At 60.8% G+C, this 46,495-nt stretch carries 39 protein-coding genes; 21 read left to right on the top strand and 18 right to left on the bottom strand.

The window, feature by feature from the left end; genetic code table 11:
* Positions 1-151 precede the first annotated feature (151 nt).
* Genes GIW79_RS22250 through rloA form a run of 3 tightly spaced genes read right to left on the bottom strand, consistent with a single transcriptional unit; the run spans position 152 to position 3,213 of the window.
* A complete protein-coding gene (locus GIW79_RS22250; protein WP_003193326.1) occupies positions 152-1,138 on the bottom strand; it encodes an alpha-L-glutamate ligase-like protein in 987 nt (328 codons plus the stop codon).
* A complete protein-coding gene (gene rloB / locus GIW79_RS22255; RefSeq protein ID WP_003193324.1) occupies positions 1,138-2,670 on the bottom strand; it encodes an osmotic stress tolerance membrane protein RloB in 1,533 nt (510 codons plus the stop codon). The genes GIW79_RS22250 and rloB overlap by 1 nt, the downstream gene beginning before the upstream one ends.
* Before the next feature lie 18 nt (positions 2,671-2,688).
* On the bottom strand, positions 2,689-3,213 hold the full coding sequence (gene rloA / locus GIW79_RS22260; protein WP_014719501.1) for a retropepsin-like aspartic peptidase RloA: 525 nt from the start codon (positions 3,211-3,213) through the stop codon (positions 2,689-2,691).
* Between the two features lie 270 nt (positions 3,214-3,483).
* On the opposite strand from rloA, the gene GIW79_RS22265 reads away from it, so the two are divergent.
* From GIW79_RS22265 to prpD, 6 genes are all read left to right on the top strand, one after another.
* Positions 3,484-4,197, top strand: coding sequence for a GntR family transcriptional regulator (locus tag GIW79_RS22265; RefSeq protein WP_003193321.1), 714 nt, complete (start codon positions 3,484-3,486; stop codon positions 4,195-4,197).
* Complete coding sequence (gene prpB / locus GIW79_RS22270) at positions 4,194-5,087, top strand: methylisocitrate lyase (protein ID WP_236453114.1); 894 nt, start codon at positions 4,194-4,196, stop codon at positions 5,085-5,087. Before GIW79_RS22265 ends, prpB begins: the two co-directional genes overlap by 4 nt.
* 42 nt (positions 5,088-5,129) lie before the next feature.
* On the top strand, positions 5,130-6,257 hold the full coding sequence (gene prpC, locus GIW79_RS22275; protein WP_054920630.1) for a bifunctional 2-methylcitrate synthase/citrate synthase: 1,128 nt from the start codon (positions 5,130-5,132) through the stop codon (positions 6,255-6,257).
* Positions 6,258-6,440: 183 nt separating this feature from the next.
* Positions 6,441-9,035: a Fe/S-dependent 2-methylisocitrate dehydratase AcnD gene (acnD, locus tag GIW79_RS22280; protein WP_116667089.1), complete on the top strand. Its 2,595-nt coding sequence runs from the start codon at positions 6,441-6,443 to the stop codon at positions 9,033-9,035.
* Positions 9,036-9,046: 11 nt separating this feature from the next.
* Positions 9,047-10,237, top strand: coding sequence for a 2-methylaconitate cis-trans isomerase PrpF (gene prpF, locus GIW79_RS22285; RefSeq protein WP_020302624.1), 1,191 nt, complete (start codon positions 9,047-9,049; stop codon positions 10,235-10,237).
* Positions 10,238-10,395: 158 nt separating this feature from the next.
* Entirely contained in the window at positions 10,396-11,880 is a 1,485-nt protein-coding gene (gene prpD / locus GIW79_RS22290) for a 2-methylcitrate dehydratase (RefSeq protein WP_236453117.1), read from the top strand.
* 133 nt (positions 11,881-12,013) lie between these two features.
* On the opposite strand, the gene GIW79_RS22295 is transcribed toward prpD, so the two are convergent.
* The 5 genes from GIW79_RS22295 to GIW79_RS22315 are packed head-to-tail and all read right to left on the bottom strand — an operon-like array spanning position 12,014 to position 17,542.
* Entirely contained in the window at positions 12,014-12,748 is a 735-nt protein-coding gene (locus GIW79_RS22295; protein WP_034128353.1) for an alanyl-tRNA editing protein, read from the bottom strand.
* Positions 12,749-12,750: 2 nt separating this feature from the next.
* Positions 12,751-13,743 carry a serine O-acetyltransferase gene (locus GIW79_RS22300; RefSeq protein WP_236453119.1) on the bottom strand — a complete coding sequence of 331 codons (993 nt, stop codon included), beginning with the start codon at positions 13,741-13,743 and terminating at the stop codon, positions 12,751-12,753.
* 37 nt (positions 13,744-13,780) lie between these two features.
* Complete coding sequence (locus tag GIW79_RS22305) at positions 13,781-14,695, bottom strand: PLP-dependent cysteine synthase family protein (protein ID WP_127881138.1); 915 nt, start codon at positions 14,693-14,695, stop codon at positions 13,781-13,783.
* Between the two features lie 16 nt (positions 14,696-14,711).
* Entirely contained in the window at positions 14,712-16,574 is a 1,863-nt protein-coding gene (moeB, locus tag GIW79_RS22310; RefSeq protein WP_236453121.1) for a molybdopterin-synthase adenylyltransferase MoeB, read from the bottom strand.
* A gap of 23 nt (positions 16,575-16,597) precedes the next feature.
* On the bottom strand, positions 16,598-17,542 hold the full coding sequence (locus GIW79_RS22315) for a DMT family transporter (RefSeq protein ID WP_034128416.1): 945 nt from the start codon (positions 17,540-17,542) through the stop codon (positions 16,598-16,600).
* Between the two features lie 109 nt (positions 17,543-17,651).
* On the opposite strand from GIW79_RS22315, the gene GIW79_RS22320 reads away from it, so the two are divergent.
* The gene (locus GIW79_RS22320; RefSeq protein WP_073521949.1) at positions 17,652-19,076 is read left to right on the top strand and encodes an aminotransferase-like domain-containing protein; all 1,425 of its coding nucleotides are present in this window, start codon (positions 17,652-17,654) and stop codon (positions 19,074-19,076) included.
* A 140-nt stretch (positions 19,077-19,216) separates the two neighbouring features.
* Here GIW79_RS22320 and ppsR read toward each other — a convergent pair whose 3' ends face one another.
* Positions 19,217-20,035, bottom strand: coding sequence for a posphoenolpyruvate synthetase regulatory kinase/phosphorylase PpsR (gene ppsR, locus GIW79_RS22325; RefSeq protein WP_003193298.1), 819 nt, complete (start codon positions 20,033-20,035; stop codon positions 19,217-19,219).
* Positions 20,036-20,213: 178 nt separating this feature from the next.
* Here ppsR and ppsA point away from each other — a divergent pair, with 178 nt between their 5' ends.
* From ppsA to GIW79_RS22365, 8 genes are all read left to right on the top strand, one after another.
* The gene (gene ppsA, locus GIW79_RS22330) at positions 20,214-22,589 is read left to right on the top strand and encodes a phosphoenolpyruvate synthase (protein WP_003193296.1); all 2,376 of its coding nucleotides are present in this window, start codon (positions 20,214-20,216) and stop codon (positions 22,587-22,589) included.
* Positions 22,590-22,695: 106 nt separating this feature from the next.
* Positions 22,696-23,685 (top strand): alpha/beta fold hydrolase, encoded by a 990-nt coding sequence (locus tag GIW79_RS22335; protein WP_034128358.1) that lies wholly within the window; start codon positions 22,696-22,698, stop codon positions 23,683-23,685.
* 229 nt (positions 23,686-23,914) lie between these two features.
* The gene (rraA, locus tag GIW79_RS22340; RefSeq protein WP_014719488.1) at positions 23,915-24,406 is read left to right on the top strand and encodes a ribonuclease E activity regulator RraA; all 492 of its coding nucleotides are present in this window, start codon (positions 23,915-23,917) and stop codon (positions 24,404-24,406) included.
* 25 nt (positions 24,407-24,431) lie between these two features.
* The gene (locus GIW79_RS22345) at positions 24,432-25,427 is read left to right on the top strand and encodes a zinc transporter ZntB (RefSeq protein ID WP_054897192.1); all 996 of its coding nucleotides are present in this window, start codon (positions 24,432-24,434) and stop codon (positions 25,425-25,427) included.
* A gap of 86 nt (positions 25,428-25,513) precedes the next feature.
* Positions 25,514-25,759, top strand: a complete 246-nt coding sequence (locus GIW79_RS22350) for a hypothetical protein (protein WP_014719486.1) — start codon at positions 25,514-25,516, stop codon at positions 25,757-25,759.
* Between the two features lie 2 nt (positions 25,760-25,761).
* Positions 25,762-26,586 carry a mechanosensitive ion channel family protein gene (locus tag GIW79_RS22355; RefSeq protein ID WP_003193288.1) on the top strand — a complete coding sequence of 275 codons (825 nt, stop codon included), beginning with the start codon at positions 25,762-25,764 and terminating at the stop codon, positions 26,584-26,586.
* A gap of 87 nt (positions 26,587-26,673) precedes the next feature.
* Positions 26,674-27,264, top strand: coding sequence for an RNA polymerase sigma factor SigX (sigX, locus tag GIW79_RS22360; protein ID WP_103299598.1), 591 nt, complete (start codon positions 26,674-26,676; stop codon positions 27,262-27,264).
* A 107-nt stretch (positions 27,265-27,371) separates the two neighbouring features.
* Positions 27,372-28,352, top strand: a complete 981-nt coding sequence (locus GIW79_RS22365) for an OmpA family protein (RefSeq protein ID WP_019820540.1) — start codon at positions 27,372-27,374, stop codon at positions 28,350-28,352.
* Between the two features lie 60 nt (positions 28,353-28,412).
* Here GIW79_RS22365 and cobA read toward each other — a convergent pair whose 3' ends face one another.
* The 8 genes from cobA to GIW79_RS22405 all read right to left on the bottom strand — a co-directional run bounded on the left by cobA (position 28,413) and on the right by GIW79_RS22405 (position 39,688).
* Entirely contained in the window at positions 28,413-29,156 is a 744-nt protein-coding gene (gene cobA, locus GIW79_RS22370; RefSeq protein ID WP_236453123.1) for a uroporphyrinogen-III C-methyltransferase, read from the bottom strand.
* 10 nt (positions 29,157-29,166) lie between these two features.
* Positions 29,167-31,875, bottom strand: coding sequence for a nitrate reductase (locus GIW79_RS22375; RefSeq protein WP_200583195.1), 2,709 nt, complete (start codon positions 31,873-31,875; stop codon positions 29,167-29,169).
* Positions 31,875-32,192 carry a nitrite reductase small subunit NirD gene (gene nirD, locus GIW79_RS22380; protein WP_014719483.1) on the bottom strand — a complete coding sequence of 106 codons (318 nt, stop codon included), beginning with the start codon at positions 32,190-32,192 and terminating at the stop codon, positions 31,875-31,877. Before nirD ends, GIW79_RS22375 begins: the two co-directional genes overlap by 1 nt.
* Positions 32,189-34,642, bottom strand: a complete 2,454-nt coding sequence (nirB, locus tag GIW79_RS22385) for a nitrite reductase large subunit NirB (protein ID WP_054920649.1) — start codon at positions 34,640-34,642, stop codon at positions 32,189-32,191. The genes nirD and nirB overlap by 4 nt, the downstream gene beginning before the upstream one ends.
* Before the next feature lie 232 nt (positions 34,643-34,874).
* Entirely contained in the window at positions 34,875-36,542 is a 1,668-nt protein-coding gene (locus tag GIW79_RS22390; protein ID WP_236453126.1) for a bifunctional protein-serine/threonine kinase/phosphatase, read from the bottom strand.
* Complete coding sequence (locus tag GIW79_RS22395) at positions 36,542-37,753, bottom strand: nitrate/nitrite transporter (RefSeq protein ID WP_032903097.1); 1,212 nt, start codon at positions 37,751-37,753, stop codon at positions 36,542-36,544. Before GIW79_RS22395 ends, GIW79_RS22390 begins: the two co-directional genes overlap by 1 nt.
* Before the next feature lie 146 nt (positions 37,754-37,899).
* Positions 37,900-38,475 (bottom strand): ANTAR domain-containing response regulator, encoded by a 576-nt coding sequence (locus GIW79_RS22400; protein ID WP_003193274.1) that lies wholly within the window; start codon positions 38,473-38,475, stop codon positions 37,900-37,902.
* Positions 38,476-38,488: 13 nt separating this feature from the next.
* Entirely contained in the window at positions 38,489-39,688 is a 1,200-nt protein-coding gene (locus GIW79_RS22405) for a CmpA/NrtA family ABC transporter substrate-binding protein (protein ID WP_054897187.1), read from the bottom strand.
* A gap of 246 nt (positions 39,689-39,934) precedes the next feature.
* Here GIW79_RS22405 and GIW79_RS22410 point away from each other — a divergent pair, with 246 nt between their 5' ends.
* From GIW79_RS22410 to GIW79_RS22430, 5 genes are all read left to right on the top strand, one after another.
* Entirely contained in the window at positions 39,935-40,855 is a 921-nt protein-coding gene (locus GIW79_RS22410; RefSeq protein WP_236453129.1) for a secretin N-terminal domain-containing protein, read from the top strand.
* 14 nt (positions 40,856-40,869) lie between these two features.
* On the top strand, positions 40,870-41,085 hold the full coding sequence (locus GIW79_RS22415) for a FliM/FliN family flagellar motor switch protein (RefSeq protein ID WP_054897186.1): 216 nt from the start codon (positions 40,870-40,872) through the stop codon (positions 41,083-41,085).
* Positions 41,086-41,249: 164 nt separating this feature from the next.
* On the top strand, positions 41,250-41,639 hold the full coding sequence (locus GIW79_RS22420; protein WP_054897216.1) for a winged helix-turn-helix domain-containing protein: 390 nt from the start codon (positions 41,250-41,252) through the stop codon (positions 41,637-41,639).
* Positions 41,626-42,093, top strand: coding sequence for a transglycosylase SLT domain-containing protein (locus GIW79_RS22425; RefSeq protein WP_054897185.1), 468 nt, complete (start codon positions 41,626-41,628; stop codon positions 42,091-42,093). Before GIW79_RS22420 ends, GIW79_RS22425 begins: the two co-directional genes overlap by 14 nt.
* A gap of 85 nt (positions 42,094-42,178) precedes the next feature.
* A complete protein-coding gene (locus GIW79_RS22430) occupies positions 42,179-43,198 on the top strand; it encodes a quinone-dependent dihydroorotate dehydrogenase (RefSeq protein WP_072447413.1) in 1,020 nt (339 codons plus the stop codon).
* A 127-nt stretch (positions 43,199-43,325) separates the two neighbouring features.
* Here GIW79_RS22430 and rmf read toward each other — a convergent pair whose 3' ends face one another.
* Entirely contained in the window at positions 43,326-43,541 is a 216-nt protein-coding gene (gene rmf / locus GIW79_RS22435) for a ribosome modulation factor (protein ID WP_002553055.1), read from the bottom strand.
* A gap of 532 nt (positions 43,542-44,073) precedes the next feature.
* Between rmf and rlmKL the strand changes: the two genes are divergently transcribed.
* Positions 44,074-46,338 (top strand): bifunctional 23S rRNA (guanine(2069)-N(7))-methyltransferase RlmK/23S rRNA (guanine(2445)-N(2))-methyltransferase RlmL, encoded by a 2,265-nt coding sequence (gene rlmKL, locus GIW79_RS22440; RefSeq protein WP_034128371.1) that lies wholly within the window; start codon positions 44,074-44,076, stop codon positions 46,336-46,338.
* Positions 46,339-46,495 lie beyond the last annotated feature (157 nt).

Genomic DNA, 46,495 nt, shown 5'->3' on the forward strand with positions numbered 1-46,495 from the left:
ATTGTAGTCCTCTGTAGGCCTTGCTCCTAGAGCGGATGTCGGTGATAGCTCGATAGAGGGTATAGCCTGAGGGGCAACTGGCTTGTCAGAAAGCTATCGCAGGCAAACCAGCTCCCACCTATCGAGCCCGGGCTTGCCTGCGATGCGCTGCTTAGCCTTCAACCGGCGGAATATGCCCGAACATCTCCTGCACGAACTTCACCCGTTCCTCGGGGGTTTCTGTCACCCCGGCTGCCTTGAGCTCTTCAAGCCGTGCCTCCACCGCATGGGTGCGCAAAGTCAGGCCGCAATCGTTGGCAATCTGGATGTTCAGCCCAGGCCGAGCGTTCAGCTCAAGGATCAATGGGCCTTTTTCCTGGTCCAGCACCATGTCCACGCCGATATAACCCAGCCCGCACAGCTCATAGCAGCCGGCGGCGAGCTTCATGAAACCGTCCCAGTTGGGCAGTTGCACGCCATCCACCGCGTTGGTGGTGTCGGGGTGCTTGGTGATGATGTTGTTCAGCCAGGTGCCGCGCAGGGTCAGGCCGGTGGCCAGGTCTACACCCACGCCGATCGCGCCCTGGTGCAGGTTGGCCTTGCCGCCGGACTGGCGGGTGGGCAAGCGCAGCATCGCCATCACCGGGTAGCCCATCAGCACGATGATGCGGATGTCCGGCACGCCTTCATAGCTGATGCTTTTGAAGATCTGGTCGGGCACCACGCGGTACTCGATCAACGCGCGGTCGCGGTGGCCGCCGAGGGAATACAGGCCGGTGAGGATGCTGGAAATCTGGTGCTCGATCTCCTCATGGCTGATGATTTTGCCGGACACCGTGCGATAGCGCCCTTCAAACCGGTCGGCCACCACCAGGATGCCGTCACCGCCGGCGCCCTGGGCGGGCTTGATCACGAAGTCGCTGCGCCCGCCGATGATCTCGTCGAGCTTGTCGATTTCCTTCTCGGTGGAGATCACCCCGTACATTTCCGGTACATGGATGCCGGCCGCCAGGGCCCGTTCCTTGGTGATGATCTTGTCATCCACGATGGGGTACAGGCTGCGCTTGTTGTACTTGAGCACGTAGTCGGCATTACGCCGGTTAATGCCCATGATTCCCCGCGCTTCCAGGGCCTTCCAGGTCTTCCAGAAGCCGAACATCAAGAATCAGCCTTCAGGAACGCCTTGAAACGCACCAGCTCGGTGAGGCGATAGCCGCGGTAGCGACCCATGGCCAGCATGAAGCCCACCAGAATCAGCAGGATCGCCGGGAAGGTGAACACGAAGTAAACCAGCTCCGGCACGCTCATGATCAGGTGCGCCAGGGACGCAGCGAACAGCGTGCCAATCGCCACTTTCAGCGCGTGGTTGGCGCCACGCTCCTCCCAGGTGATCGACAGGCGTTCGATGGTCATGGTCAGGATCACCATCGGGAACAGCGCCACCGACAAACCGCGTTCCAGCCCCAGCTTGTGGCTGAACAGGCTGATGGCGGCAATCAGCACCACCACGAAGGTCAGCACCACCGACAGCCTCGGCAGCATCTGCAGTTTAAGGTGTTCAAGGTACGACCGGAGCGACAGGCCCAGTGCCGTGATGATCGTGAACAGCACAATCCCGAAGCCCAACTGGGTCTCGCGGAATGCCAGGGCGATCAGTACGGGGGTGAAGGTGCCCAGGGTCTGCAGGCCGATCAGGTTGCGCAGGATCAAGATTACCAGCACGCCTATCGGGATCATCACCATGATCATGAAGGTCTGCTGGGTTTGCAGCGGCAGGCCGTACAGCGAGTATTCGAGGAAGTTGGCGTCGGTGTTTTCGTCCGTCAGCTTGGCCAGGCGGATGGCGTTCATCTCGCTGTTGTTCAGGCTGAAGGTCACCATGGCTTTCTTGCCGCCATCGACGGTGATCAGGTTTTCATCGCCGGTCCACCACAGCAGGCGGTCGGCGGGCAGGCCCTGTTCACCAGTTTCCGGGTTGAAGTACAGCCAGTCGTTGCCGTTGAAACTGCGCAGCCACAGTTCCGGGGTTTGCGGCTGGTCGGCCACCAGGCGGATGGTGTGGACTTTCTCTACCGGCACGTGGGCGATGGACAGCAGCAGTTCGACGATCTTGGCTTTGTGCGGCGTCGAGGGGTCGCCGGCCAGCAGCAACTTCACATTGTCGTCGTTGAGGTTGTTGGTGCGCTTGATGGCTTCACTGATAAAGGTCTCGACGTCGGCCGAGTGCTGGCGGATCGGGGCCAGCAAGGCTTCGGCGGCGATCTTCTCGGGGCCTTCCACGGCGATGCTGTCGCGGAAGGTCGGGCCTTTGATCTTGACCTTTTCGCCGCTGTAGCGCTTGGTCAGCACCAGGCGGTAATAGAGGGTCTGGTTGCCCTTGGCCCGACGCGCCGACCAGGTGACCTTGCGGTTGCCGTCGATGCGGTTGACGCTCACCCCGTAGTTGTTCGAGATAAAGCTCTCATTGAGGCTGACGAAGTCGCGGCTCAAGGGCGGCACGAACATCTGGATCTTGACCGGGTCTTTCGGGTTGGCGACGAACTCGACCTTGGCGTCGATGTTCCACAAGTCGTCGGTGGCATCTTCGGTGACGGGAATTCCCAGCACGAAGATCTGATAAGCGGTGACCGAAATGCCCAGCACCACCAGCAAGGTGATCAGGATTTTCAGGTGCAGGGTCAAAGAGCGCATTCGGTTTACTCGGCGGTATTAAGCGTCGGCGGCGCAGGCGGGTTTGCCTGCTGCATATTTAAGACTGGGGTCGACCAGCGCATCAAAGCGTTTCAAGGCTTCGGAGCCAATCAGCAGCGGGTATTGGAATGCGCTGCGGTCAGTCAAGTTCACTTCGATGCTGCGTAAAGCACTGCCCATGCAGATATCCAGCGCAATCACTGGGCGGGCGGTGTAGTTCTTGTCCTCATCGGGGTCGTAGTCGCCGGCGCGGCGCTTGATCTTGCTGACGCGCGCCAGGGGCAGTTCGATGGGGTGGGAATGGGCGGTGTCGATGGCCAGGTAGAAGCGTACCCAGGATTCGCCATTGCGCTTGAAGCGCTTGATATCGCGGGCACTCAACGAGGCGGTCTTGGCGCCGGTGTCGAGTTTGGCCGCCACTTCCAGGTCGATACCCGCAAGCTTGGCGTATTCATTCAGGCCGTACACGGTCTTCTCGGCGCCAGCGCCAAGGCTCGGTATGCACAGCAGGCACATCACTAGTAGGTAAGGCTTGAGTCTCATAAATCCTGAGGCAGGGCAGTGCACTGTTCATTTCATGGGGACTGGCATTGCTGCGCAATCTCGGGTGCGCCCTTTCATCATTTGATGTCAGGCAAAAGCGGCGGGCATTCTAACATGATGCTTTTTTGGCGCCAGCGCTGGCAGGCGGCCATGCCTTGGCAAGCGAATGAGGGGGTTATTAGACGATTGTCGACAATATGCATTTATTCTTTGACTGCGAGAGGCTTATTGGCTAGTTTTTGCGGCATCGATTTTAAAGGTGTCGACAATATGTTGGAGCAACTGGAAAAACCAGCGGTGGCACCAGACGATTCCCAGACCATGTCAGAGAACGTCTTCCGGCGTATCCAGGCCGCCATCGTCAAAGGCGAAATCGCCCCCGGCAGCAAGATTTCCGAGCCGGAGCTGGCGCGCACCTACGGCATCAGTCGCGGCCCGCTGCGCGAAGCGATCCATCGCCTGGAAGGTCAGCGCCTGCTGGTGCGGGTGCCTCATGTCGGCGCACGCGTGGTGTCTTTGAGTCATGCCGAGTTGGTCGAACTGTATGAGATTCGCGAGTCCCTGGAAGGCATGGCCTGTCGCCTGGCCGCCGAGCGCATGACTGACGCAGAGATCGAGGAGCTTCGCCAGGTGTTGCACACCCACGAACGGGATGCGGCGTTCCAGGCCGGTGTCGGCTATTACCAGCAGGAAGGCGACTTCGATTTTCACTACCGCATCATTCAAGGTGCCGGTAACCGCACCCTCACCCAAATGCTCTGCGGCGAGCTGTATCAACTGGTGCGCATGTACCGCATCCAGTTCTCCGCCACCCCCAATCGTCCACGCCAGGCCTTTGCCGAGCATCACCGCATTCTGGACGCGATTGCCGATCGCGACGGTGAACTGGCCGAACTGTTGATGCGCCGGCATATCGGCGCCTCCAAACGCAACATTGCCCGTCACTTCCCGGACGGTGCGCCTTCATCACGAGGTGAGTCATGAGTTCCAACAACAACAGCACTCCCGGCCACCGTTTCCGTGACGCCGTCGCCAGTGAACAGCCCTTGCAAGTGGTGGGCGCCATCAACGCCAACCATGCGCTGTTGGCCAAGCGCGCCGGCTTCAAGGCGATTTATCTGTCAGGTGGCGGTGTAGCCGCCGGCTCCCTCGGCGTGCCGGACCTGGGTATCACCGGCCTGGATGACGTGCTCACCGACGTGCGCCGCATTACCGACGTGTGCGACCTGCCGCTGCTGGTGGACGTGGACACCGGTTTCGGCTCCTCGGCGTTCAACGTGGCGCGTACCGTCAAGTCGATGATCAAGTTCGGCGCCGCCGCCATCCATATCGAAGACCAGGTGGGCGCCAAGCGCTGCGGTCATCGCCCCAACAAAGAAATCGTGTCCCAGCAGGAAATGGTCGACCGCATCAAGGCCGCCGTGGATGCGCGCACCGATGACAGCTTCGTGATCATGGCGCGTACCGACGCCCTGGCAGTCGAGGGCCTGGAGTCCGCCCTGGAGCGTGCAGCCGCGTGCATCGAGGCCGGTGCCGACATGGTATTCCCGGAAGCCATCACTGAACTGGAGATGTACAAGCTGTTCGCCTCCCGCGTGAAGGCGCCGATCCTGGCGAACATCACCGAGTTCGGCGCGACACCGCTGTACACCACCGAACAGTTGAAATCTGCGGATGTTTCCATTGTGCTGTACCCGCTCTCGGCCTTCCGTGCCATGAACAAGGCCGCCGAGAATGTCTACACCGCGATTCGTCGCGACGGTACCCAGCAGAACGTGATCGACACCATGCAAACGCGCATGGAGCTTTACGATCGCATCGACTACCACACCTTCGAGCAGAAGCTCGACGCGCTGTTCGCCGCGAAAAAATAAACCCTGTGGTTCCCTGAACAACTACAAAATTGGAGAACGAACATGGCTGAAGCTAAAGTATTGAGTGGTGCAGGCCTGCGTGGCCAGGTCGCCGGGCAGACTGCACTGTCCACCGTGGGCCAGGCCGGCGCCGGCCTGACCTACCGTGGCTACGACGTACGCGAACTGGCCGCTGACGCCCAGTTTGAAGAAGTCGCCTACCTGCTGCTGTACGGTGAATTGCCAACCCAGGCAGAACTGGCCGCGTACAGCGACAAGCTGAGCAAACTGCGTGACTTGCCCCAGGCCCTGAAAGAAGTGCTCGAACGCATCCCCGCCGACGCCCACCCGATGGACGTGATGCGCACCGGGTGCTCGTTCCTGGGCAATATCGAGCCGGAGAAAGACTTCAGCGTGCAGCGCGATGTCACCGACCGCCTGCTCGCCGCGTTCCCGGCGATCATGTGCTACTGGTATCGCTTCAGCCACGACGGCCAGCGCATCGATTGCGTGACCGACGAGCCGAGCATCGGTGGCCACTTCCTGCACCTGCTGCATGGCAAGAAGCCGAGCGAGTTGCACGTCAAAGTGATGAACGTGTCACTGATCCTCTACGCCGAACACGAATTCAACGCTTCGACCTTCACCGCACGGGTGTGTGCATCGACATTGTCCGACCTGTATTCCTGCGTCACCGCTGCCATCGGCTCCCTGCGCGGCCCGCTGCATGGCGGTGCCAACGAAGCAGCGATGGAAATGATCGAGCGTTTCTCCTCGGCCCAGGAAGCGGTTGAAGGCACCCTTGGCATGTTGGCGCGCAAAGACAAGATCATGGGCTTTGGCCACGCGATCTATAAAGACAGCGATCCGCGCAATGAGGTGATCAAGGGCTGGTCGAAAAAACTCGCTGACGAAGTGGGCGACACCGTGTTGTTCCCGGTCTCCGAAGCCATCGACAAGACCATGTGGGAACAGAAGAAGCTGTTTCCCAACGCCGATTTCTACCATGCCTCGGCGTACCACTTCATGGGCATCCCGACCAAGTTGTTCACGCCGATCTTCGTATGCTCGCGCCTGACCGGCTGGGCTGCGCATGTGTTCGAGCAGCGCGCCAACAACCGCATCATCCGTCCAAGCGCCGAGTACACCGGCGTTGAGCAGCGCAAGTTCGTGCCAATCGAACGTCGCTGAATGGGATGGGCTGTGCCCGCTGGCTAATGTGCTTGTTTGTGGGAGCTGGCTTGCCTGCGATGGCATCACTGTGGTGTGACAGGTACACCGAGGTGATGCTATCGCAGGCAAGCCAGCTCCCACAGGAAACAAAGCCAGTGTCGACAGCTCACCTTTCGAACTTACCGTGACCGAGTCCTGACGATGAACACTGAATTTCGCAAACCACTCCCCGGCAGCCGCCTGGATTTCTTCGACGCCCGTGCGGCTGTCGAGGCAATCACCCCCGGCGCCTACGCCACGCTGCCCTACACCTCGCGCGTGCTCGCCGAGAACCTGGTGCGCCGTTGCGACCCGGCCACCCTCGACGCGTCCCTGAGCCAACTGATCGAGCGCAAGCGCGACCTCGACTTCCCGTGGTTCCCGGCCCGCGTGGTGTGCCATGACATCCTCGGCCAGACCGCTCTTGTCGACCTCGCCGGCCTGCGCGATGCCATCGCCCAGCAAGGCGGCGACCCGGCGCAGGTCAACCCGGTGGTGCCCACCCAACTGATCGTCGACCACTCCCTGGCCGTCGAGGCCGGTGGCTTTGACCCGCAAGCCTTCGAAAAAAACCGCGCCATTGAAGACCGTCGCAACGAAGACCGCTTCCACTTTATCGAGTGGACCAAAAAGGCCTTCAAGAACGTCGATGTGATCCCACCGGGCAACGGCATCATGCACCAGATCAATCTGGAGAAAATGTCTCCGGTGATTCAAGTGCGTGACGGTGTGGCCTTCCCGGATACCTGTGTCGGCACCGACAGCCATACGCCTCACGTAGACGCCCTGGGTGTGATCGCCATCGGCGTCGGTGGCCTGGAAGCCGAGAGCGTGATGCTCGGCCGCGCGTCGTGGATGCGCCTGCCGGAAAGCGTTGGCGTGGAATTGACCGGCAAGCTGCAACCGGGCATCACCGCCACCGATATGGTGCTGGCGCTCACCGAATTCCTGCGCCAGCAAAAGGTGGTCGGCGCCTGGCTGGAGTTCTTCGGCGAAGGGGCCTCGGCACTGACCTTGGGTGACCGTGCCACCATCTCCAACATGGCCCCGGAGTACGGCGCCACCGCCGCGATGTTCTACATCGACGCGCAAACCATTGCCTACCTCAAACTCACCGGTCGCGAAGACGAACAAGTCGCCCTGGTCGAGCAATATGCACGCCACACTGGCCTGTGGGCAGACGACCTGAAAGGCGCGCAGTACGAGCGCAGCCTGAGCTTCGACCTCTCCAGCGTCGTGCGCAACATGGCCGGCCCGAGCAACCCCCATGCCCGCCTGGCCACCCGCGACCTGGCGTCGAAAGGAATTGCCGGCCAATGGGATGACGTGCCGGGGCAAATGCCCGACGGCGCAGTGATCATCGCCGCCATCACCAGTTGCACCAACACCAGCAACCCGCGCAACGTGATCGCCGCCGGCCTGTTGGCACGCAACGCCAACAAGCTGGGGCTGACCCGCAAACCGTGGGTCAAGTCGTCCCTGGCGCCGGGCTCGAAAACCGTGGCCATGTACCTGGAAGAAGCCGGACTGGGCCATGAGCTGGAAAAGCTCGGCTTTGGCGTGGTGGCCTTTGCCTGCACCACCTGCAACGGCATGTCCGGCGCGCTCGACCCGGTGATCCAGCAAGAGATCATCGACCGCGACCTGTACGCCACCGCAGTGTTGTCGGGTAACCGCAACTTTGACGGGCGCATTCACCCTTACGCCAAGCAAGCGTTCCTGGCGTCGCCGCCGCTGGTGGTGGCCTATGCGATTGCCGGTACCATCCGTTTCGACATCGAAAAGGACGTGCTCGGCCTGGACGCCGACGGCAAGGAAATCCGCCTGCAAGACATCTGGCCGAGCGATGAAGAGATCGATGCGGTGGTCAAGGCTTCGGTGAAACCCGAGCAATTCCGTGCGGTGTATATCCCGATGTTCGCCATCCACGAAGACACCGGGCCCAAGGTCACGCCGCTGTACGACTGGCGCCCACAAAGCACCTATATCCGCCGCCCGCCGTACTGGGAAGGCGCGCTGGCCGGTGCACGGCCGCTCAAAGGCATGCGCCCGCTGGCGGTGCTGCCGGACAACATCACCACCGACCACTTGTCGCCGTCCAACGCGATCATGCTGGACAGCGCCGCCGGTGAATACCTGGCGAAAATGGGCTTGCCCGAGGTCGACTTCAACTCCTACGCCACCCACAGGGGTGACCATCTGACGGCGCAGCGCGCCACCTTCGCCAACCCGAAACTGTTCAACGAAATGGTGCAGGAAAACGGCAAGGTCAAGCAGGGCTCTCTTGCGCGTATCGAGCCGGAAGGCAAAGTCACGCGGATGTGGGAAGCCATCGAGACTTACATGGAGCGCAAGCAACCGCTGATCATCATCGCCGGCGCCGACTATGGCCAGGGCTCGTCCCGTGACTGGGCGGCCAAGGGCGTACGCCTGGCCGGTGTGGAAGCGATTGCCGCCGAAGGCTTCGAGCGCATCCACCGCACCAACCTGGTGGGCATGGGCGTGCTGCCCCTGGAATTCCTGCCAGGCACCGACCGCCACACCCTCAAGATCGACGGCAGTGAAACCTATGATGTGGTCGGCGAGCGCACCCCGCGTGCGCAACTGACCCTGGTGATCAACCGCAAGAATGGCGAACGTGTCGAGGTGCCAGTGACCTGCCGCCTGGACACCGCCGAAGAAGTGTCGATCTACGAGGCCGGTGGCGTGTTGCAACGTTTCGCCCAGGACTTCCTGGAATCAAAGGCGACCGCCTGAAGAGGATAACCATGGCACACGTAGCGCAAATCAAGATCCCCGCCACCTACATGCGTGGCGGCACCAGCAAGGGCGTGTTCTTCAGCCTCCAGGACCTGCCCGCAGCGGCGCAGGTGCCGGGCCCTGCACGCGACGCCTTGTTGCTGCGGGTGATCGGCAGCCCCGACCCCTATGACAAGCAGATCGACGGCATGGGTGGGGCCACCTCGAGCACCAGCAAGACCGTGATCCTGGCCAAAAGCAGCCGCGCCGATCATGACGTGGATTACCTGTTTGGCCAAGTCTCCATCGACAAGCCATTTGTCGATTGGAGCGGCAACTGCGGCAACCTGTCGGCAGCGGTGGGTTCGTTCGCCATCAGTGCCGGCCTGGTCGATGCGGCCCGCGTGCCCCATAACGGCGTGGCCGTGGTGCGGGTGTGGCAGGCCAATATCGGCAAGACCATCATCGCCCACGTGCCGATCACTGACGGCGCGGTGCAGGAAACCGGCGACTTTGAACTGGACGGCGTGACCTTCCCGGCCGCCGAAGTGCAGTTGGAATTCATGGACCCAGCGGCGGAAGAAGAGGGCGGTGGTGGTTCGATGTTCCCCACCGGCAACCTCGTCGACGACCTGGAGGTGCCCGGCGTCGGTACCTTCAAGGCCACGTTGATCAACGCCGGTATTCCGACGATTTTCATCAATGCCCAAGACCTGGGCTACACCGGTACCGAGCTGCAAGGCGCGATCAACAGCGACCCCAAGGCCCTGGCGATGTTCGAGACCGTGCGGGCGTATGGCGCGTTGCGCATGGGCCTGATCAAACACCTGGACGAAGCCGCCCAGCGCCAGCACACGCCCAAGGTGGCATTCGTGGCCAAGCCTGCCGATTACGTGGCCTCCAGCGGCAAGGCGATCAAGGCCGGCGATGTGGACCTGCTGGTGCGCGCCTTGTCGATGGGCAAACTGCACCACGCGATGATGGGCACCGCGGCGGTGGCGATTGGCACCGCCGCGGCGATTTCCGGCACCTTGGTCAACCTGGCGGCGGGCGGCGTAGAGCGCAATGCCGTGCGCTTCGGGCACCCGTCCGGCACTTTGCGCGTAGGCGCCGAGGCCAGCCAGGTGGACGGTGAATGGGTGGTGAAGAAAGCCATCATGAGCCGCAGCGCACGGGTGTTAATGGAAGGCTATGTGCGCATCCCCGGCGACGCTTTCTAGCTTGATCGTTCCCACGCTCCGCGTGGGAACGCCGCCTGGGACGCTCTGCGTCCTGCTGTGACGCACAGCGTCACGGGTTGCATTCCCACGCGGAGCGTGGGAACGATCAACATCAACCTTGAGCTTGAGGAACAACCCCACCTTTTAGGAGAACCGCCATGAGCGCCAACGTCGACCAGAACAACCGCCCCGACTACGACCCGGTTTTTCAGGGTATCGCCGACTACGTCCTCAACTACCGCATTGACTCCCAGGACGCTCTGGATACCGCCCGCAACTGCCTGATGGACACCCTCGGCTGTGGCCTGCTGGCCCTGCGCTTCCCCGAGTGCACCAAGCACCTGGGGCCGATGGTCGAGGGTACCGTGGTGCCGTTCGGTGCACGGGTGCCGGGCACTTCGTTTCGCCTGGACCCGGTCAAGGCCGCCTGGGATATCGGTTGCATCGTGCGCTGGCTCGACTACAACGACACCTGGCTTGCTGCTGAATGGGGCCACCCTTCGGACAACCTGGGCGGCATCCTCGCCGTGGCCGATCACCTGTCGCAGAAGCGCCTGGCCAATGGCGACGCGCCGTTGACCGTGCGTGCAGTGCTGGAAGCGATGATCATGGCCCACGAAATCCAAGGTGTGATTGCCTTGGAAAACTCCTTCAACCGGGTAGGCCTCGACCATGTGTTGCTGGTGAAAGTCGCTACCACGGCGGTCACCGCCAAGCTGATGGGCGCCAACCGCGAGCAGTTGCTATCGGCGTTGTCCCACGCTTTTGTCGATGGTCAGGCGCTGCGCACCTATCGTCATGCACCGAATGCCGGCTCGCGCAAATCCTGGGCGGCGGGCGATGCGTCGAGCCGCGGCGTGCGCCTGGCAGACATCGCCCTGCGTGGCGAAATGGGCATCCCCGGCGTGTTGAGTGCGCCGCAGTGGGGCTTCTATGACGTGCTGTTCAGCCACACCAACAAGGACCTGGCGCTCAAGCCCGAGGACAAGCGAGCTTTCAGCCTGCCCCAAGCCTACGGCACCTATGTGATGGAAAACGTGCTGTTCAAGATCAGCTTTCCGGCCGAGTTTCACGCGCAAACCGCCTGTGAAGCGGCAGTCGCCCTGCATCCGCAGGTCAAGCATCGTTTACATGAAATCGACCGTATCGTGATCACTACCCATGAGTCGGCGATTCGCATTATTTCCAAGGTCGGCCCATTGGCGAATGCCGCCGATCGCGACCACTGCCTGCAATACATGACCGCCGTGCCCTTGGCGTTCGGCAATCTGGTGGCCGAGCAGTATGAAGATGATTTCCACGCGGCCCACCCGATCATCGATGAGCTGCGCGACAAGATGGTCGTCATCGAAGACCCGCGCTACAGCCGCGAATACCTGGAGGCCGACAAGCGCTCGATTGCCAACGCGGTGCAGGTGTTTTTCACGGATGGCACCTGCACCGAGCAGGTGGTGGTGGAGTACCCGATTGGCCATCGCCGCCGTCGGGTGGACGGCATTCCACTGCTGGAAGACAAGTTCAAGGCCAACCTGGCCACGCGGTTCACCGCGCAACGCAGCGCCGAAATCTTTGCGTTGTGCAAGGATCAGGCACGGCTTGAGGCTACTCCAGTCAACCGTTTCATGGACCTGCTCACTATCTGAAAAACAGCACAGTCACTGTAGGAGCGAGCTTGCTCGCGAAAAACGTCAACGATGCCGCGTGCTTCCTGAGTAAGCGCGGCGCCTATGGGTTTTTCGCGAGCAAGCTCGCTCCTACAGAGGCAATGACGCAGGCTCAAGCGTGTCCAAACCGCAGTATCACCCGGCGGTTGTGCTTGCTCTTTTTCTCGATCTTCTCGCAGAACACCCGGCCGATTTCCTCGGTATTGAGCACATGGGTACCGCCGCAGGGCTGGATATCGATGCCGGGGATTTCAATCACCCGTACCGAACCGGAGACCACCGGCGGCGCAACCGCCTGAGTGCGGGTGATCTGCAGCAGGGTCGCGTACTCGGTGGCAGGCATCGACAGCGTTTTCACCGCGTGGGCCTGCTCGATCAGGGCGTTGAGGTCACGGGTGAGGCCGTCTTTGTCCAGGGTCATCTCCGGCAGGTCGAAATCCAGTCGGCCTTTATCCGCACTGATGCTGCAACCGGTCACGGGCGCGTCGATGAGGGAGCACAGCAAGTGCAGGCAAGTGTGCATCTTCATGTGCTGGTAGCGCCGCTCCCAATCCAGCCCGGCGTCGACCTGGACGCCAGCGGCCAACTGTTCGGGGCAATGGTCTACCTGATGCCAGATGATCGAGCGCAACACCGGATCGCGCACGGTGCCTGTCACCTCGACCCGTGTGCCATCGGCCAGGGTGAAGTGGCCGGTATCGCCTGGTTGCCCGCCGCCGGTGGGGTAGAACAGGGTGTGCTCCAGGGCGATACCTTGTTCGCTGACGGCAATCACCCGGGCGCTGAAGGCGTTCTGGTAGGGCGCGCTGTCAAACAGCGCCAGGGTTTCCATGGTATGCACGGACATGTTCAACCTCCGACGATCAATGGGGTGGCTTGCAAGAGGTGGCGCACCAGTGCGCTCAAGCCAGGGGGAGAGAGCAGGGTGATTTCAAATTCCGGCCCGCACACCTTCAGGTTCAGCGGCAGGCGTGGCAGTTGCTCGTCGTTGTCGAGGCGACGCAGGCGAAACTGCAGGTGGTGCCGCTCTTTCACCGTGGGTTCGAGCATCAGTCCTTGCAGCGGATGAAAGTCGGCGTCCAGCACGGTGACCTTGTGGCCGGCACTCACTTCGCCCACCACGTGCAAGCGCTCATCCAGGCCAAAGGCGCCGAGGTAGTTGCTATGGTCCGATTCATCGTTTTTCTGCAGTTGGATCTGGTTGACCACCTTGACCTTGGTGCCTGCCGGCACGTCCTGGGTAATCACGCAGGAGGGGCTGATAAACACGTTATCGCCGATCGAAACATAGCCCAGCACCCGGGCGCCGGCGCCGACTTCGACGTTGTTGCCCAGGCGCGGGTGGCGTTTGCCGTCCGGGTTGTTGGCAATACCGCGCGCACCCAGGGTCACGCCGCAGAGGATATAGCAGTCGTTGCCGATCACGCAGGTCTCGCCGATGACCGTGCCGTAGCCATGGTCCAGCACAAAGCGCCGGCCGATGCGCGCTGCCGGGTGAATCTCGGCGCCGGAGAGAATCTTGCCCTGGTTACTCAGTTTGAGGGCCATGCGCGAAAAATCGCCGTGGTCAGCGGCCTGGAAATGCCACACCAGGTGCGCAAGGCGGTAGAACAGCACGGCCTTGAACGAGGCGTAGGATTCCAGGATCAACTCACCGCGCCCACGGGACGCGGGGTCGCGATAGGCATAGGCAATCAGGTCCTCGGCCACCGCCTGGGCGGCGGTCTGGATCAACGGTGCCAGGTGCGGCTCCAGCTGCTTCATCTGTCTGGGCGTCAGGGTGGTGATGAGGTGGGTGAGCAACTCATCGTGCAGCTGTTGCATGTCGATAAAGCCCCCCATGGAGACACCCCCGTACATTGAATGGTTGGAAGCCCCGTTATTCGAAACTGGGCAGGTAGCTGTCGGCATTGTCGTAGACCATGGTCAACACCACCGTTTCAGGCGGCAGTTCGGGGGCGAGTTGGGCGATGGCAACCATGTTGGCGGCCGAAGACAGCCCCAGGCTGATGGCATCGGTGCGCATGATGCGTTTGATCATGTCCAGGCAATCGGCGTGCGACACCTTGAGCATGCCGTCGATCACGTCCAGGTTGAGGATGCTGGGGATCAGGCCAATCGACAGGCCCTGGATCCCGTGCGCTGCGTGTTGGTCTTTGAGCAGGTCGCACTCTTCCGGTTCTACACCCATCACCCGCAGCGCCGGCCAGGCGGCCTTGAGGGTTTCGCCGATACCGGTGATGTGTCCACCGGTGCCAATGCCGCTGACGAAGTAGTCCACGCGCTGTTCACCGAAGGCGCGGAGGATTTCCGGGGCGGTGGTGTCGCGGTGGGTTTGGGGGTTGGCGCCATTGCGTTGCTGGTTGAGCATCACATAGTTGGGGTTCTCCAACTGCAGCTCCATGCACTTTTCGCCGTGGGAGTTATTGCCCAGGCGACTGTCGGACAGCACTACCCTGGCGCCATACAGACGCAGCAGTTTCTGTTTTTCCGGGCTGTAGTTGTCAGGGATCACCAGCACTACTTTGTAACCCAGCACATTGCCGGCCATCACCAGGCCAATGCCGGTGTTGCCGCCACTGGGTTCGATGATGGTTTGCCCGGAATCACGGATCAGCACGCCGCGGCGCTCGGCATCCAGGATCATGCCCAGGGCGATGCGCGCCTTGTGGCTGCCGCCGGGGTTGAGGGACTCCAGCTTGGCGTAGACCTCGATGCCGAGGTCTTCGGAAAACTGGGCCAGACGCACGATCGGCGTTTGGCCGATGACGTCGAGAATGGAGTTATGCAGCATCAGCACGTCCCCACTTTCAGTACAACGGCATGTCAGGTTCGACGTCGCGAACCCAATGTTTCATGCCACCCTGGAGGACTTTGGTGCTGGCAAAGCCGGCCGCCAACAGGGTGCTGGCGGCTTGCTCGGCACGGGCGCCTGCGTAGCAGATCAGGTAGTGGGTGTTGTCGCGGCTCAAGCTCGCGAGCTGTCCATCCAGTTCTGCCAGCGGGATATGCACCACGCCGGGTAATTTGCAGACCTCCAGTTCGCTGGCGTCGCGCACGTCGAGCAATACATCGGCGCTGCTGGGGTGTTCAAGCACTTGCTTGAGCACCTGGGGCTTGATGTAGCGTTCCGCGGCCAGGGAGGGCAGGCTCGGTACGGCATCGGCGCAGGTGGCCGGCGCGACGGTTTCGCTATGGCGCAGGTCCGAGCAGCAGGGGCAATCAGCGCGGCGCTTGAAGCGGATTTCGCTGAACTTCATCGCCAGCGCGTCGAAGCGCATCAAGCGGCCGGACAAGGGTTCGCCAATACCGATCAGCAATTTGATCGCCTCGGTGGCCTGGATCATACCGACCACGCCCGGCAACACGCCGATCACACCGCCCGCGCTGCAATTGGGTGCCAACTCTGCGGGTGGGGCCTTGGGGAACAGGCAGCGATAGCACGGCCCACCTTTATAGTTGAGCACGCTGATCTGCCCGTCGAAACGGTAGATAGCGCCGTACACCAAAGGTTTGCCCAACTGCACACAGGCGTCGTTGACCAGGTAGCGGGTGTCGAAATTGTCGGTTCCGTCGATCACCAGGTCATAGGCGCCCACCAGTTCCAGGGCGTTGTCGCTGTTGAGCGCGGTGTTGTACGCGTTGATCTGGATATGTGGATTGAGGTCCAGCAGGCGCTGCTTGGCGGACTCGACCTTGGGCATGCCCAGGGTGCTGTTGCCATGCACAATCTGGCGTTGCAGGTTGCTGCTTTCCACCACATCAAAGTCCACCAGCCCCAGGGTGCCGATGCCGGCCGCGGCCAGGTACAGGCTGATGGGCGAGCCCAGCCCGCCGGTACCAATGACCAGTACCTTGGCTTTCTTCAGGTTCAATTGGCCTTCGCGGCCCACGCCCGGCAGGGTGATGTGGCGCACGTAGCGCTGCACTTCTTCGTTGCTCAGGGTATCGATGTCCATGCCGCCTGAGGTGGCGAGCAACACTTCGATCCGGGATTTCGGCGGCAGGGCTTCATCGGCTTCGATCAGCGCCTCCTCGGCGGTAAACAGGAAGTGTTCCTTGAGCTGGTTGTTCTTTTCATGGAACAGGTGCTGACGTAATTGGGGGTGATGGGTGCAGAGATTTTCAATGACTTCGCGCAATGTCGATCCGGCGCCCTCAAGGGTCGATTCCGGCAGCTTGGCCACGCGAACCAGAATGTCGGGGAAAGAGACAGCGTTCATGGACAACTCCGTGTGCAGGTCGTTGAAAGGTTGAAGGGAGAAATGCTTGCCATCCCAGGCAAACAGCTTGGAGCCCAGGGCCTGGCCCTGGCGGACATCCACCACCAAATAGCTGACGGGGAAGATCGGCTCGCCCAGAAACAGTGCCTTGTCCTGGTCTTCGTCACTGAAATAGGCGCCGACATCCGGGTGTGAGTGGTAGATCACCACCACCGGGTTGTCACTGCGAAACGCCTTGTTCATCAGCAAGGTGTCGGCCACCGAAAAGGTGTAGCCATTGGCCGCGCTGCGTGGGTACATCTCGGGGTTCTTGCGGTGCAGCTCATTCTGGATATTGCTGCCCAGGTACACGCTGCCGTCGGCGAAGACGAAACCACAGCACTCCTCGGGGTAGCTGCGGCTGGCGTGGGCGTAGATCTGTTCCAGGGCGGTGGGGCGGAGGACATCCATGTTTCTCTCGCGTTGGTTGAGGGTCACTTTTTCTTGGCCATGAGTTTTTCGATCGGCAACTTGGTAATCGCAAAGCCGGCCAGCAGGATCGCCGAGTACAGCATCAGGTCGCGGGAAATTTCCACGCCTTCGTACCAGGCTCCGATGATGACCGCGAACACCGGGAAGATGATGAAGACGAACGACAGGATGATCGGGCTCAGGCGCTTGAGCAGCATGAAATACACAATGAACCCACCCACCGAGGCCACTAGCCCCAGGTAGAACAGCGCGCTCCAGGAGCGCAGGGTGATGTCGTCGAACGTCGGTGTTTCAAACCACAGGCCGGCCAGGAACAGCATCAGCCCGGCAATGCCGATGGGCAGGGTGTTGTAAGTGATGACGCTGATGGCGCTGCCTTTTTGTTTGGTAATGACATAGCACAAGGCGTGCATGATCGCGGCGCTCAGAATGGCCAGTACCCCGAAGAACTCGGCGTGGTCCAGGTGCAGGCCCTGGCTCTTGATGATCATGTAAAGGCTGCCGAAACCAATGCCGATGCCGACCACCTGGGAGAAATAGATGCGCTCGCGCAGGAACAGCGCGGAGAAGATCAGGATGAACACTGGCATGCAGCTGAACAGCAGGGCCGTGAGGCCCGACGACACATGCATTTCGCCGTAATTGAGCAAATAGTAGGGAACGCTGAAGTAGGACAGGGTCACGAATACGAAGAACCAGCGGCTTTCCCGGGGAAACAGGATCGGCTCACGGCGCACCATGGCAAAACACAGGAACAGCGGAAACGCGATGAGAAAGCGCAGGCCGGCAGATGTCAGCGGCGGCACGCTCTCGACGGCGATCTTGATGCCCAGCCACGTAGTGCCCCAACTCAGGCACACGATAAGGAACATCACGCTGGTCACCAGCCCGGCGAGCCACTGTTTTTGCGTTTTTGTTTTTGCAGTGTTTTCGAGAACGGCGGACATTGGCATCGTTTATTGCTTCCCTGGGCCGAAATTGAACTCTATATTGAACTTGTAATGAGTTATGTTTATCGGCGATTGAACCCGTAAAAGCACACTATTAGGGCGAAAGATGGCTGTCAAAACAAATATTGACATGGTGTCAATTATGCGTGAGGGCCTGTCCAACGGGCAGGGCGTGAAGTACAAGCGCCTGTCTGATGTGATGGAACGGGGCATCCTCGAAGGCTTGATTGAACCGGGACGAAAACTGCCGCCCCATCGGGTGCTTTCCGACAATTTAGGCGTGACCATCGGCACCATCAGCCGGGCTTACGGTGAACTGGAACGCCTGGGCCTGGTGGTTGCACGGGTAGGTGACGGCACCTTCGTGCGCAAGCGTGGGATGGAGCGCCAGCGTGATGAGGGCTTTCGTAATTTCAGCGAGGAGCCGCGCCAGTACTTCGACATGAGCCGCAACATGCACATTCCCGGGCAAGAGACGGTGTTTCTCGCCCAGAGCTTCCAAACCCTGTCGACCAACGCCAAGTTCCTCCAGGACATCAGCGCCTACACCCCGGACGCCGGCCTGCCGCGTTACCGTGAAGCGGGTGCGCAATGGCTGGTGCAGCGCGAGTTTCATCCGATTCCCGAGCAGGTCATCTGCGTCAACGGCGGCCAGCACGGCTTGCTGTGCGCCATGATGGCGTTGCTGCGTGCTGGCGATACGGTGGTCACCGAGCAGTTGACTTATCCCGGGCTGATTACCGCTGCGCGTATGCTGGGGGTGCGGCTGATCGGCCTGGAGATGGATGAGGAAGGCGTATTGCCCACGGCGCTGGATGAGGTCTGTCGCAATCACCGTATTTCGGCGTTGTACTGCACGCCGACTATCCAGAATCCGACCACCGCTGTGTTGTCGGTGGCGCGCCGCGAAGCCTTGGCCAGGGTGTGTCGCGAACATAACCTGCTGATTCTGGAGGACGAAGCCCACGGTGTGCTGGTGGAGGACCGTCCGCCGCCCCTCAGTTATTTCGCGCCTGAGCGTACGATCTTGATCAGCAGCCTGAGCAAGGCGGTATCGGCCGGTTTGCGGGTGGGCTACGTGCATGCGCCGCCGGCGCTGGTCAGTCGCATTTCGGCGGCGTTGCGTTCGACCTGCTGGATGGCCACACCTGTGACCCTGGAACTGGCGACCCAGTGGATTGAAAACGGCACGGCGGAATATTTGTTGCGTCAGCAGATCAACGAGATCAGCCGTCGCAAGACGTTAGTCGAAGATTTATTGAACGGCTTGGCCTATCGCACCCACCTCAACAGCCCGCACTTCTGGATCGAAGTACCGGAGCCCTGGCGGGCCTCGGAAATCGAGGCGGAGCTCAAACAGAACAATTACCTGATCGCCACCGCCGAGGCTTTTGCCGTGGGGCAGACGGCGGTGCCGCAGTTTATTCGGGCGAGTATCTGCAACACGTCGGGCGATGATCAGTTATTGCGCGAGGGGTTTGACGCGCTGGCGACGGCGCTGGGGCAGGGGGGCGGGCGGTTTCATCTGTAAATCCGCGTTACCGTTGCTCGTTCCCACGCTCTGCGTGGGAATGCATCTTGCGACGCTCCGCGTCGCTATTGCGGGACGCGGAGCGTCCCAGGCGGCGTTCCCACGCAGAGCGTGGGAACGATCAGATCAGGCGACAGAGATCACTTGAAGCGCCGCTCCACACCCTTCTCCACCAGAATCTTCGCCGAAATCTCTTCCACCGAAAAATGCGTGGAATTGATGTGCGCAATATTCTCCCGGCGAAACAGATTTTCTACTTCACGCACTTCAAATTCGCACTGGGCATAGCTGGAGTAGCGGCTGTTGGGCTTGCGTTCGTTGCGGATGGCGGTCAGCCGGTCCGGGTCGATGGTCAGGCCGAACAGCTTGTGTGAATGCGCGCGCAAGGCGGCGGGCAGGGTCAGGTGCTCCATGTCGTCTTCGGTCAGCGGGTAGTTGGCCGCACGAATACCGAATTGCATGGCCATGTACAGGCAGGTCGGGGTCTTGCCGCAACGCGACACGCCCACCAGGATCAGGTCGGCCTTGTCGTAGTAGTGGGTGCGGGCACCGTCGTCGTTGTCGAGGGCGAAGTTCACCGCCTCGATACGCTCCATATAGTTGGAGTTATGCCCGATGGAATGGGACTTTCCGACCGAGTAGGAGGAGTGTTCACTCAATTCCTGTTCCAGCGGCGCCAGGAAGGTAGAGAAAATGTCGATCATGAAACCATTCGACGTTGCGAGAATCTCACGAATGTCTTGATTGACGATGGTGTCGAAAATGATCGGGCGAAAACCGTCTTTTTCAGCCGCCAGATTGATTTGTTGTACCATGGCCCGCGCTTTATCCACGCTGTCTATATAAGGCCGGGTGAATTTGGCGAAGGTAATGTTTTCGAACTGCGCGAGCAGGCTCTGGCCCAATGTTTCGGCTGTGATGCCGGTGCCGTCGGAAATAAAGAAAGCAGATCGTTTCATTTGAGCCCTGGGCCTTAAGCTGATGGCGAATCTTGGATATGATAGGCGCGATTTTGCCGTCCCGCAGTGGGCCGCATTCTCACTTATTTTCCAGGTCCAGGCCACAAGCGCTGGCGTTAGCTCCTACTGAGCAACCCGCGTCCTGAGCTTTTCCAACACAGAAAGTGGAGAGATCACCTTGGTAGAGTACGTAGTTTCCCTCGATAAGCTCGGCGTCCATGATGTAGAGCATGTGGGGGGCAAGAACGCATCCCTCGGCGAGATGATCAGTAATCTTGCAGGCGCTGGTGTCTCGGTGCCCGGTGGTTTCGCCACCACGGCCCAGGCTTACCGCGACTTCCTCGAGCTGAGCGGCCTCAACGCCCAGATCCACGCCGCGCTGGACGCCCTGGACGTCGATGACGTCAACGCCCTGGCCAAGACCGGCGCCCAGATCCGCCAGTGGATCATGGAAGCCGAGTTCCCCGAGAAGCTCAACGAAGAAATTCGCACCGCCTTCGCCACTCTGTCGGCCGGTAACCCGGACATGGCTGTTGCCGTGCGTTCCTCTGCCACCGCCGAAGACTTGCCGGACGCCTCCTTTGCGGGCCAGCAGGAAACCTTCCTCAACATTCGCGGCGTCGAAAACGTGATCCGCGCGGCCAAGGAAGTGTTTGCCTCCCTCTTTAACGACCGTGCGATTTCCTATCGCGTACACCAGGGTTTCGACCACAAGCTGGTGGCCCTGTCTGCCGGTGTGCAGCGCATGGTGCGTTCGGAAACCGGCACTGCCGGTGTGATGTTCACCCTGGATACCGAATCCGGTTTCCGTGACGTGGTGTTTATCACCGGCGCCTACGGCCTGGGCGAAACCGTCGTACAAGGCGCGGTCAACCCGGACGAATTCTACGTACACAAGGGCACCCTCGAAGCGGGCCGCCCGGCCATCCTGCGCCGTAACCTGGGCAGCAAGGCCATCAAGATGATCTACGGCGACGAGGCCAAGGCCGGTCGCTCGGTCAAAACCGTTGAAGTCGACAAGGCCGAGCGTGCGCGTTTCTGCCTGACCGACGCTGAAGTCAGCGAGTTGGCCAAACAAGCGATGATCATCGAAAAGCACTACAAGTGCCCGATGGACATCGAGTGGGCCAAGGACGGTGACGACGGCAAGCTGTACATCGTGCAGGCTCGCCCGGAAACCGTGAAGAGCCGCACTTCGGCCAACGTCATGGAGCGCTACCTGCTCAAGGAAACCGGCACCGTGCTGGTAGAAGGCCGTGCCATTGGCCAGCGCATTGGCGCAGGCAAGGTGCGGATCATCAAGGACGTGTCCGAGATGGACAAGGTCCAGCCAGGTGACGTACTGGTTTCCGACATGACCGACCCGGATTGGGAACCGGTGATGAAGCGCGCCAGTGCCATTGTCACCAACCGTGGCGGGCGTACCTGCCACGCGGCGATCATTGCCCGTGAGCTGGGGATTCCGGCAGTCGTGGGTTGCGGCAACGCCACTCAACTGCTCAAGGATGGCCAGGGCGTGACCGTTTCCTGCGCCGAAGGCGATACCGGCTTTATCTTCGAAGGTGAGCTGGGCTTCGATATCAAGCAAAACTCCATCGACGCCATGCCCGACCTGCCGTTCAAGATCATGATGAACGTCGGCAACCCGGACCGCGCCTTTGATTTCGCGCAGTTGCCGAACGCCGGTGTGGGCCTGGCCCGCCTGGAATTCATCATCAACCGCATGATCGGCGTGCACCCCAAGGCACTGCTGAACTATGACGGGCTGCCGCTGGACATCAAGGAAAGCGTCGACAAGCGCATCGCCGGCTACAACGACCCGGTAGGTTTCTACGTCGAGAAACTGGTCGAAGGCATCAGCACCCTGGCTGCGGCGTTCTACCCGAAAAAGGTCATCGTGCGCCTGTCGGACTTCAAGTCCAATGAATACGCGAACCTGATCGGTGGCAAGCTCTACGAGCCGGAAGAAGAAAACCCGATGCTGGGTTTCCGCGGCGCCTCGCGTTACATCAGCGAAGCCTTCCGTGACTGCTTCGAGCTCGAATGCCGTGCGCTCAAGCGTGTGCGCAACGAGATGGGCCTGACCAACGTCGAGATCATGGTGCCGTTCGTGCGCACCCTGGGCGAAGCGAGCCAGGTGGTGGACCTGCTGGCAGAAAACGGTTTGACCCGCGGCGAGAACGGGCTGCGCGTGATCATGATGTGCGAATTGCCGTCCAACGCCATCCTGGCTGAAGAGTTCCTGGAGTTCTTCGACGGTTTCTCCATCGGCTCCAACGACCTGACCCAGTTGACCTTGGGCCTGGACCGCGATTCGGGGATCATCGCCCACCTGTTCGACGAGCGTAACCCAGCGGTCAAGAAGCTGCTGGCCAACGCCATCCAGGCTTGTAACAAGGCTGGCAAGTACATCGGTATCTGCGGCCAAGGCCCTTCGGACCACCCTGACCTGGCCAAATGGCTGATGGAGCAGGGGATCGAGAGCGTCTCGCTGAACCCCGATTCCGTGCTGGAAACCTGGTTCTTCCTGGCTGAAGGCCAAGCGTCCGCCTAAGGTCGCGTGGTCAAAAGTGCCGGTCACTCGTTGCGGGTGACCGGCATTCTTATCTGTACAGGGCGGGAATCCTTGCGGACGCCGCCCTTTTTTGTGCAAGAGCATTATGCAAAGCAGCAGCCATCTGTTTCCTGTCGCCCTGATCAGCGCTGAACGTCGCGGCGACCTGAGTGAAGACGTCTACCGGCTCAAACCCGGTAACAGCCCGGACGGCACCGTCGAACTGGCGGTTACCCGTTTGGGCCTGGCCGATGTCCCGGAAAACCGGGGCACGCCGATTATTTTGTTGCATGGCAGTTTTTCCAACCGGCGTTTCTGGTATTCGCCCAAAGGTATCGGCCTGGGGGCTTACCTGGCGCGTCGCGGATTTGATGTGTGGATCCCGGAAATGCGCGGCCATGGTTTGTCCAAACGCAATCACGACTACGCCAGAAACCGTGTCGCCGATTACGCGCGCTACGATTTGCCGGCCGTGGGGGCGTTTGTGTGTGAGCAAAGCGGGCAGATTCCGCACTGGATCGGGCATTCCCTCGGTGCCACTACCCTGGCTGCGGCCTTGGGTGGGCGGCACTTGGATGCATCAGGGGTGGCCTCGGTGGCGTTGTTCGGCTGCCAGGTCAGTCGCACCCACTGGCCGTTGAAAATTCCACCGGTGGAGTGGAGCGGTCGCTTTATCCTCAAGCGCCTTGCCCATCTGTCCGGCCCGCGCTTCAAGCGTGGGCCCGAGGACGAGCCGGCCGGCGTGATGATCGAAGCGATGCGTTGGAACGGCCTGTTCGGCCGGTTTGGCGATGCCGAGCATGACTGGTGGAAAGGCTTGGCGCAGGTCGATGTGCCGCTGTTGGCGGTGAGCGCAGCGGGCGACCGGCAAGACCCGGACTGGGCCTGCCGCAAGCTCTTCGAGCAAGTGGGCAGCGAGCATCGCCAGTACCTGTGCCTGGGACGTCAGCAAGGTTTCAGCGAGGATTTCGGCCATGTGCAGATGCTGGTCAGCAAAGCGGCCCAGGCCCAAGTGTGGCCTTTGGTCGAGCGTTGGTTGAACGACCCGCTGACACCCTTGTTGGGTACGCAGCCCGAGGTGTCCGCAGCGGTTTGACGAAACGCTCTACCAAGGGCGTTTCACTCTTGAATGGTTGCGGCTAAGATATGACGCGCCACGCGCTTCTGGTCATATTCAGTCGCGTAACGTGTATTGCGTTGCGCTGATCGTGGTTTGATCATGGCCGCCGCCCACCCGCAGGCGCTTAAAGAATGCCTGTCGCGGGGCGTTTTCTTGATGTACACCGTGGATGTTCGACCTCTTCTTTGATGACAGGAGTTTCTCGATGAACCATTACGTGACCCCCGACCTGTGTGACGCCTACCCGGAGCTGGTGCAGGTAGTGGAGCCGATGTTCAGCAACTTCGGTGGCCGAGACTCCTTTGGTGGCGAGATAGTCACCCTCAAATGCTTCGAGGATAACTCGCTGGTCAAGGCGCAGGCTGACCTGCCGGGCGCTGGTAAAGTGCTGGTGGTCGACGGTGGTGGTTCGCTGCGCTGCGCGTTGCTGGGTGACATGATTGCCGAGAAAGCCGCGAAAAATGGTTGGGAAGGGCTGGTAATCTACGGGTGCATCCGTGACGTAGACGTCATCGCCCAGACCGACCTGGGTGTGCAGGCCCTGGCCTCTCATCCGAAAAAAACCGACAAGCGCGGCCTTGGCGACCTGAACGTGCCGGTGACATTCGCAGGCGTGACGTTCCGCCCCGGTGAGTACATTTATGCCGATAACAACGGGGTGATCGTGTCACCCAGCCCGCTGAAAATGCCTGAATAATCTGCCGCAACCGATCGGGGTGAGGATGTTCGAAGAAGAAAACGCGCAATGGGGGCTGGTGCATGCCCTGGTGCTGGACGGTAAAGGCGGTGCGCGTTCGATTGCCCGGACTGAACTCGACGATTTGCAGTTGCAGCCCCAGGAAAGCCTGTGGCTGCACTGGGATCGCAGCCATCCTCAAACCCAGACCTGGCTGCGTAAATCCAGCGGCCTTAGCGAGTTTGCCTGTGACTTGCTGCTGGAGGAAAACACCCGTCCACGCCTGTTGCCGCTGCCGGACGCCGAGTTGCTGTTGTTTCTGCGCGGGATCAATCTCAACCCAGGCGCGGAGCCGGAAGACATGGTGTCGGTGCGCATCTTCGCCGCCGCCAACCGAGTGATTTCCCTGCGTTTGCGCCCCTTGCGCGCTACCGATGAGTTGCTGGTGCAACTGGCAGACGGCAAAGGCCCCAGGACGGCGTCTGAACTCATCCTTTATATGGCTCAGTACCTGACCAACAAAGTGCAGGATCTGGTCGCTGGCTTGTCTGAAATCGTCGATTCCGAGGAAGAAAAACTCGATGCCGACGAACGGTATACCCCGGAGCACGGCAGCGTTCTGCAGATCCGTCGAAGAGCCGCCGGACTCAAGCGCTTCCTGGCCCCACAGCGGGATATTTTCGCCCAACTGACACGAATCAAATTGGCGTGGTTCTGCGACGACGATGCCGACTACTGGAACGAACTGCACAACAGCCTGACCCGTTACCTGGAAGAGCTGGAATTGGCCAGAGAGCGCGTGGGGCTTGTGCTGGAGGCTGAAGACCGGCGCTTGAGCCTGCGCATGAACCGCACCATGTACCGCTTCGGGATCATCACCGGGATCTTCTTGCCGATGAGTTTTCTTACCGGTTTGCTCGGTATCAATGTGGGCGGCATTCCGTTCTCTGCCAGCCCTTATGGATTCATGATTGCGTGCCTGTTGATGGTGTCTGTGGCACTGGGGCAATGGTGGCTGTTTCGGCGATTGCGCTGGGTTTGACCTGAATATGACCTGAACGTAAGAAACGGCCGATGTGACCCGATGAATTTTACCCTCGTCTTTTAAATCACTTGCGAGAGGTCTCTATGCACGATCCGTTCGAACAGTCTTTGCGTGACATGCTCAATGCTTCGCCATCCAACCGTGATGACGATGCCTGCCTGGGCCGCGTACTGAAAACCGCCAACCGTCAGGTAGGGGCGGGTGACCTGTTCGGTCTGCTCGGGCGGTGGTTGCCGGCGTTGATGATGGCCCTGAACAATGGTTCGGCCCATGTGTCACCGGTTTCCCGTCGTAAACCTCTTGCTAGCACTGCTGATAAGGCTGATTGAATATGGAACTTGATCTCTGGACCCAGAGCCTGGTCACCGCGATGACCGCATTGTGGACCAAGGTGGCGAATTTCATTCCCAACCTGTTTGGTGCCCTGGTCCTGGTATTGCTGGGTTTTGTCGTGGCCAAGCTGCTCGATACCCTGCTGTCCAAATTGCTCGCCAAACTGGGGCTCGATCGCCTGATGGCGGGCACTGGCCTGACCAAGTTGCTCGGCCGCGCAGGGTTGCAAGTACCGATTTCGACCCTGATCGGCAAGATCGTCTATTGGTTCGTTCTACTTATTTTTCTGGTTTCTGCAGCGCAGTCCCTTGGACTTGAGCGAGTTTCAGCTACGCTCGACATGCTGGCACTGTATTTGCCGAAAGTTTTCGGCGGCGCGCTGGTGCTGCTGGTGGGGGTTTTACTCGCGCAACTGGCCAACGGGCTGGTGCGCGGGGCCGCCGAAGGCGTGGGGTTGGACTACGCAGCGGGCCTGGGACGAATTGCCCAGGGGCTGGTGATCATCATCAGTATTTCCGTCGCGATCAGCCAGTTGGAGGTCAAAACTGACCTGCTCAACCACGTGATTGTGATTGTTTTGATTACCGTTGGTCTGGCAGTTGCGCTGGCCATGGGGTTGGGAAGCCGGGAAATTGCCGGTCAGATTCTTGCGGGAATCTATGTGCGTGAGCTGTATCAAGTTGGGCAACAGGTGCGTGTGGGCGAGGTCGAAGGGCAAATCGAGGAGATCGGCACAGTCAAGACGACCGTGCTGACCGATGACGGGGAACTGGTGTCGCTGTCCAACCGGATTCTCCTGGAGCAGCAGGTCAGTAGCCGCTAATCCGGCAAATCCTGCTAATGTACGCCGCCGCAAACCCGGGTGACCGGGTTGCAGCGGACATTGACCTGACTGTCGGCACGACTTGTTTTGAATAAAGCCCAAACGCTGTCCATGCGCTATGACCCCCGTGAGCTCTCTGATGAGGAGTTGGTCGCGCGCTCGCACACGGAGCTGTTTCACGTAACACGCGCGTACGAAGAATTGATGCGCAGGTATCAACGCACTCTGTTCAACGTTTGTTCAAGGTATTTGGGGAACGATAGAGACGCGGATGATGTCTGTCAGGAAGTGATGCTCAAGGTGCTATACGGCCTGAAGAACTTCGAGGGCAAATCGAAGTTCAAGACCTGGCTGTACAGCATCACGTACAACGAGTGCATCACGCAGTATCGGAAGGAACGGCGAAAGCGTCGCTTGATGGACGCTTTGAGTCTGGACCCCCTTGAGGAGGCGTCTGAAGAGAAGGCGCCGGCACCCGAGGAAAAGGGCGGACTTGATCGCTGGTTGGTGCATGTGAACCCGATTGACCGCGAAATTCTGGTGCTTCGATTTGTCGCAGAGCTGGAATTTCAGGAAATCGCTGACATCATGCATATGGGTTTGAGTGCTACAAAAATGCGGTACAAGCGTGCTCTTGATAAATTACGTGAGAAATTTGCGGGCGAGACTGAAACTTAGTGCGTAGCAAATATCTCTTACGTGTAGGCAAGTTCTGTTAGACTTGTCGCCGAGTTGTCCCCCGGTTTGTGGGACTGCTTTACAATCACCAGATGGGGATTTAACGGATGAAACTGAAAAACACCTTGGGCTTGGCCATTGGTTCTCTTATTGCCGCTACTTCTTTCGGCGTTCTGGCACAAGGCCAAGGCGCAGTTGAAGGCGAGCTGTTCTACAAGAAGCAGTACAACGATAGCGTTAAGCACATCGAAGACGGCTTCAACCCAGGCGCTCGCATTGGTTACTTCCTGACCGACGATCTGTCGTTGAATCTGTCGTACGACAAGACCAACCACACCCGTTCGAACGACGGCACTGGCAACCAGAAGATCAAAGGTGACACTGGCAGCCTCGTTGCTCAGTACCACTTCGGTCAGGCTGGCGTTGATAGCCTGCGTCCATACGTTGAAGGCGGTTTCGGCCACCAGAGCCGTACCAACGTTCAGGCTGACGGCCACAGCGGTCGCGACCAGACCACTTTCGCTACCATCGGTACCGGCGTGAAGTACTACTTCACCAACAACCTGTACGCTCGTGCTGGTGTTGAAGCTGACTACGGTCTGGACAACGGCAAGTGGGACTACTCCGCACTGGTTGGCCTGGGCGTGAACTTCGGCGGTAACGCTGGCGCAGCTGCTCCAGCTCCTACCCCAGCACCTGCTCCAGAGCCAGTTCCAGAGCCAGAAGCTCCGGTTGCTCAGGTTGTTCGTGTTGAGCTGGACGTTAAGTTCGACTTCGACAAGGCTGTTGTTAAGCCTAACAGCTACGGCGACGTTAAAAACCTGGCCGACTTCATGGCTCAGTACCCAGCTACCAACGTAGAAGTTGCTGGTCACACTGACTCCGTAGGTCCAGACGCTTACAACCAGAAGCTGTCCCAGCGTCGTGCTGACGCTGTTAAGCAAGTCCTGGTTAAAGACGGCGTTGCTCCTAGCCGTGTAACTGCTGTTGGTTACGGCGAATCCCGCCCAGTTGCTGACAACGCAACTGAAGCTGGTCGCGCTGTTAACCGTCGCGTAGAAGCGTCGGTTGAAGCTACCGCTCAGTAATTACTGAGTAGTAAAGAAAAGCCCGGCTCAGGCCGGGCTTTTTTTCGCCTGCGATTTGCCTCAGGCGCTTGCCGCAGCGGCGATGCTAGCCATCTGTGCGGCGCCGGCAACCTGGCCAATCACCAGGATGGCGGGGCTCTTCAGTGCAAAGGCTTTTGCAGCTTCATGCATGGCCGCCAGGGAGCTGCGGCATTCGCGTTGCTGGGGCAATGAAGCGTTTTCGATCATTGCCACCGGCATATCCGCAGCCATGCCGCCGTTGAGCAGCTGTTCGCGGATTTCTTCCAGCTTGGCCACGCCCATATATACCACCAGCGTGGTTCCACCCTCCGCCAGCGCACGCCAGTTCAAGCTACTGTCATCCTGGGTATGCGCGGTGACCAAGGTCACTCCACGGCTCACTCCGCGCAAGGTCAAAGGGATGTCACACTGGGTCGCCCCGGCCAGCCCTGAGGTGATGCCATTGACCAATTCCACCTCGATTCCACGCTCGCGCAGCCAGGTTGCCTCCTCGCCACCGCGGCCAAAAATACACGGGTCACCGCCTTTAAGGCGTACTACGCACTTACCCTGGCGTGCATAACGCAACATCAGGCGGTGAATAAAATCCTGCGGGGTAGAACGACATCCCCCGCGCTTGCCGACGGTAATCACCCGAGCGTTGGCGCAGTGTTCCAGTACTGCCGGGTTGACCAGATCATCAATCAGCACGACGTCCGCTGCCTGCAGAGCCCGTACCGCTTTCAGGGTCAGTAACTCCGGGTCACCTGGTCCTGCGCCTACCAGCCACACTTTTGCGCTCATGTTGTTCCCCTTACACACTGATGGCGATTGGCTGCGGGTTGCTGGCCAAAAGACGTTTGATTTCCGGCACGCAGGAGCCGCATTGGGTGCCGCAGCCCAGGGCCTGTTTGAGGCCATCCAGGTCCAGGCCGCTGCCGATACCGGCACACACGGCGTTTTCGCTGACGTTCTTGCAGTTGCACACAATCTTGTTGCTGGCCGTGGTACCGCCCGGCGGCGCGCTCAAGGGCGCCAGTAACCAGCGCCGCAGTTGCTCGTCGGCCCGGCCTTCCAGCCACAGGCTTTGCAGCCAGTGACGGGCCAGGGTTTCGCCGGCCAGGCGCAGGGCCGTGATGCGACCTTTCTCGATTTTTACGCGCTTGCCGATTGAGCGGCGCGGGTCGTCATAGGCCATTACCGGGCCGTCGTTGAGGCCCAGCAGTTGGTCGATACGGGTCAAGAGTTGCAGGTCGGGCGCCTCGGTATGCGCGGCGCGCACCAGTAGCGCGGGGCGTTCACGGCCAGCCAGGCTCAGGCTGACGTAGGCAAAGGTTTCACACAGTGGACGCAAGGCTTCGAAGTGTTGCTGTACATCGCCTTCGATCAGCGCAAACAGCTGCCACGGCAGTTGCACTGCTTCCAGGCGCACGCCGCTGTGCTTGAGCTCCGGCTGTTTGGACAATGGGTCGAACGCCGGTTGAGTGAGGGTATTGACGCCGCCCTTGAGAAAGCGGTCGCCCCAGTGCATGGGCAGAAACGCTTGGCCGGGACGCACACTGTCATCGCTGCCGACGGCGACGATCACGCTGCCGCGACGGCTTTTCAGGCTGACCAGGTCACCCTCTTTGAAGCGGTGGCGGCGTAGCTCATCCGGATGCAGGCTCAACAATGCTTCACTGACGTGCCCGAACAGCTGCGCTGCCGTGCCGGTGCGGCTCATCCCGTGCCATTGATCACGCAGGCGACCGGTGATCAGGGTCAGGGGGAATCGCGCATCGCGCTGTTCCTTGGCGGCGCGGTAAGGCTCGGCGACAAATCGCGCCCGGCCCGTGTCAGTAGGGAAAATGCCGTCGGTGTACAGGCGCGACGTACCCGCTTGCGCACCCTCGGGAAAGGGCCACTGCTGCGGGCCGAGCCGGTCGAGCAGGGAGTGGCTGATGCCGGACATATCCAGGTCACGGCCTTGGGTCAGTGGCTTGAATTCATCAAACAGCTGCGCCGCTTGCTCAAAGGCGAACAGGCTCGGCAACCCCGGACGCAGACGACGCTCCAGGCGCTGTGCGAAATCCACCGTGATCGCCCAATCCGCGCGTGCTTCACCCGGTGGGTTGATGGCACGGCGCACGTGGGAAATACGCCGCTCGGAGTTGGTCACCGTGCCGTCTTTTTCACCCCAACTGGCGGCGGGCAGTAGCAGGTCGGCATAGGCGGCGGTTTCGGTGGTACGAAACGCTTCCTGTAACACCACGAACGGGCACGCGGCCAAGGCGGCACGCACCGCGTTCTGGTCGGGCAGCGATTGGGCTGGGTTGGTACAGGCGATCCACAACGCCTTGATCTTGCCAGCCTGCACCTGTTCAAACAGTTCGATGGCGGTAAGGCCCGTAGTCGCGGGCAGTTGTTCCACGCCCCAATAGGCCGCTACTTCAGCGCGGTGTTCAGGGTTGGCCGCTTCGCGGTGGCCCGGCAGCAAGTTGGACAGGCTGCCGGTTTCGCGCCCGCCCATGGCGTTCGGTTGGCCGGTCAGGGAAAACGGCCCGCAGCCCGGCCGGCCAATGGTCCCCGTGGCTAGATGCAGGTTGATCAACGCGCTGTTTTTGGCGCTGCCAGCGGTGGATTGGTTAAGCCCCATGCACCACAGCGACAAAAAGCTGCTGGAGGTGCCGACCCACTGTGCGCACAGGCGCAGCTGTTCGACGCTGATGCCGCACAGCTGCGTGACCATCTGCGGCGTGTAGTCATGCACCAGGCGCTTGAGTTCGGCCAGGCCTTCGGTATGGGCCTGGATAAACGCACGGTCGACCCAGTCTTCCCACAGCAGTAAATGCAAAATGCCGTGGAACAACGCCACATCCGTTCCCGGCAAGATGGCCAAGTGCAGGTCGGCCAAGTCGCAGGTGTCGGTACGCCGAGGGTCAATCACCAGCACTTTCATCTGCGGGCGTTGCGCCTTGGCTTGCTCCAGGCGTCGGAACAATACCGGGTGGGCGTAGGCCATATTGCTGCCGACGATCATCACGCAGTCGCTGTTTTCCAGGTCTTCATAGCTGCACGGCGGCGCATCGGCGCCCAGGCTGCGCTTGTAGCCGACCACCGCCGAAGACATGCACAGCCGAGAATTGCTGTCGATATTATTGGTGCCCACCAATGCGCGGGCCAGCTTGTTGAAGCTGTAGTAGTCCTCGGTCAGCAGTTGCCCGGAGATATAGAACGCCACACTGTCGGGCCCGTGTTCGGCAATAGTATCGGCGAACACGTTGGCCGCGTGGTCCAGGGCGGTGTCCCAGTCGGTGCGGGTGCGCGCCAGTTCTTTGCCCAAGCGCAATTGCGGGTAAAGAGCACGGGCGCTCAAGTCGCCGGTCAGGTGCAGGCTCGCGCCTTTGCTGCACAACTTGCCGAAGTTGGCCGGATGGCTGGGGTCGCCTTGCACCCCCAGGATCTGTTCGCCGTCATGCTCGATCAGCACGCCGCAGCCCACCCCGCAATAACAACAGGTGGACGCGGTGGTCTGGCGGTTCATCAACCCGCGTCCCGCAGAGCCAGCATCACCCGGCCGTTTTCGACCCGGGCTTGATGATGGTGGGCGCAGCCGATATCCGGGGCCTGGGCTTGGCCAGTCGCCAGGTCGATCTGCCAGTTGTGCAGCGGGCAGGCCACCCGCTTGCCGTAGATCAAGCCTTGGGACAGCGGCCCGCCTTTGTGTGGGCAGCGGTCGTCGAGGGCAAAGACTTCATCGTCACTGGTGCGAAAAATCGCAATGTCACCTTTCGGCCCGCTGATGATGCGCGAGCCCAGGGCGTTGATTTCATCGAGCGCGCAGATATCCAGCCAGTTCATAGCGAGACCTCCAGTTGTTTGACGGGGATCACGTCGAATTCCTTTTTCAGCAGCGGCTGTTCCAGGCGTTCTTTCCACGGGTCCTGCTCGAATGACAACGAGAACTGCAAACGCTCATTGAGGGCCTGGCGGCGGGCCGGGTCTTCCAGCACAGCCTTCTTGATATGCTCCATGCCCACCCGCTGCAGGTAGTGCACGGTGCGCTCCAGGTAGAAGGCTTCTTCGCGGTATAGCTGCAGGAATGCGCCGTTGTATTCGCGCACTTCCTCTGCGGTCTTCACCTTGACGAAGAACTCCGCGACTTCGGTCTTGATCCCGCCGTTGCCACCGATGTACATCTCCCAGCCCGAGTCGACACCGATAATGCCTACGTCCTTGATGCCCGCTTCCGAGCAGTTGCGTGGGCACCCGGAGACCGCCAACTTGACCTTGTGGGGCGACCACATATTGAACAGGTCATGCTCCAGCTCGATGCCCAGTTGCGTCGAGTTCTGCGTGCCAAACCGGCAGAACTCGCTGCCCACACAGGTTTTGACGGTGCGGATGGATTTGCCATAGGCATGCCCGGACGGCATATCCAGGTCCTTCCATACCCCTGGCAAGTCCTGCTTCTTGATACCGAGCAAGTCAATGCGCTGGCCGCCGGTGACCTTGACCATCGGCACGTTGTACTTGTCGGCCACATCGGCGATGCGGCGCAACTCCGAAGGATTGGTCACGCCGCCCCACATCCGTGGGACCACAGAGTAGGTGCCGTCTTTTTGAATATTGGCGTGGGCCCGTTCGTTGATCAGCCGCGATTGCGGGTCGTCCTTGGCTTCGCCGGGCCAGGTGGAGATCAGGTAATAGTTGAGGGCCGGGCGGCAGGTGGCGCAGCCATTGGGGGTGCGCCAGTTCAGGTAGCGCATGGTGCTGTCGATGGTCAGCAGGTGCTGCTCGCGGATGGCCTGGCGGATCTGCCCGTGGTTGAGGTCGCTGCAGCCACAGATGGCTTTTTCACTTTTGGGTTTGACGTCGGCGGCGCCGCCCACGGTGTTGATCAGGATCTGCTCGACCAGCCCGGCACAGGAGCCGCAGGAACTGGCGGCCTTGGTGTGTTTTTTCACCTCATCGACACTGAACAGCCCTTGTTCCTGGATCGCCTTGACGATGGTGCCCTTGCACACGCCGTTGCAGCCGCAGACTTCGGCGCTGTCGGCCATGCTCATGGCTTTGTCCTGGCCTTGGTGGCCGACATCGCCGAGTGCATTTTCACCGAACATCAGATGATCGCGGATTTCACCGATGGCGTGGTTCTCACGGATCTGGCGGAAATACCAGCCGCCATCGGCGGTATCGCCGTACAGGCAGGCGCCGACCAGGATGTCGTCCTTGATCACCAGCTTCTTGTACACGCCGCCAATCGGGTCGGAGAGCGTGATGGTCTCGGTGCCTTCGCCGCCCATGAAGTCGCCGGCGGAGAACAGGTCGATGCCGGTGACTTTCAGCTTGGTCGAGGTCACCGAGCCTTTGTAAGTGGCAAAGCCCAATTGGGCCAGGTGGTTGGCGCAGACCTTGGCCTGTTCGAACAAGGGTGCCACCAGGCCATAGGCGATGCCGCGATGGCTGGCGCATTCACCGATCGCATAGATACGCGGGTCGTAGGTTTGCATTGTGTCGTTGACCAGGATCCCACGGTTGCAGGGGATGCCGGACTTTTCCGCGAGTTCGGTATTGGGGCGGATGCCGGCAGCCATCACCACCAGGTCGGCCGGGATGATGTCGCCATTCTTGAACTGCACCGAGCCGACGCGGCCATTGCCGGCATCGTGCAGGGCCTGGGTTTGCTCGCACAGGCGAAACACCAGGCCGCGACTTTCCAGTTCGGTTTGCAGTAGCTGGCCGCTGGTCTTGTCCAGTTGCCGCTCCAGCAGCCATTCACCGATGTGCACCACCGTCACGTGCATGCCGCGCAGCATCAGGCCGTTGGCCGCTTCCAGGCCGAGCAGGCCGCCGCCGATCACCACCGCATGCTTGTGGGTCTTGGCGGTGTCTATCATCGCCTGTGTATCGGCAATGTCGCGGTAACCAATCACGCCCTGCAAGCTGTTGCCGGGAATTGGCAGGATAAACGGCGTGGACCCGGTGGCGATCAGCAGGCGGTCATATTCGGCCTCGCTGCCGTCTTCGGCGATGACTTTGCGCTTGACCCGGTCGATCTGCACCACTTTGCGGTTGAGCAGCAACTTGACGTTGTTGTCCAGGTACCAATCCAGGTCGTTGAGCACGATCTCTTCGAAGGTTTGTTCACCGGCCAGTACCGGCGACAGCAGGATGCGGTTGTAGTTGGTGTGAGGCTCGGCGCCGAACACGGTGATGTCGTACAGCTCGTTGCTCAGCTTGAGCAGTTCTTCAAGGGTGCGAACCCCGGCCATGCCGTTGCCGATCATCACCAGTTTGAGTTTTTTCATGTCGTTCTCCGCAATGGCTCGACAAATCGTGCGCAAACAAAAAAGGCATCCCCGCTAGTCAGCTAGCGAGGACGCCTTTGTCCTGGTCCCGTTCTCTCGGGAAGCTCGGCCCTTCGTCGTTGAAGGAGCGGCTATATGTGGGGTGTTGAGAACGTTAATGCAGCAGCTGTGCCAAGTCCCTATAGCCCAGGTTTAGTGGGCGTTTACACGGAGAGTTGGCGGATTCTGCCCGCTAGTGGTGCATCAGCCAGTACAGCAGCACCAGATTGAGTAGCAGCGAAGCCATCGCCAGGGTCTGCCAGACTTTCAAGGGTTCGCGTTCGAGCAAAGGGCGTGGGCGTACGCTCAATTCGCGGCGATCGGCCTGTTCCAGCACCAACAGCCATTCTTCGGCGGTTTCATAACGTTGGGCCGAGACAGCGGTCACCGCTCGTTCCAGGCTGTGTGGCAACCATTCCGGCAAGTCGGGGCGATAACGGCTGGCGCTGACGGGTTGGGAAAACCTGGGCCGTTGGAAGGCCTCGATTTCACCGTAGGGGTAATGCCCAGTCAGCAGGTAATACAAGGTCACGCCGACGCTATATAAGTCCTGTTGTGCCGTAGGCTGCTCGCCAGCGAACGCCTCGGGCGCGATGAAACTCGGGGTGCCGGGCAGCAGGTGCGCACGGTCCTCGGAGAGCCCGGGGCAATAGGCCAGGCCGAAGTCCAGCACTCGCAGTTCGCCATCTTCTCCCAGCAGCAGGTTTTCTGGCTTGATGTCGCGGTGCAGGATCTGCCGGCGATGCAACAGGCCCACGGCGCGCAGCAAGCGTTCGGCAATCGACTGCCATTGTGCCAACGGCAGCGGGCCCTGTTGTTGGAACAGTTGGGCCAGGGTTTGCCCGGCGTATTCGCGCATCACGTAGTACAAATGCTGACGGCCACTGGCGGCATGCACTTCGGGAAAGGCCCGGCCGGCGGCCCGGCGCAGAAACCATTCCTCCGATAACAAGGCCTGGGCGGCGTCGGTATCGTCGCAACGCAACGGCAAGGTCTTGAGCAGCCAGGGTTGCCCCTGGGCGTCGTGCACGCGGTACAGCAGCGACTGCCGACTCTGCGCCAGCACGCTTTGCACCTGCCAGCCTTCAAAGGTTTGCCCGACTTTCAGCGGTGGCGGCAGTGGCCATTGCTGCAACTGCACCAAGGCGTCGCCGAGGGTGGCCGCGCCGAGTTGATCGATGCGCACCAGCAAGGCGCTGGCGTTGTCTTGACTACCCGCCAGGTGGGCGGCGTTGACCAGGGTGTTGACGGCCAGCTCGAGGTCGCTTTGTTCGCGCAGGATCGCGCCGATGCTGTGATCGCCCAGCGTGGCCCACACCCCATCGCTGAGTAGCAGGAAACACTCGCCCTCGCGCAATGGACCATCGAGGAAGTCCAGCACCAAGTGCTGATCCAGGCCGAGGGCGCGCTTGAGTACATGCTGCATGCCCGGCTGTTCCCACACATGGTCTTCACTGATGCGTTGCAACTCTCCGTCAAGCCAACGATACACCCGGCAATCACCGACATGGGCCAGGGTGAAACGCTGGCCGCGAAACACCAGGGCGCTTAGGGTGGTGAGCAACGGTTGGCCGCCGCCGTTGGCTTGCAACCAGCGATTCTGCGCCAGTAACAAGCGCTCCAGCGCCTGGGCCACGCCCCAGGTCTGTGGCGTAGCGTAGTAGTCCAGGGCCAGGGCCTGCAGGGTCGAGCGTGCGGCCAGGCCACCGTCGGCGCACTGGCTGACGCCGTCGGCCAGCGCGCACAGGTAGCCTTTGCTCGCGGCCAGTTCCGCCATGGGCGTGACCACCCGAAGCGCATCCTGGTTCTCGCTGCGCGGGCCGATGGCACTGGCCTGGGCGACGCTCAGTTGCAGGCTCATCAGACGCGGGCGGCGGTCACGGCGGCCGAACCCCAGGTGGTTCTCCAGCGCCGTTTCACCCCATGCAGGCCGAACCAGGCCAACACACCGAGGCTGGCGAACAACCACAGGGCCAGTTGATAGCTGCCAGTACTCTGCTTGATCGCGCCCATGCCCGCCGCAAGGGCGAAGCCACCGATGCCACCGGCCATGCCGATCAGGCCGGTCATGACGCCGATCTCACTGCGAAAACGCTGCGGCACCAGTTGGAATACCGCCCCATTGCCAGCGCCCAGGCCGAGCATGGTGCAGACGAAAAGCGCCAGCGCCGCGTAGGAACTGGGCAGGTTGAACCCCACTGCCGCAATGCAGATCACCGCCACGCTGTACATGCCGAGCAGGGTCTTGATCCCGCCGAACCGGTCTGCCAGGGCGCCACCCAATGGGCGCATCAGGCTGCCGCCGAACACACAGGCGGCGGTGTAATAGCCGGCGGTCACCGGGCTCAGGCCGTACTGGTCGTTGAAGTAGCCGGGCAGGGCGCTGGCCAGGCCGATAAACCCGCCGAAGGTCACGCTGTAGAAAAACATGAACCACCAGCTGTCGCGGTCGCCCAGGGCCTTGAAGTAGTCGGCCATGGATTTGGCTTTCGGCCGTTCAGGCGCATTGCGCGCAAGCCAGGCGAATACGATCAGGGTCAGCACCAGTGGGATCAGCGCAAAGCCGAATACATTGCTCCAACCAAAGGCGGCCGCCAGCACGGGCGCCAGCAACGCCGCAAACACGGTGCCGGAGTTACCGGCGCCGGCGATGCCCATCGCCTTGCCCTGGTGCTCCGCGGGGTACCACTGTGACGCCAAAGGCAGGGCGACCGCGAAGGACGCACCGGCCATGCCCAGGAACATGCCCAGCAGCAGCGCTTGTTCGTAGCTGTGGATCCCCAGTTTCCAGGCGCAGAACAGCGCCACGATCACAATCACCTGGCCAATCAGCCCGGCGGTCTTGGGCGACAGCTTGTCGGCCAGCATCCCCATCAAGAAGCGCAGTACCGCGCCCGCCAGGATTGGGGTGGCCACCACCAGGCCGCGCTGTTGGGTGGTCAGGTGCAAATCAGCGGCAATCTGCACCGCCAGGGGGCCCAGCAGGTACCAGACCATGAAGCTCAGGTCGAAATACAGGAACGCGGCAAACAGGGTCGGGGTGTGCCCGGATTTCCAGAAGCTTGATTTCATCACGCACCTCAACGGTTGGGGGTCTAGAAACGAAAAAACGCCGCCACCGGGTTCGCGAGGGCAAACCGGGTGGGCGACGTCTTTGTCGTGAAGGGGCAACCGCCGTTGGCTACCTGTGATAATTCTTTAGCAAGAGCTGAGCCAGATCAGCCGAGCAACTCGCTCATGGCAATAATCTGCTCCGCCACCTGGATCAGTTTCTGTTGACGGCTCATGGCCTGGCGGCGCATCAGGGTGTAGGCCTCTTCCTCGTTGCAGCTCTTCATCTTCATCAGCAGGCCCTTGGCCAACTCGATGCGCTTGCGCTCGGCCAGTTGCTGGTCGCGGGCATGGAGCTGGGCGCGCAGGGCCTGGTCACTCTCGAAGCGCGCCATGGCCACATCGAGGATCGGTTGCAGGCGCTGGGCCTGGATGCCTTCGACGATATAGGCACTGACGCCGGACTTGATGGCCTGGCGCATCACATTAGGGTCGTGCTCGTCGGTGAACATCACGATGGGCCGTGGCTGATCGCGGCTGACCAGCACCACTTGCTCCATCACATCGCGCCCGGGTGACTCGGTATCGATCAGGATCACATCAGGACGCACTGTTTCGACGCGTGCGGGCAGGTCGATGGTCAAGCCGGACTCATCGATCACCTCGAAGCCGGCCTCGGTCAATGCGGCCTTGAGGCGCCCGACCTTGCGCGGGGTGTCGTTGATCAACAGGATTCGCAGCATCGTCGGGCTCCTGTCAGCGCAGCGCTTGGCGATTGGCATCATCGGCCAGGGCATGCAGGTGGAAGCTGCGGGCGTAGCCAGCGGGGTCGCTGCCGTCCCAGGTCTTGCCGTCGAGCAACTGGCTGCGGCGCATGTCCGAGTCGCCTGCGTTAATGCCCAGCGCCTCGGCAGCCTGGCGATACAGTGCCAATTGCTGAACTTGCCGGGCAACGCCCAGGTAGTCAGGGTCTTCCCGCAGCAAGCCCCAGCGCCGGAACTGGGTCATGAACCACATGCCATCGCTGAGGTAAGGCAGGTTCACCTCGCCGTCGGCGAAAAAGCGCAGTGCATGGGGATCCTGCCAGTGGTTGCCCAGGCCATCGTCATAGTGCCCCAGCAGGCGCGGTTCGATGCAGGCCACAGGTGCGTCGAGGTATTCACTGGCACTGAGCAACTGGGCGGTAGAGCGGCGGTTTTCACGGCTCTGCTCGATAAACCGGCTGGCCTCGAGGATCGCCATGACCAGTACGCGTGCGGTATTGGGGTACGCGTCAGCGAAGGCTTGGGTGCAGCCCAGGACTTTTTCCGGGTGGTCCGGCCAGATTGCCTGGCTGGTCGCCAGGGTAAAGCCCTGGTTTTGTTGCACTGCGCTGGCGCACCAGGGTTCACCCACGCAAAGTCCGTCGATGCGTCCGGCTTGCAGGTGCGCCACCATTTGCGGCGGCGGCACCACCACACTGTTCACATCCTGCAATGGATGAATGCCTTGGCTCGCCAGCCAGTAGTACAACCACATGGCATGGGTGCCGGTGGGAAACGTCTGAGCGAAGGTCAGTTTTGTCCGGCTTTGGTGCACATGGCCTTTCAACGCCTCAGGAGTGATCACGCCTTGCTGTTGCAGGCCGTGGGACAGGTTGATGCCCTGGCCATTCTGGTTCAGCCCCATCAGCACTGCCATGGGGCTGGCGGCGACGCCGCCGATGCCCAGGTGTACGGCATAGATCAGCCCGTAGAGACTGTGGGCGGCGTCGAGTTCACCGCTGACCAGCTTATCGCGCAGGTTGGCCCAGGACGCCTGGCGCTTGAGGTTGAGTGTGAGGCCGTAAGGTTGGGCGAAGCCCTGGGTGGCGGCGACCACCAACGAGGCGCAATCGGTCAGGGCCATGAACCCAAGGTCCAGGCTGCTCTTTTCCGGGGCATCGCTGCCGTGTACCCAAGCCAGCGGATCGTTCATCAATACCTGCCTTTTCTGAAAAAAAAGCGCCGTTTCCCAGGCTGGCGTTACAGGCCATTGCAGGGAAACGACGCCTCTGTCCGTAGGCCCGTACCGCCGTTGGTGCGAGCCTGATACAGAGTGCATAGCAAGGCACATGCCATGGGTGGGCCGGTGCAACTGGCCGTCAACTTTCCATCATGATTGAACCTCGTGCGCCTCGCAGTATGGCCGCTTCCTCAGGCCAGACCGCCAGGCATTCCCACGGTGCACGCTGATTTCCTCGCAACCCTCAATTGCCGCTGGCTGTACAGCGTGCTGCTGTGCGCCGCGCTGTTGCTGGGCAGTCGCACGGCCTGTGGCGAGGTGTACCAGGCACAGGATGAGGGGCTGCCGGCTTTCTTTGCTGCGTTGTCTGTGTCATTGGGCCTGCCCGTGGTGACCAGCCGTGCCGTGGCTAGTAGGCAGGTGAGCGGAGCGTTCGATTTTGCGGCGCCGCAACAGGTCATTGAAACGCTCGCCGCGCGCGAAGGCTTGATCTGGCACAGCGATGGCCAAGTGTTGCACGTCTACGCTGCCGACGAAGCGAGAAGCTCGGCGGTGGCGCTGCAACATATTAGTGTCGACAGGCTGCGTGGCATCATGCGGCGTGCAGGGCTGGATGAGCCGCGTTATCCGCTGCGCCCAAACGGGGCTCGCATGTTCTACGTGTCCGGGCCTCCCAGCTATGTCGATCATATATTGCGGCTGACGCAACTGATGGATCGACCCCCTCGCAAGTTGCCAGAGCGCCCGCCTGCATTTGGCGTGGTGCAAGTGGTCAATTTCCCGGTGGAAGATCACCCGCACGGCGTGGGTACCAACAGGGGCCTGGTACCAGGCATGCTCTCGATGATCCATGCCCGGCTATCCCTGGCGCAGAGGGTCCGGTTGGCCGACGGCCGCCTTGCGTTGCTGGCCTATCCGGATACCAACAGTGTGTTGATCAAGGGCTCGCCTGCCCAGGTGAAAGTTATCGAGAAACTGCTGGCCGAGCTGGATGTGGCCCAGGTGCTGAGTGAAACCTTGCCAGGGCAGGCGCATGCCGGTGGTGGCGACCCGCAGGCCGGGCCACCTCAGTTGACCGCCGCGCAATATGAGCGTGTGCAACGTGCGTTCCTACGGACGGAGCGCGAGTTTTCCCCCTGAAAAGGCATTTGTCCATGCACCTGGAAATACTGCTGCAGGAGCGATTGATCAGCCGCAAGCGTTTGGCCGCGTTCGCGCCGGGAAAGGTGCTGCCCTTGGACCCAGGCGTCACACGATGTGTGGAGGTGCGGGTCAATGGACAACTGATGGCGTTAGGTGAGTTGGTGCAGTTGGAGGACCGGCTAGGGGTTGAGTTGCAGGAGACTTTCCAGGAGTGGCTGTCGCGATAAGGGGTGCAAGCGATTTGTCTGACCGGCAGCGGCCCAAAAAAAACCATTGAATGGGTTTTTTCCTAACGCGAGTCTGCGGGGCGGTTTTTATAGTCGTGCCAATGGCAGGTGAGCCGGTTCACACAGTAAGGATTTGAATGTCAGTAGTCGATACAGAGGTGCGTATGGCCGTCGTGACGCAAGAAGCGGCGGCATCCCTGGTCTTCGCTCGCTGGACCTTGCACGGCGATGGTCGTTTGATAGGCGCGGATGCGGATATACAGCTGCCTCCCAAGGAGGGGCAGGTGCTGAGGTTGCTGCTGGCCTCCGGTGGCGCACTGATGACCAAGGACCGCTTGCTGGAACTGGCCTGGCCTCGGGGCGAGGTAGCCGATGAGTCACTTACGCGTTGTATTTATTCCCTGCGCAAGCATTTGAGGGCCGACAAAGGCTTTATCAAGACTATTTATGGCAAGGGCTATCGCTTTACATGCCCGGTACGGGTGGGTGATCAACCGAGGGCTGTCCTGCACCTGTGCGCCGTCTGTGGTCAGGCCAGTAATGTTAAAAGTTAGGGTCGGGGGCAGAGGCCTGTTGTTCAGTGTGCTGATGGGCTGTAACCCGGCATGGGCCTATTGCTGGGAAGAGGCGGCCAGCCGCTACGATCTCGAGCCAGAGTTACTGCAGGCTATCGCCTCAGTCGAGTCGGGTTCCCGTGCGCAAGCGATGAACTACAGCAACCGAAACGGCACACGGGATATTGGCTTGATGCAGATAAACAGCATTCACCTGCCTCGTTTGCTCAAGCAGGGTATTACCGAAGAGCGGTTGTTGAACGAACCTTGCCTGTCGGTGGAAGTAGGCGCCTCGATTCTTGCCGATTTTATACAGCGTTTTGGCTACAACTGGACGGCAGTGGGCGCTTACAACGTTGGGCCCGGCCCCGGCCCTCAGCGTGAGGCATTACGCCTGCGCTACGCCGAGAGGATCTGGGTGCGCTATGAGGCCTTGATGGCGCAGCGTCAATGAGATCGAGTGTCATGCCTCGCATGCAACCCACCGCCGCGGCTATAATCACCGCCACCTTTTACCGCCATCCGAGTCTAGCCCGCCCATGTATAACCTGGCCCGCCAGCTGTTGTTCAAACTCTCCCCGGAAACCTCCCACGATCTGTCTCTGGACCTGATCGGTGCTGGTGGCCGCCTGGGGCTCAATGGCCTGGTATGCAAGGCACCGGCGAAAATGCCGGTGTCGGTGATGGGGCTCGACTTCCCCAACCCGGTCGGGCTGGCAGCCGGCCTGGACAAGAACGGCGCCGCCATCGACGGGTTTGCGCAGTTGGGTTTCGGCTTTGTCGAAATCGGCACCGTGACCCCACGACCGCAACCGGGCAACCCCAAGCCCCGCATTTTCCGCCTGCCGGAAGCGGAGGCGATCATTAATCGCATGGGCTTCAATAACCTCGGCGTCGACCATCTGCTGTCGCGGGTTCAGGCGGCGAAATACACCGGCATCCTGGGTATCAACATCGGCAAGAACTTTGACACCCCTGTGGAACGTGCGGTGGATGACTACCTGATATGCCTGGACAAGGTCTACGCCCACGCCAGCTATGTCACCGTCAACGTCAGCTCGCCCAACACTCCGGGCCTGCGCAGCCTGCAATTTGGCGATTCCCTCAAGCAACTGCTCGAAGCCTTGCGCCAGCGCCAGGAAGACCTGGCCGTGCGTCACGGCAAGCGTGTGCCCCTGGCCATCAAGATCGCGCCGGACATGAGCGATGAAGAAACCGTACTGGTGGCCCAGGCCCTGGTGGATTCAGGGATGGACGCGGTGATTGCAACCAATACCACCCTCAGCCGCGTGGGCGTCGAAGGCCTGGCCCATGGTGACGAGGCGGGCGGCCTGTCGGGCGCGCCAGTGCGTGACAAGAGCACCCATATCGTCAAGGTGCTGGCGGCCGAGTTGGCCGGGCGTTTGCCGATCATCGCGGTGGGCGGTATTACCGAAGGCAAGCACGCGGCCGAGAAGATCGCGGCTGGCGCCAGCCTGGTGCAGTTGTACTCCGGCTTTATCTATAAAGGGCCGGCGTTGATTCGCCAGTCGGTGGATGCCATCGCTGCCTTGCGCTGACAATCTGCGGGGCAATAAAAAGGGCTCCATAAAGGAGCCCCTGGGCCGAAGCCCGCCGCCCGGATGGGGCGCGCGTGGTTAAGTCGTTACTCGTTCAGAGATGTGTGTCGGAATAAAGTGCCCCTGATTAGCCGACGGCGTGAAGTTCGTTGAGTCTGTGGATGCCCGCAGTGCCAGTCATACCGTCCCAGTTGTCGCCGCGTCCTTCTCGCCAGCCGTTGATCCAGGCTTGGCGTACCGACGGTAGAGTAAATGGGCAAAGCTCACGGGATTTTCCATGAACGCCATATTGATATCCGCGTAAAAATGCTCTTTCCAACGGATCACGCTTAAGTCTTCTCATAGGGTGTTTCCCTCACTTGTTGACTGTCTAGATATCCTTCGGCCTTGTCCAAGGCCGGGCAGAGTTTTTCTGCCGTTGGTGGGCTCGCTGCCGGCGTGGCGAGCCGATGTGTCGGCACCGTTACGGCGCCAACCTGTGTTGAGTTCTAACCAATAGGTCACATGTATTCAATGATCGTTTTGTCATAAGCACGTAACGATAACGATGCTATAGCCATAAGCTGGGATGGTTATTCGCCCCTTTTATAGGGCAAAGCCAGCTATGATGTGCCCTGCACAGAGGAAAGGTTTAATCCCTTGGTGAGAATGACCGCCTGTTGCAGTCGGTTATTATTCGACGAAGGGTCGGAATATTTCTTTTTATTGCACAACATTCTTCTTCTGCCTCGCCAATAAAGGCTCAAGGGCCCGTCAGACGGGGTGGAACGGCACATTCGTGCCACGCGAGCACTCTTCGAGAAAAGTGCTTGATTGAAAACCGAACCGGCGATGCGTCGCCTGTTCACTTATTGCTGAAAAGCCTGGAATGTCCCATGTCGGACCGTTTTGAACTCTTCCTCACCTGCCCCAAGGGCCTCGAAGGCCTGCTGATCGAGGAAGCCGTCGGGCTTGGCCTTGAGGAAGCCCGCGAGCACACCTCGGCCGTGCGCGGCATGGCCGACATGGAAACCGCCTACCGCCTGTGCCTCTGGTCGCGCCTGGCCAACCGTGTGTTGCTGGTGCTCAAACGCTTCCCGATGAAGGACGCCGAGGATCTTTACCACGGCGTGCTGGACATCGAATGGGCTGACCACATGGTCCCCGACGGTACCCTTGCGGTGGAGTTCAGCGGGCACGGCTCGGGCATCGACAACACCCACTTCGGCGCGCTGAAGGTCAAGGATGCGATCGTCGACAAACTGCGCACCCCGACCGGCGAACGTCCGTCCATCGACAAGATTAACCCTGACCTGCGCATTCACCTGCGCCTGGACCGTGGCGAAGCCATCCTGTCCCTGGACCTTTCCGGCCACAGCCTGCACCAGCGCGGCTACCGCCTGCAGCAGGGCGCGGCACCGCTGAAGGAAAACCTGGCGGCGGCGATCCTGATCCGCGCCGGCTGGCCGCGTATTGCGGCCGAAGGCGGCGCGCTGACAGACCCGATGTGCGGTGTGGGTACCTTTCTGGTCGAGGGCGCGATGATCGCCGCCGACATGGCCCCCAACCTCAATCGTGAACTGTGGGGGTTCACCACCTGGCTGGGCCACGTCCCGGCGTTGTGGAAAAAACTGCACGCAGAAGCCACTGAGCGTGCCGCTATCGGCATGAACAAGCCGCCGTTGTGGGTGCGTGGCTATGAAGCCGACCCACGCTTGATCCAGCCTGCTCGCAATAACATCGAGCGCGCCGGGCTGAGCCATTGGATCAAGGTGTACCAAGGCGAAGTCGGTACTTTCGAGCCGCGCCCGGACCAGAACCAGAAAGGCCTGGTCATCTGCAACCCACCTTACGGCGAGCGCCTGGGTGATGAAGCCAGCCTGCTGTACCTCTACCAGAACCTCGGCGAGCGCCTGCGCCAGGCGTGCATGGGCTGGGAAGCGGCGGTGTTTACCGGCGCGCCGGACCTGGGCAAGCGCATGGGTATCCGTAGCCACAAACAGTATTCGTTCTGGAACGGCGCATTGCCGTGCAAGTTGCTGCTGATCAAGGTCAACCCGGATCAGTTCGTCACGGGTGAGCGCCGCACTCCTGAACAGCGCCAGGCCGAACGTGAGCAAGCGGCCTACGACCAGGCCCCGAGCGAGCCGGCAGAGCGTCAGTACAACAAGAACGGCAACCCGATCAAGCCCGCCCCGGCCCCCGTGGTGGAACAGGCGCGCTTGAGCGAAGGCGGGCAGATGTTCGCCAACCGCCTGCAGAAGAACCTCAAGCTGTTGGGCAAATGGGCCAAGCGCGAAGGGGTGGATTGCTACCGTGTGTATGACGCCGACATGCCTGAATACTCCATGGCTATCGACCTGTACCACGATTGGGTGCACGTACAGGAATACGCCGCGCCTAAATCCATCGACCCGGAAAAAGCCTCGGCGCGCATGTTCGATGCCTTGGCGGCAATTCCCCAGGCACTGAACGTCGACAAGAGCCGTGTGGTGGTCAAGCGTCGTGAGCGTCAGAGCGGCACCAAGCAATACGAGCGTCAGAGTGCCCAAGGCAAGTTCACCGAGGTCAGTGAAGGCGGGGTTAAGTTGCTGGTCAACCTCACCGATTACCTGGACACCGGCCTGTTCCTCGACCATCGCCCGATGCGCATGCGCATCCAGAAGGAAGCGGCGGGCAAGCGCTTCCTCAATCTGTATTGCTACACCGCCACAGCCAGTGTGCATGCTGCCAAGGGCGGCGCGCGCAGCACCACCAGCGTCGACCTGTCCAAGACCTATCTGGACTGGGCGCGTCGCAATTTCTCCCTCAACGGCTTCTCCGACAAGAACCGCCTGGAACAGGGTGACGTGATGGCGTGGCTGGAAGCGAGCCGCGATGAATTCGACATGATTTTCATCGACCCGCCGACCTTCTCCAACTCCAAGCGCATGGAAGGCATCTTCGACGTGCAGCGTGACCATGTGCAGTTGCTCGACCTGGCCATGGCGCGCCTGGCGCCGGGTGGCGTGCTGTACTTCTCCAACAACTTCCGCAAGTTCCAGCTGGAAGACAACCTCAGCGAACGCTATGCGGTCGAGGAGATCAGCGACAAGACCATCGACCCGGATTTTGCGCGCAATGCCAAGATCCACCGCGCCTGGAAAATCACCGCACGCTGATTTCCCCCTATAGGAGCGAGCTTCTGTGGCGAGGGAGCTTGCTCCCGCTGGGCTGCGCAGCGGCCCCAAAAACTTGCGGGCGCTGCGCACCCGAGCGGGAGGAAGCACCCCCCCCCCCAAAAACCCGCTTGGGGGTTTGTGCTGGTCTACCCCATGA

The organism is Pseudomonas sp. PA-7-1E, from assembly GCF_021605325.1.
GTDB lineage: Bacteria > Pseudomonadota > Gammaproteobacteria > Pseudomonadales > Pseudomonadaceae > Aquipseudomonas > Aquipseudomonas fluorescens_BV.

What these genes read in the sequence shown, in the direction of transcription:
- acnD (WP_116667089.1), top strand. Translation starts at nt 6,441, where the DNA reads ATGAACACTGAATTTCGCAAACCACTCCCCGGCAGCCGCCTGGATTTC.
- cobA (WP_236453123.1), bottom strand. Translation starts at nt 29,156, where the DNA reads ATGAGCGCAAAAGTGTGGCTGGTAGGCGCAGGACCAGGTGACCCGGAG.
- prpC (WP_054920630.1), top strand. Translation starts at nt 5,130, where the DNA reads ATGGCTGAAGCTAAAGTATTGAGTGGTGCAGGCCTGCGTGGCCAGGTC.
- GIW79_RS22315 (WP_034128416.1), bottom strand. Translation starts at nt 17,542, where the DNA reads ATGTCCGCCGTTCTCGAAAACACTGCAAAAACAAAAACGCAAAAACAG.
- rloA (WP_014719501.1), bottom strand. Translation starts at nt 3,213, where the DNA reads ATGAGACTCAAGCCTTACCTACTAGTGATGTGCCTGCTGTGCATACCG.
- GIW79_RS22300 (WP_236453119.1), bottom strand. Translation starts at nt 13,743, where the DNA reads ATGGGGGGCTTTATCGACATGCAACAGCTGCACGATGAGTTGCTCACC.
- GIW79_RS22295 (WP_034128353.1), bottom strand. Translation starts at nt 12,748, where the DNA reads ATGTCCGTGCATACCATGGAAACCCTGGCGCTGTTTGACAGCGCGCCC.
- GIW79_RS22390 (WP_236453126.1), bottom strand. Translation starts at nt 36,542, where the DNA reads ATGAGCCTGCAACTGAGCGTCGCCCAGGCCAGTGCCATCGGCCCGCGC.
- GIW79_RS22265 (WP_003193321.1), top strand. Translation starts at nt 3,484, where the DNA reads ATGTTGGAGCAACTGGAAAAACCAGCGGTGGCACCAGACGATTCCCAG.
- GIW79_RS22430 (WP_072447413.1), top strand. Translation starts at nt 42,179, where the DNA reads ATGTATAACCTGGCCCGCCAGCTGTTGTTCAAACTCTCCCCGGAAACC.
- GIW79_RS22335 (WP_034128358.1), top strand. Translation starts at nt 22,696, where the DNA reads ATGCAAAGCAGCAGCCATCTGTTTCCTGTCGCCCTGATCAGCGCTGAA.
- GIW79_RS22405 (WP_054897187.1), bottom strand. Translation starts at nt 39,688, where the DNA reads ATGAACGATCCGCTGGCTTGGGTACACGGCAGCGATGCCCCGGAAAAG.
- GIW79_RS22305 (WP_127881138.1), bottom strand. Translation starts at nt 14,695, where the DNA reads ATGCTGCATAACTCCATTCTCGACGTCATCGGCCAAACGCCGATCGTG.
- GIW79_RS22375 (WP_200583195.1), bottom strand. Translation starts at nt 31,875, where the DNA reads ATGAACCGCCAGACCACCGCGTCCACCTGTTGTTATTGCGGGGTGGGC.
- GIW79_RS22400 (WP_003193274.1), bottom strand. Translation starts at nt 38,475, where the DNA reads ATGCTGCGAATCCTGTTGATCAACGACACCCCGCGCAAGGTCGGGCGC.
- rloB (WP_003193324.1), bottom strand. Translation starts at nt 2,670, where the DNA reads ATGCGCTCTTTGACCCTGCACCTGAAAATCCTGATCACCTTGCTGGTG.
- nirB (WP_054920649.1), bottom strand. Translation starts at nt 34,642, where the DNA reads ATGAAAAAACTCAAACTGGTGATGATCGGCAACGGCATGGCCGGGGTT.
- GIW79_RS22250 (WP_003193326.1), bottom strand. Translation starts at nt 1,138, where the DNA reads ATGTTCGGCTTCTGGAAGACCTGGAAGGCCCTGGAAGCGCGGGGAATC.
- prpF (WP_020302624.1), top strand. Translation starts at nt 9,047, where the DNA reads ATGGCACACGTAGCGCAAATCAAGATCCCCGCCACCTACATGCGTGGC.
- rraA (WP_014719488.1), top strand. Translation starts at nt 23,915, where the DNA reads ATGAACCATTACGTGACCCCCGACCTGTGTGACGCCTACCCGGAGCTG.
- prpD (WP_236453117.1), top strand. Translation starts at nt 10,396, where the DNA reads ATGAGCGCCAACGTCGACCAGAACAACCGCCCCGACTACGACCCGGTT.
- GIW79_RS22420 (WP_054897216.1), top strand. Translation starts at nt 41,250, where the DNA reads ATGGCCGTCGTGACGCAAGAAGCGGCGGCATCCCTGGTCTTCGCTCGC.
- GIW79_RS22350 (WP_014719486.1), top strand. Translation starts at nt 25,514, where the DNA reads ATGCACGATCCGTTCGAACAGTCTTTGCGTGACATGCTCAATGCTTCG.
- GIW79_RS22425 (WP_054897185.1), top strand. Translation starts at nt 41,626, where the DNA reads ATGTTAAAAGTTAGGGTCGGGGGCAGAGGCCTGTTGTTCAGTGTGCTG.
- GIW79_RS22345 (WP_054897192.1), top strand. Translation starts at nt 24,432, where the DNA reads ATGTTCGAAGAAGAAAACGCGCAATGGGGGCTGGTGCATGCCCTGGTG.
- ppsR (WP_003193298.1), bottom strand. Translation starts at nt 20,035, where the DNA reads ATGAAACGATCTGCTTTCTTTATTTCCGACGGCACCGGCATCACAGCC.
- GIW79_RS22355 (WP_003193288.1), top strand. Translation starts at nt 25,762, where the DNA reads ATGGAACTTGATCTCTGGACCCAGAGCCTGGTCACCGCGATGACCGCA.
- moeB (WP_236453121.1), bottom strand. Translation starts at nt 16,574, where the DNA reads ATGGATGTCCTCCGCCCCACCGCCCTGGAACAGATCTACGCCCACGCC.
- GIW79_RS22365 (WP_019820540.1), top strand. Translation starts at nt 27,372, where the DNA reads ATGAAACTGAAAAACACCTTGGGCTTGGCCATTGGTTCTCTTATTGCC.
- prpB (WP_236453114.1), top strand. Translation starts at nt 4,194, where the DNA reads ATGAGTTCCAACAACAACAGCACTCCCGGCCACCGTTTCCGTGACGCC.
- GIW79_RS22415 (WP_054897186.1), top strand. Translation starts at nt 40,870, where the DNA reads ATGCACCTGGAAATACTGCTGCAGGAGCGATTGATCAGCCGCAAGCGT.
- GIW79_RS22395 (WP_032903097.1), bottom strand. Translation starts at nt 37,753, where the DNA reads ATGAAATCAAGCTTCTGGAAATCCGGGCACACCCCGACCCTGTTTGCC.
- nirD (WP_014719483.1), bottom strand. Translation starts at nt 32,192, where the DNA reads ATGAACTGGCTGGATATCTGCGCGCTCGATGAAATCAACGCCCTGGGC.
- rmf (WP_002553055.1), bottom strand. Translation starts at nt 43,541, where the DNA reads ATGAGAAGACTTAAGCGTGATCCGTTGGAAAGAGCATTTTTACGCGGA.
- GIW79_RS22320 (WP_073521949.1), top strand. Translation starts at nt 17,652, where the DNA reads ATGGCTGTCAAAACAAATATTGACATGGTGTCAATTATGCGTGAGGGC.
- rlmKL (WP_034128371.1), top strand. Translation starts at nt 44,074, where the DNA reads ATGTCGGACCGTTTTGAACTCTTCCTCACCTGCCCCAAGGGCCTCGAA.